The sequence below is a fragment of the Burkholderia sp. 572 genome, assembly GCF_040545135.1.
Classification (GTDB): Bacteria; Pseudomonadota; Gammaproteobacteria; order Burkholderiales; family Burkholderiaceae; genus Burkholderia; species Burkholderia cepacia.
On the sequence record NZ_JBEPLH010000004.1, the window covers coordinates 168181 to 224002 of the forward strand.

At 65.2% G+C, this 55822-nt stretch carries 55 protein-coding genes (2 of these 55 running past the window's edge); 15 read left to right on the top strand and 40 right to left on the bottom strand.

The annotated features are described in order from the left end of the window. From ABIC51_RS09275 to ABIC51_RS09300, 6 genes are all read right to left on the bottom strand, one after another. Positions 1 to 571, bottom strand: partial view of an ABC transporter substrate-binding protein gene (locus tag ABIC51_RS09275; RefSeq protein WP_027787463.1) — the 5' portion only. It extends 245 nt beyond the left edge of the window; only the first 571 of its 816 coding nucleotides appear in the window; its start codon is at positions 569 to 571; the stop codon falls past the left edge of the window. A gap of 175 nt (positions 572 to 746) precedes the next feature. Beyond that, a complete protein-coding gene (locus ABIC51_RS09280) occupies positions 747 to 2681 on the bottom strand; it encodes a rhomboid family intramembrane serine protease (RefSeq protein WP_175899850.1) in 1935 nt (644 codons plus the stop codon). A 213-nt stretch (positions 2682 to 2894) separates the two neighbouring features. Further along, positions 2895 to 4007 (bottom strand): agmatine deiminase family protein, encoded by a 1113-nt coding sequence (locus ABIC51_RS09285; protein ID WP_146254045.1) that lies wholly within the window; start codon positions 4005 to 4007, stop codon positions 2895 to 2897. Between the two features lie 59 nt (positions 4008 to 4066). Beyond that, positions 4067 to 5179, bottom strand: a complete 1113-nt coding sequence (locus ABIC51_RS09290; RefSeq protein WP_146254046.1) for a polyamine ABC transporter substrate-binding protein — start codon at positions 5177 to 5179, stop codon at positions 4067 to 4069. 10 nt (positions 5180 to 5189) lie between these two features. After that, positions 5190 to 6104 carry an N-carbamoylputrescine amidase gene (gene aguB / locus ABIC51_RS09295; RefSeq protein WP_021163174.1) on the bottom strand — a complete coding sequence of 305 codons (915 nt, stop codon included), beginning with the start codon at positions 6102 to 6104 and terminating at the stop codon, positions 5190 to 5192. A gap of 46 nt (positions 6105 to 6150) precedes the next feature. Continuing rightward, positions 6151 to 7188, bottom strand: coding sequence for an agmatine deiminase family protein (locus tag ABIC51_RS09300; RefSeq protein ID WP_146254047.1), 1038 nt, complete (start codon positions 7186 to 7188; stop codon positions 6151 to 6153). A gap of 101 nt (positions 7189 to 7289) precedes the next feature. Between ABIC51_RS09300 and ABIC51_RS09305 the strand changes: the two genes are divergently transcribed. After that, a complete protein-coding gene (locus ABIC51_RS09305) occupies positions 7290 to 8219 on the top strand; it encodes a LysR family transcriptional regulator (protein WP_060084836.1) in 930 nt (309 codons plus the stop codon). A 76-nt stretch (positions 8220 to 8295) separates the two neighbouring features. On the opposite strand, the gene ABIC51_RS09310 is transcribed toward ABIC51_RS09305, so the two are convergent. The 11 genes from ABIC51_RS09310 to ABIC51_RS09360 form a co-directional block, all read right to left on the bottom strand. Further along, entirely contained in the window at positions 8296 to 9600 is a 1305-nt protein-coding gene (locus ABIC51_RS09310) for an MFS family transporter (RefSeq protein WP_021163178.1), read from the bottom strand. Between the two features lie 231 nt (positions 9601 to 9831). Further along, positions 9832 to 11511, bottom strand: coding sequence for a SpoVR family protein (locus ABIC51_RS09315; RefSeq protein ID WP_027787471.1), 1680 nt, complete (start codon positions 11509 to 11511; stop codon positions 9832 to 9834). Then, a complete protein-coding gene (locus tag ABIC51_RS09320) occupies positions 11508 to 12776 on the bottom strand; it encodes a YeaH/YhbH family protein (RefSeq protein WP_021163180.1) in 1269 nt (422 codons plus the stop codon). The genes ABIC51_RS09315 and ABIC51_RS09320 overlap by 4 nt, the downstream gene beginning before the upstream one ends. A 125-nt stretch (positions 12777 to 12901) precedes the next feature. Then, entirely contained in the window at positions 12902 to 14824 is a 1923-nt protein-coding gene (locus ABIC51_RS09325; protein WP_021163181.1) for a PrkA family serine protein kinase, read from the bottom strand. A 551-nt stretch (positions 14825 to 15375) separates the two neighbouring features. Beyond that, entirely contained in the window at positions 15376 to 17139 is a 1764-nt protein-coding gene (locus ABIC51_RS09330; RefSeq protein ID WP_175899853.1) for a methyl-accepting chemotaxis protein, read from the bottom strand. A 278-nt stretch (positions 17140 to 17417) separates the two neighbouring features. Continuing rightward, a complete protein-coding gene (gene rbsK / locus ABIC51_RS09335) occupies positions 17418 to 18347 on the bottom strand; it encodes a ribokinase (RefSeq protein WP_021157020.1) in 930 nt (309 codons plus the stop codon). Further along, the gene (locus tag ABIC51_RS09340; RefSeq protein ID WP_027787474.1) at positions 18344 to 19375 is read right to left on the bottom strand and encodes a LacI family DNA-binding transcriptional regulator; all 1032 of its coding nucleotides are present in this window, start codon (positions 19373 to 19375) and stop codon (positions 18344 to 18346) included. The genes rbsK and ABIC51_RS09340 overlap by 4 nt, the downstream gene beginning before the upstream one ends. Positions 19376 to 19410: 35 nt before the next feature. After that, positions 19411 to 20430: an ABC transporter permease gene (locus ABIC51_RS09345; RefSeq protein WP_027787475.1), complete on the bottom strand. Its 1020-nt coding sequence runs from the start codon at positions 20428 to 20430 to the stop codon at positions 19411 to 19413. After that, positions 20427 to 22040, bottom strand: a complete 1614-nt coding sequence (locus ABIC51_RS09350; RefSeq protein ID WP_146254049.1) for a sugar ABC transporter ATP-binding protein — start codon at positions 22038 to 22040, stop codon at positions 20427 to 20429. Before ABIC51_RS09350 ends, ABIC51_RS09345 begins: the two co-directional genes overlap by 4 nt. Positions 22041 to 22185: 145 nt before the next feature. Beyond that, positions 22186 to 23136 (bottom strand): sugar ABC transporter substrate-binding protein, encoded by a 951-nt coding sequence (locus tag ABIC51_RS09355; RefSeq protein WP_027787477.1) that lies wholly within the window; start codon positions 23134 to 23136, stop codon positions 22186 to 22188. Between the two features lie 277 nt (positions 23137 to 23413). Then, positions 23414 to 23800 carry a DUF805 domain-containing protein gene (locus ABIC51_RS09360; protein ID WP_049098223.1) on the bottom strand — a complete coding sequence of 129 codons (387 nt, stop codon included), beginning with the start codon at positions 23798 to 23800 and terminating at the stop codon, positions 23414 to 23416. 39 nt (positions 23801 to 23839) lie between these two features. Here ABIC51_RS09360 and ABIC51_RS09365 point away from each other — a divergent pair, with 39 nt between their 5' ends. Next, the gene (locus ABIC51_RS09365) at positions 23840 to 24271 is read left to right on the top strand and encodes a hypothetical protein (protein ID WP_175899856.1); all 432 of its coding nucleotides are present in this window, start codon (positions 23840 to 23842) and stop codon (positions 24269 to 24271) included. Between the two features lie 29 nt (positions 24272 to 24300). Here ABIC51_RS09365 and ABIC51_RS09370 read toward each other — a convergent pair whose 3' ends face one another. The 5 genes from ABIC51_RS09370 to ABIC51_RS09390 form a co-directional block, all read right to left on the bottom strand. Beyond that, positions 24301 to 25227 (bottom strand): CysB family HTH-type transcriptional regulator, encoded by a 927-nt coding sequence (locus ABIC51_RS09370; RefSeq protein ID WP_006476072.1) that lies wholly within the window; start codon positions 25225 to 25227, stop codon positions 24301 to 24303. A gap of 75 nt (positions 25228 to 25302) precedes the next feature. Then, positions 25303 to 26361: a sulfate/molybdate ABC transporter ATP-binding protein gene (locus ABIC51_RS09375; RefSeq protein WP_027787478.1), complete on the bottom strand. Its 1059-nt coding sequence runs from the start codon at positions 26359 to 26361 to the stop codon at positions 25303 to 25305. 13 nt (positions 26362 to 26374) lie between these two features. Next, positions 26375 to 27322: a sulfate ABC transporter permease subunit CysW gene (gene cysW / locus ABIC51_RS09380; protein ID WP_027787479.1), complete on the bottom strand. Its 948-nt coding sequence runs from the start codon at positions 27320 to 27322 to the stop codon at positions 26375 to 26377. Continuing rightward, positions 27319 to 28212, bottom strand: a complete 894-nt coding sequence (gene cysT / locus ABIC51_RS09385) for a sulfate ABC transporter permease subunit CysT (RefSeq protein WP_027787480.1) — start codon at positions 28210 to 28212, stop codon at positions 27319 to 27321. The genes cysW and cysT overlap by 4 nt, the downstream gene beginning before the upstream one ends. A gap of 122 nt (positions 28213 to 28334) precedes the next feature. Then, positions 28335 to 29372, bottom strand: coding sequence for a sulfate ABC transporter substrate-binding protein (locus ABIC51_RS09390; protein ID WP_011351893.1), 1038 nt, complete (start codon positions 29370 to 29372; stop codon positions 28335 to 28337). Positions 29373 to 29636: 264 nt separating this feature from the next. On the opposite strand from ABIC51_RS09390, the gene lexA reads away from it, so the two are divergent. Genes lexA through ABIC51_RS09410 form a run of 3 tightly spaced genes read left to right on the top strand, consistent with a single transcriptional unit; the run spans position 29637 to position 31389 of the window. Next, positions 29637 to 30284, top strand: coding sequence for a transcriptional repressor LexA (lexA, locus tag ABIC51_RS09400; RefSeq protein WP_006754655.1), 648 nt, complete (start codon positions 29637 to 29639; stop codon positions 30282 to 30284). Between the two features lie 26 nt (positions 30285 to 30310). After that, positions 30311 to 30646 (top strand): hypothetical protein, encoded by a 336-nt coding sequence (locus ABIC51_RS09405; RefSeq protein WP_006476078.1) that lies wholly within the window; start codon positions 30311 to 30313, stop codon positions 30644 to 30646. 29 nt (positions 30647 to 30675) lie between these two features. Beyond that, on the top strand, positions 30676 to 31389 hold the full coding sequence (locus ABIC51_RS09410) for a DUF2939 domain-containing protein (protein WP_060196504.1): 714 nt from the start codon (positions 30676 to 30678) through the stop codon (positions 31387 to 31389). A gap of 109 nt (positions 31390 to 31498) precedes the next feature. Here ABIC51_RS09410 and ABIC51_RS09415 read toward each other — a convergent pair whose 3' ends face one another. After that, complete coding sequence (locus ABIC51_RS09415; protein WP_021157010.1) at positions 31499 to 31996, bottom strand: universal stress protein; 498 nt, start codon at positions 31994 to 31996, stop codon at positions 31499 to 31501. Positions 31997 to 32333: 337 nt separating this feature from the next. Here ABIC51_RS09415 and nodI point away from each other — a divergent pair, with 337 nt between their 5' ends. Together nodI and ABIC51_RS09425 are read left to right on the top strand one after the other, a co-directional pair. Further along, positions 32334 to 33248 carry a nodulation factor ABC transporter ATP-binding protein NodI gene (gene nodI / locus ABIC51_RS09420; RefSeq protein WP_021157008.1) on the top strand — a complete coding sequence of 305 codons (915 nt, stop codon included), beginning with the start codon at positions 32334 to 32336 and terminating at the stop codon, positions 33246 to 33248. Positions 33249 to 33254: 6 nt separating this feature from the next. Next, a complete protein-coding gene (locus tag ABIC51_RS09425; RefSeq protein ID WP_175855453.1) occupies positions 33255 to 34088 on the top strand; it encodes an ABC transporter permease in 834 nt (277 codons plus the stop codon). 37 nt (positions 34089 to 34125) lie between these two features. Here the strand turns inward: ABIC51_RS09425 and ABIC51_RS09430 are convergent, their stop codons facing one another. The 4 genes from ABIC51_RS09430 to ABIC51_RS09445 form a co-directional block, all read right to left on the bottom strand. Continuing rightward, positions 34126 to 34548, bottom strand: coding sequence for a hypothetical protein (locus tag ABIC51_RS09430; protein WP_027787483.1), 423 nt, complete (start codon positions 34546 to 34548; stop codon positions 34126 to 34128). A 101-nt stretch (positions 34549 to 34649) separates the two neighbouring features. Further along, positions 34650 to 35708, bottom strand: coding sequence for a permease (locus tag ABIC51_RS09435; protein WP_059700154.1), 1059 nt, complete (start codon positions 35706 to 35708; stop codon positions 34650 to 34652). Beyond that, the gene (mnmH, locus tag ABIC51_RS09440; RefSeq protein WP_027787485.1) at positions 35705 to 36832 is read right to left on the bottom strand and encodes a tRNA 2-selenouridine(34) synthase MnmH; all 1128 of its coding nucleotides are present in this window, start codon (positions 36830 to 36832) and stop codon (positions 35705 to 35707) included. Before mnmH ends, ABIC51_RS09435 begins: the two co-directional genes overlap by 4 nt. Before the next feature lie 64 nt (positions 36833 to 36896). Beyond that, positions 36897 to 37850 carry a LysR family transcriptional regulator gene (locus ABIC51_RS09445; RefSeq protein WP_060172132.1) on the bottom strand — a complete coding sequence of 318 codons (954 nt, stop codon included), beginning with the start codon at positions 37848 to 37850 and terminating at the stop codon, positions 36897 to 36899. 166 nt (positions 37851 to 38016) lie between these two features. Here ABIC51_RS09445 and ABIC51_RS09450 point away from each other — a divergent pair, with 166 nt between their 5' ends. After that, positions 38017 to 39438 (top strand): M20 family metallopeptidase, encoded by a 1422-nt coding sequence (locus ABIC51_RS09450; RefSeq protein ID WP_059700150.1) that lies wholly within the window; start codon positions 38017 to 38019, stop codon positions 39436 to 39438. A 35-nt stretch (positions 39439 to 39473) separates the two neighbouring features. Further along, positions 39474 to 40760, top strand: a complete 1287-nt coding sequence (locus ABIC51_RS09455) for an MFS transporter (protein WP_060084828.1) — start codon at positions 39474 to 39476, stop codon at positions 40758 to 40760. Between the two features lie 77 nt (positions 40761 to 40837). On the opposite strand, the gene ABIC51_RS09460 is transcribed toward ABIC51_RS09455, so the two are convergent. Both ABIC51_RS09460 and ABIC51_RS09465 read right to left on the bottom strand, forming a co-directional pair. Beyond that, positions 40838 to 41890: an NADP(H)-dependent aldo-keto reductase gene (locus tag ABIC51_RS09460; RefSeq protein WP_027787488.1), complete on the bottom strand. Its 1053-nt coding sequence runs from the start codon at positions 41888 to 41890 to the stop codon at positions 40838 to 40840. Between the two features lie 147 nt (positions 41891 to 42037). Next, positions 42038 to 42475, bottom strand: coding sequence for a PaaI family thioesterase (locus ABIC51_RS09465; RefSeq protein WP_021156998.1), 438 nt, complete (start codon positions 42473 to 42475; stop codon positions 42038 to 42040). A 169-nt stretch (positions 42476 to 42644) separates the two neighbouring features. Here ABIC51_RS09465 and ABIC51_RS09470 point away from each other — a divergent pair, with 169 nt between their 5' ends. Together ABIC51_RS09470 and ABIC51_RS09475 are read left to right on the top strand one after the other, a co-directional pair. Continuing rightward, positions 42645 to 43133 carry a winged helix-turn-helix transcriptional regulator gene (locus ABIC51_RS09470; protein WP_060084825.1) on the top strand — a complete coding sequence of 163 codons (489 nt, stop codon included), beginning with the start codon at positions 42645 to 42647 and terminating at the stop codon, positions 43131 to 43133. Between the two features lie 343 nt (positions 43134 to 43476). Then, complete coding sequence (locus ABIC51_RS09475; protein ID WP_060172125.1) at positions 43477 to 44100, top strand: phospholipase D family nuclease; 624 nt, start codon at positions 43477 to 43479, stop codon at positions 44098 to 44100. 101 nt (positions 44101 to 44201) lie between these two features. On the opposite strand, the gene ABIC51_RS09480 is transcribed toward ABIC51_RS09475, so the two are convergent. Next, positions 44202 to 44429 (bottom strand): hypothetical protein, encoded by a 228-nt coding sequence (locus tag ABIC51_RS09480; RefSeq protein ID WP_060196514.1) that lies wholly within the window; start codon positions 44427 to 44429, stop codon positions 44202 to 44204. Between the two features lie 264 nt (positions 44430 to 44693). Here ABIC51_RS09480 and ABIC51_RS09485 point away from each other — a divergent pair, with 264 nt between their 5' ends. Then, positions 44694 to 45665 (top strand): GGDEF domain-containing protein, encoded by a 972-nt coding sequence (locus tag ABIC51_RS09485; protein ID WP_175899859.1) that lies wholly within the window; start codon positions 44694 to 44696, stop codon positions 45663 to 45665. A 51-nt stretch (positions 45666 to 45716) separates the two neighbouring features. Here the strand turns inward: ABIC51_RS09485 and ABIC51_RS09490 are convergent, their stop codons facing one another. From ABIC51_RS09490 to ABIC51_RS09510, 5 genes are all read right to left on the bottom strand, one after another. After that, on the bottom strand, positions 45717 to 46190 hold the full coding sequence (locus ABIC51_RS09490; protein ID WP_046545626.1) for a VOC family protein: 474 nt from the start codon (positions 46188 to 46190) through the stop codon (positions 45717 to 45719). A gap of 162 nt (positions 46191 to 46352) precedes the next feature. Beyond that, positions 46353 to 46895, bottom strand: coding sequence for an aspartyl-tRNA synthetase (locus ABIC51_RS09495; RefSeq protein ID WP_124839013.1), 543 nt, complete (start codon positions 46893 to 46895; stop codon positions 46353 to 46355). 178 nt (positions 46896 to 47073) lie between these two features. Next, on the bottom strand, positions 47074 to 47316 hold the full coding sequence (locus tag ABIC51_RS09500; protein WP_081052453.1) for a hypothetical protein: 243 nt from the start codon (positions 47314 to 47316) through the stop codon (positions 47074 to 47076). Positions 47317 to 47505: 189 nt separating this feature from the next. Continuing rightward, a complete protein-coding gene (locus tag ABIC51_RS09505) occupies positions 47506 to 47814 on the bottom strand; it encodes a phosphatidylserine/phosphatidylglycerophosphate/cardiolipin synthase (protein ID WP_048020799.1) in 309 nt (102 codons plus the stop codon). A gap of 47 nt (positions 47815 to 47861) precedes the next feature. Then, a complete protein-coding gene (locus tag ABIC51_RS09510; protein ID WP_175899862.1) occupies positions 47862 to 48305 on the bottom strand; it encodes a VOC family protein in 444 nt (147 codons plus the stop codon). Positions 48306 to 48331: 26 nt separating this feature from the next. Between ABIC51_RS09510 and ABIC51_RS09515 the strand changes: the two genes are divergently transcribed. Next, positions 48332 to 49084 (top strand): DUF695 domain-containing protein, encoded by a 753-nt coding sequence (locus ABIC51_RS09515; RefSeq protein ID WP_175899865.1) that lies wholly within the window; start codon positions 48332 to 48334, stop codon positions 49082 to 49084. Between the two features lie 421 nt (positions 49085 to 49505). Here the strand turns inward: ABIC51_RS09515 and ABIC51_RS09520 are convergent, their stop codons facing one another. Together ABIC51_RS09520 and ABIC51_RS09525 are read right to left on the bottom strand one after the other, a co-directional pair. Next, a complete protein-coding gene (locus ABIC51_RS09520) occupies positions 49506 to 50132 on the bottom strand; it encodes a hypothetical protein (protein ID WP_059700133.1) in 627 nt (208 codons plus the stop codon). Positions 50133 to 50341: 209 nt separating this feature from the next. Beyond that, positions 50342 to 50764 (bottom strand): hypothetical protein, encoded by a 423-nt coding sequence (locus ABIC51_RS09525; RefSeq protein WP_175899868.1) that lies wholly within the window; start codon positions 50762 to 50764, stop codon positions 50342 to 50344. 287 nt (positions 50765 to 51051) lie between these two features. On the opposite strand from ABIC51_RS09525, the gene ABIC51_RS09530 reads away from it, so the two are divergent. Next, entirely contained in the window at positions 51052 to 51522 is a 471-nt protein-coding gene (locus ABIC51_RS09530) for a plasmid fertility inhibition factor family protein (protein WP_059700129.1), read from the top strand. 69 nt (positions 51523 to 51591) lie between these two features. Here the strand turns inward: ABIC51_RS09530 and ABIC51_RS09535 are convergent, their stop codons facing one another. Further along, a complete protein-coding gene (locus tag ABIC51_RS09535) occupies positions 51592 to 52107 on the bottom strand; it encodes a GNAT family N-acetyltransferase (RefSeq protein ID WP_175899871.1) in 516 nt (171 codons plus the stop codon). 691 nt (positions 52108 to 52798) lie between these two features. Here ABIC51_RS09535 and ABIC51_RS09540 point away from each other — a divergent pair. Continuing rightward, a complete protein-coding gene (locus ABIC51_RS09540) occupies positions 52799 to 53317 on the top strand; it encodes a VUT family protein (protein WP_027787503.1) in 519 nt (172 codons plus the stop codon). Positions 53318 to 53567: 250 nt separating this feature from the next. On the opposite strand, the gene ABIC51_RS09545 is transcribed toward ABIC51_RS09540, so the two are convergent. Both ABIC51_RS09545 and ABIC51_RS09550 read right to left on the bottom strand, forming a co-directional pair. Beyond that, positions 53568 to 53954, bottom strand: coding sequence for a hypothetical protein (locus ABIC51_RS09545; protein WP_138143321.1), 387 nt, complete (start codon positions 53952 to 53954; stop codon positions 53568 to 53570). Positions 53955 to 54706: 752 nt separating this feature from the next. Further along, positions 54707 to 55822, bottom strand: partial view of a COX15/CtaA family protein gene (locus tag ABIC51_RS09550; protein ID WP_081080075.1) — the 3' portion only. It continues 207 nt past the right edge of the window; the window shows 1116 of its 1323 coding nt (coding positions 208-1323); the start codon falls outside the window, past its right edge; it ends in the stop codon at positions 54707 to 54709.

The window sequence follows — 55822 nt, forward strand, 5'->3', positions numbered from 1 at the left end:
TCGGGCCGTCCTGCGTGATCGCCTGCACGTTGCCGGCGCGCAGCGCGGCGAACGCGAACGGCGTGTCGTCGTACGCGACGATCGTCGCCTTCGGGAATTTCTCGCGCAGCGTGATTTCGTTGGTCGTGCCCTTGTCGGCGCCGACGCGCAGCCCGTTCAACTGGTCGGCCGATTTCAGCACGCCCTTCTTCGCGAGAAACTGCTGGCCCGACGAGAAATACGGAATGCTGAAGTCGACCTGCTTCGCGCGCTCGTCGGTGATCGTGAAGTTCGCGAGCACGAGATCGACCTTGCCGGACGTCAGGAACGGAATGCGGTTCGCGGGGTTGGTCGGCTGGAGCTGCAGCTTCACGCCGAGCTTGTCGGCGAGCGCCTTCGCATAGTCAACGTCGAGACCGACGATGTGATTGCTTTTGCCGTCGACATAGCCGAACGGCGGGTTGCTGTCGAACGTCGCGACGCGCAGCACGCCGGCCTTCTTGATATCGTCGAGACGGTCCGCATGCGCGACGGTGCCTGCGGTAACGAGCGCAGCCCCGACGAGCCACGTAGCGAGAGTGTGGATTTTCATGAGCACGACCTGATTTGTTATGAAGGCCGCCGCGGATCGCGCGGCGGCCCGGTTCGAAGAACATCGCGACGGAGTGTGTCGTCGCGAAGCCGCTAACGTATCAGCGCGTGCGGCGAATCCGAACCAACAAATGGTGCTTTGCTCAGCGGGTTTCGTGATGAGGCTGGCGGCGCGGTCACGCGCCGTCAGCGCCCTCTTCCCCGTCCGCGAACGCCGCACACAGGAATTCGCCTGCGTCCGTGTCTTGCAGATAATCGAGCGAGCGGTCCATGCTGAGGAACGACAGCGTGCCCGCAGCGCCCAGTGCGTAGAGCGTGCGATGGTCTGGCGCGAAGATCACCTGCGACACGCCGCCCGCCACCGGAAATTCGCCGACCGTTCGGCGGGTCGCCACCTTGATCACGCGCATCGGCGAACCGTCGTACGCGGTCACGGCGATCAGCTTGCCATCATCGCTGCCGTCGAAGCTGTGTGCCGAAGTCTGGCAGACCGGATAGGTCTTCAGCGACGCCAGGCTCGCCGGGTCCACCCATTTGACCGACGACGCGCCGTAGAACCATGTTCCCGCGCCCGGCGCGCCCGGTTCCGCCCGGATGAACCCTGCATCGAGCGGATACGAGCGGAGCGGCTCGTTCGTCGACGTATCGAACGCGACGATCGTGCCTTTCTGCATCGCGTTGACATTCAGTTGCTTGCCGTCCGGCGACAGCCACATCGACAGTGACCGCCCGAACTCGACGCCCGCCCCGTCGCCATCACCCAGTTTCAGCGTCGCGACGACCTGCGGCCAGTGCGTAATGCTGACGACGGACACCGTATCGTCGACGCCGTTCAGCACGTAGAGCCTGTCGTGCGATGCCGATGCGACGATCGCACGCGGAAACCGACCGAGCATCGCACTGTCGACGATCTTGCCGCTCGCCAGATCGATACGTACGACGCTGTCCTCGCGCATCGACGTCACATACGCATAGCGCTCATCCGGGCTGACAACTACTCCGCTCGCGCCGCGGCCGCGGCACATGTTGCTTGGACAACCGTTGAGCCCCGTCTTGAATGGCTCGCCGGCAATCGTTTGGACCACCGTGCGCTTGTCGACGTCGACGACGACGAGCGTGTTCTCGTCGTTGTCGGTGATGTACAGGCGCTTGCCCGACGCTCCCATGACCATTGCATAGGTACCCTTGCCGACCGGGACGACCGTGCCTGCGGCCAGTTCCGCGGACACGGGTGCGGCGCGATGCTGCTCGTCCTCGCGGATCTGCTCGGCGATCGTGTCCGCATCGCGCTTCGCCTGCTGCCGCGCGTCGTCCTGCGCACGCTCGCGATCCACGGCCGTGCGTAGCTCCTGCAGCTCCGCGCTGCCCGCGCGCTGCGCCGCAAACAACATCACGCCGCTACCCAGCACCGCCAGCGTGACCGGCAGCACCGCACCACGCAGCGAAGCGCCCGAAGGACGAAAACCGTACAGTATCCAGCCGGCGACGAAACCCGTGACGACACCGCCAAGATGCGCAGCCTGGTCGATACCTGAAATGAAGAATCCCGACGCCAGGTTGATGGCGATCACCTGGGCCACCGCGCCGAGATTGATGACGACGCCCGCATCGCGACCGCGGTCCGCACGCCGGTGCAATGCGAGCGCGGCGGCCGCGCCGGCCAGTCCCATCAGCGCGCCCGACGCACCGACGCTGACGACCGGGCGGATGCCGCTCGTCGGCATCACGATGCCGAACGCGACCTGCATTGCGCTGACCTCGTGATGCCCGGACCAGAGCGCGCTCAGCAGCGAGCCGCCGAGCGCCGACAGCAGGTACGCGACGCCGAACCGCAGTGAGCCGCCCGCGCGCTCGAGCACGGTGCCGAGCACGATCAGCATGTAAAGGTTCAGCGCCAGATGCAGCCAACCGCCGTGCAGGAACGCGCTGGTCAGCAGGCGCCACGGCTGCCCGGTCAGCGTATATGGCGCGAAGTTGGCGCCCCAGCCGAGCAGCAGACTGTTCGTCAGCGCACCGTACGATGCCTGTCGCCACATCAGCACGAAGACGGCGAGGTTGACGACGGCCAGCAGGATCGTCAGGCCCGGAACGGATGATCGTTGTTCTTTCATGGATATTTTTTCAATCGTCGATGGCGCCTCGGACAGGCGTTGGCGATTGTATATCCTGGACACGCGAATGATCGGAACAAAAAAAGACGCCCGCTGCACGCAGCGGGCGCGAATCCCAGTCAAGGAGGTGTCACACGAACTACGGGTTCAGGTTACGGAAATCGTCCGCAACGGACAACGAATCGATTTCGATAACGATATGACGCGACACGCTCACGCCGGCTGCTGTTGCGTGGTGCAGTGGATGCCGCCGCCACCCGCGGCGATGCCGTCGATGTTCAGCTGGATGACCTCGCGGCCGGGAAACAGGTCGACGAGCGTGTCGCGCGTATTGCGGTCGGCACGGCTGTCGCCGAATTGCGGCGCGATCACCGCGCGATTGCACACGTAGAAATTGATGTAGCCGGCCGCGAACTCAGCGTTCTCGTATTGGTGCCGGACGGTCTTCGGGCCCTGCAGCACGACAACCTTCAAGGGGCGCCCCTTCGCATCGGTGGATTTCCGCAGGATCTCCAGATGCTGCCGCGTCACCGCGTGGTCGTACGACGAAGGGTCCGTGTCGAGCCCGGCCACCACGACGCCCGGGCTCGTGAAGCGCGCGTAGAAATCGGTATGCCCGTCGGTGATGTCCTTGCCGGCGATGCCCGGCAACCAGATGATCTTCTTCAGCCCGAGCAGGCGGCTCAGCTCGGCTTCACACTGCGCCTGACTGACGCCCGGATTGCGGTTCGAATTGAGCACGCAGCTGCGCGTGATGATCGCCGTGCCCTCGCCGTCCACCTCGATGCCGCCGCCTTCCAGCACGAGCTTCGTGTCGACCAGCCGCGCGCCGGCGCGTTCGGCCACGAACGGCGCGACTTGCGCGTCCTGGTCGTGTTCCTGCTTGTTGCCCCAGCCGTTGAAATTGAAGCTCACGCCACCGAGCTGCCCCGACGCGTTCTTCACGAACACCGGCCCGGTATCGCGCATCCACAGGTCGTCGACCGGATGCTGGACGAGTTCGACCGACGAGCCGCACAGGCGCGACGCGACCGCGTAATCCTCTTCCCGCACCAGCATCTTGACCGGCTCGTGCGCGGCGATCGCTTTCGCGACCGCGGCAAGATGCTCGCGCACCACCGGCAGCAGCCGCGCGCCCCAGATGTCCGCGCTCGGGCCGAACGCCATCCAGGTCGCCGTGTGCGGCGCGCCTTCGTCCGGCATGTGCCAGGTGGCGCCCTGCTGCGCATGCGCGGCGCGGCCGAACAACCCGCCCATCGCGCCGGCGGCCAGCGCCGCGCCGGAGACGGACAGGCCGCGTTTCAACAGTTGACGTCGTGTAGTCATGGCATTCCTCTTTCGCTTGCCGGTTATTTCGGTTGTTTCGGTTGTTGCAGGGCGGGCCGTCACGGTCGCGCCGTCTTGAAGCCGAGCCAGGTCCGGCCTTCGAGACGCATCGCGGCCGGCGATTCGGCGATCGGCGTGAACAGCGTGCGCCGCGTCGATTCGTCCGGATAGACGCCCGGATCGCGCACCAGCGCCGGATCCATCAGCTTCAGCGCGCCCTGGTTCGCATTCGCGTAGCGCGTCGAGTTCGAGATCTTCGCGATCACGTCCGGACGCAGGATGTAGTTGATGAACGCATGCGCGTTGTCCGGATGTTTCGCGGATGCCGGAATGACCATTGCATCGAACCACATCAGGGTGCCGATCCGCGGAATGTCGTACACGACGTCGCGCTTCGGATCGCGCGCCTTCGCCTTCTGCGCGGCCAGGTTGATCGCGCCGGAAAAACCGACCGTTACGCACAGCTCACCGTCGATCAGCTCGTTGGCGTCGGACGAACCCACGAACTCGCGGATGAATGGCCGGATCTTCATCAGCATCGCCTGCGCGGCCGCGTAGTCCTGCGCGGACGGATGCATCGGATCGCGGCCGACATAGCGCAGCGCCAGCGGCAGCACGGTGCTCGCGGAGTCCTGCAGGCCCAGGCCGCACTTCGCGGCGACGCGCGACGCGATCTCCGGCTTGAACAGCAGGTCGAGGCTGTCGGCCGGCATGTCCTGGCCGAGGATCGCGCGCACCCTGGCGCGGTCGTAGCCGACGCCCACGGTGCCCCACATGTACGGCACGCCGTACTGGTTGCCGGGATCGGACTGCGCCATCTGCTTCAGCAGCGACGGATCGAGATATTTCAGGTTCGGCAGCCGGTGCTTGTCGAGCCTGCGAAACACACCCGCCTGGATCTGCCGGGCCATGAAGTCGTTGGTCGGCCACACGAGGTCGTAACCGCTGTTGCCGGTCAGCAGCTTCGACTGCAGCGTCTCGTCGCTGTCGTACGCGTCGTAGCGCACCTTGATGCCGGTTTCCTTCTCGAAGCCGGCCAGCGTATCCGGCGCGAAGTAATTGCTCCAGTTATAGAGGTTCAGCACCTTCTCTTCGTCGGCGTGCGCCGTTCCCGCCAGCACGCACAGCGCGAGGCCCGGCGCCGCGACACGCAACCATCCTTGCCGTTTCATCGGGCGTCCCTCATCGATAGCAGGACGATACGCCGTCGCTGGTCAGCAACGTGCGATACATCTCCGGACGGCGATCGCGGAAGAAGCCCCACGATTGCCGGTCGGCGCGGATCGCGTCGAGATCGAACGTGTGCACGAGCACCGCCTCGTCGGTGCGGTTCGCCTCGGCCAGCTTCTCGCCGGTGTGATCCGCGATGAAGCTCGACCCGTAGAACACGCCGGTGAGCCCCTGCTGCTGCGGATTGCCGTTGCCGAAACCGGCTTCGCGGCCGATCCGATTGGCCGCCACCACCGGCACCATGTTGGCGGCCGCGTGGCCCTGCATCGTGCGCTGCCAGTGGCCGGACGAATCGAACGCACTGCTGAACGGCTCCGAGCCGATGATGGTCGGAAAGCACAGGATCTCGGCGCCCATCAGCGCGAGGCAACGCGCCGTCTCCGGATACCACTGGTCCCAGCAGATGCCGATGCCGATCCGGCCGAAGCGCGTATCCCACACCTTGAAGCCGGTATCGCCCGGTGTGAAATAGAACTTCTCCGTATAACCCGGCCCGTCCGGGATATGCGTCTTGCGATAGACGCCGAGCACGCGCCCGTCCGCGTCCGCCACGGCGATCGAGTTGTACGCGGCATTGCCCGCACGCTCGAAGAAGCCGATCGGCAGCACGACGCCGAGTTCGCCGGCCAGCGCCGCGAAACGGGCGATCTGCGCGTTGCCTTCGAACGGCTGCGCGAGTTCGAGATGGCGCACGTTCTGGTCGAGGCAGAAGTACGGCATCGCGAACAGCTCCGGGCACAGCACGAGATTCGCGCCCTGCGCGGCGGCCGCGCGGATCAGGCGCTCCGCGGTGGCCATGTTGTCTTCGAGATTCCAGCTGCCCGACGCCATCTGGACGGCGGCGACGGTGATGTGTTTGGACGGCATTGCGATTGCTCCTCGATGGAACCGGTAACCGCTCATGGGACGTCGCTCAGTGCGCGACGGACGGCTGCTGCTGTGTCGAACAGTGGATGCTGCCGCCGCCGATCGACAGCGTCGGGATCGGCAGCATCTGCACCTTGCGCGTCGGGAACGCCCGGCTGAAAGCGTCGCGTGCGGCCTCGTCCTGCTCGACGCCGAATGCGGTCACGATCACCGCGCCGTTCACCACAATGTAGTTCGCATAGCAGTCGCAGTAGCGCTCGGAGCCGAAGCGTTCGCTGACGATCGGCGACGGCAGGTCGAGCAGCTCGAAACGGCGCCCCGCCGCATCGGTCGCGAGCTCCAGCGCGCGGCGGTTTTCCCGCATCACGCGGAAATAGTCGCCCTGTTCCGGCAGTGCGGTCTGGCACAGCATCCGGCCCGGTGCGATGAACGACGCGATGCCGTCCACGTGCCCGTTCGTCTCCACTTCGTCGGGGTTGCCCGGCAGCCACACGATCTTCTCGACGCCCAGCATGCGGCGCAATTCCGCTTCGATCTCCGCGCGGCTCAGGTGCGGATTGCGGTTGGGATGCAGCAGGCAGCTCTCGGTCGTGACCAGCGTGCCCTGCCCGTCGACGTAGAACGAGCCGCCCTCCAGCACCATGTGCGAATTGAAGATCTCGGCGCCGGCCGCGCGCGCGATGTCCTGACCGGCCTGCTGGCAGCCGTCGTACGGCTGGTACTTCTCGCCCCAGCAGTTGAAGCGGAACACGGCCGCGCCCAGCCCGTGCCGTTCGCTGACGAGGAAGATCGGCCCGCAATCGCGCAGCCAGTTGTCCTCGGCCGCGACCGGCAGCACGTCGACGCTCGGGCCCACCAGTTCGCGCGCGGCATCGGCCTGGCTGTGGTGCACCGCGACCACGCAGCGCTGATAGCGCGCGATCGTGCGCGCGACCAGCGCGAATTCGCGGCAGACCTGCGCGTAATGCGTCCCCCACAGGTCCTCGCGATTGTCGAGCACCGGCCATCCGAGCCACGTCGCGTGCATGGATTCCCATTCGGCGGGCATCCGGTAACCGCGCTGGCGAGCATCAAAGCGACCCATCGATCCGACTCCGTTGTGATTGATGAGCGATTTTCCGCCAGGTTAAACTTGATGAATATTGATATTTCTTGGCCGAATCAATCAATTCACCTCATACCTCGATGCAACGCGTTCCGTCCCTGAAACTACTGACCGGCTTCGAAGCCGCGGCCCGGCTGGGCAATTTCTCGCGCGCGGCCGACGAGCTGCACCTGTCGCAGTCGGCGATCAGCCACCAGATCCAGCAGCTGGAAGCGCAGCTCGGGCAACCGCTGTTCCGCCGGCGCGGCCGCGGCGTCGAGCTGACCATCGCCGGCGAGGTCCTGCAGCGCAGCGTCCAGCGCGCGATGGACACGTTGCGCGGCGGGCTCGACCGCATCGCGACCTACCTGAACCCGGGGCTCGTCGTGCTGGTGTGTCCGGCACCGTTGCTGCACGGCTGGCTGCAGCCGCGCCTCGAGCAGTTGCAGCAGGCGCTGCCGGACCTGTGCCCGCTGCTGTCGACCGACGAAACCGCGCGCTACGTCGACGAGATCGACGTCGACATGACGATCGGCACGCGGCCGATGCTGCAGCCGGGCCTGGTCGATATTCCGTTCATGCGGGACGAATGGGTGACGGTGTGCGCGACGCCGCTGGCCGAGACGCTCGCCCGCGTGCCGCGCGCCGAACACGCGCGGCACGCGGGGCTCGTCTGCCTCGAAGCGAGCCTGACCGACGAGCGCATGGCGACCGTCTTTCGCGAGCAGCTGTCGGATTTCCGGATGCAGGCGATCTACGACGACCAGCGGCTCGTGCTGGACGCCGTGCAGCGCGGCCGCGGCATTGCGTGCCTGCCGCGCCTCGTCGCGCAGGCCGGCCTCGACCAGCACGTGCTGACCGTGCTCGCCGACTACCCGCGCCTGCCCGGCACCACATGGTGGCTGTCGCGGATGGAAGGCCCGTCGCGCTCGCCGATCGTCGAGCAGATGTTCGACTGGCTGGTCCAGCAAGGCATCCTGTCGAGCGTGGCCGACCCGGCGCCCGACCACGCACCGCCTCCGCCCGCGTAATCGAATGCCGAAAAAAAACGTCCCGCCGACTGGCGGGACGTTCGTCATGATGCGAATGCGTACGATGCGCGGCCGATCACGGCTCGTGACGCAGGTACCCTTCCTTGCTCGGATCGCGCATCCGCCACGACACGATCAGCGAGATCGCGCACAGCACGGTCACGTACCAGTAGAAGGTTTCCTCGCTGCCGATCGACTTGAACCACAGTGCGACGTACTCGGCCGAGCCGCCGAAGATCGCGTTCGCGACCGCATACGACAGGCCGACGCCCATCGCGCGCACTTCCGGCGGGAACATCTCGGCCTTGATCAGCCCGCTGATCGACGTGTAGAAGCTGACGATCGCGAGCGCGACCGTGATCAGCACGAACGCCGCCACCGGACTCGTCACGTCCTTCAGCGCGTGCATCAGCGGCACCGTGCCGATCACCGCGAACGAGCCGAACAGGATCATCGACGTGCGGCGGCCGATCCTGTCGGACAGCGCGCCGAACACCGGCTGCATCAGCATGTAGACGAGCAGCGCGACGGTCATCACGTTGCTGGCCGTCTTCGCATGCATGCCGGCCGTGTTCACGAGGTACTTCTGCATGTACGTCGTGAACGTGTAGAAGATCAGCGAGCCGCCGGCCGTGAAGCCGACCACCGTGAAGAACGCCCCCTTGTGCTGCCACACGCCGCGGATCGTGCCCGCGTTTTTCTTGTCGCGCGATTCGGACGTCGACGTCTCGTCGAGCGACTTGCGCAGGTACAGCGAGATCAACGCGGCCGCCGCGCCGACCACGAACGGAATGCGCCAGCCCCACGCCTTCAGTTCGTCGCCCGACAGCGTCTGCTGCAGGATCACGAGCACGAGCAGCGCGCACAGCTGGCCGCCGATCAGCGTCACATACTGGAACGACGCGAAGAAGCCGCGGCGGCCCTTCAGCGCCACCTCGCTCATGTAGGTCGCGCTCGTGCCGTATTCGCCGCCCACCGACAGCCCCTGGAACAGCCGCGCAACCAGCAGCAGCGCCGGCGCGAGCGCGCCGATCTGCGCATAGGTCGGCAGCACCGCGATCACGAGCGAGCCGCCGCACATCATCAGCACCGAGATCATCATCGCGTTGCGGCGGCCGTGGCGGTCGGCGATGCGGCCGAACAGCCAGCCGCCGATCGGACGCATCAGGAAGCCGGCCGCGAACACCCCCGCCGTGTTCAGCAGCTGCGTCGTCGTGTTGCCGCTCGGGAAGAATGCCGGCGCGAAGTACAGCGCGCAGAACGAGTAGATGTAGAAGTCGAACCACTCGACGAGGTTGCCCGACGAGGCGCCGACGATGGCGAACACGCGCCGCCGGGTGTCATGCGCGGACAGCGCGGCTTGTTCGGTCTGGACGTCCATGGATTGGTCTGTTCCTTGTAGTACTTTCTGGGCGAGGCGGCTGGGCCGCCGCGTGCGGTCGAACGTGGCACCGGTTCCGGCGCACGGCGCTACGGGATTTTAGCGAAATGTAAAGTAACAGGCTCTCCGGGTTCGTCCGGATGTAGAAAATTTTTCTCCCGCCATGCGTTCGTCATATGAAAACGCCAGCCCGCAGGCTGGCGCTCGGTGCAAACTTCCCGCAGGCGATGTTCAGATCCGCACCTCCGGCGGCACGTAGCGGCACTCGTAGCGCTTGCGCACGGTACCGGCCTCGTCGACGCTTTCCAGAAACACGTCGAATTGCCAGAGCCGCGCCATGTGCTTGAGCACTTCGTCGCTGTCGTTCGACAGGTGACGGTTGTCGGTCATGAAGTGGCGCAGCGTGAGGCTGCGGTCGCCGCGCGTGTTCACCGCCCACACCTGGATGTTCGGTTCGCGGTGATGGATGTCGTACTGCCTCGACAGTGCCTGTCGCACATACTGGTAGCCCGAATCGTCGTGGATCGCCGACACCTCGAGCGAATCGCGCATGTCGTCGTCGAGCACCGAAAAGAGCCGCATGTCGCGGATCAGGCTCGGCGACAGGTACTGCGCGATGAAGCTCTCGTCCTTGAAGTTGCGCATCGCGTAGTGCATCGCCGGCAGCCACGGAGTGCCCGCGATCTCGGGAAACCACTTGTAGTCTTCCTCCGTCGGCGCTTCGCAGATCCGCCGGATGTCGCTCATCATCGAAAAGCCGAGCGCGTACGGGTTGATCCCGCTGTAGTACGGCTTCGTGACGGGCGGCTGGTAGACCACGTTGCTGTGCGAATGCAGGAACTCCATCATGAAGCTGTCTTCCAGCTTCCCCTGGTTGTACAGCGTATTCAGCAGCGTGTAGTGCCAGAACGTCGCCCAGCCTTCGTTCATCACCTGCGTCTGCCGTTGCGGGTAGAAATACTGGCCGATCTTGCGCACGATGCGGATCACTTCCCGCTCCCACGGTTCGAGCAGCGGCGCATTCTTTTCCGCGAAATACAGCAGGTTCTCCTGCGGCTCGGGCGGATAGCGGTCTTCCTGCTCCTCCATCAGCTCGGGCTTCTTGCCCGGCAGCGTGCGCCACAGTTCGTTCACCTGCGACTGCAGGTACGCCTCGCGCTCGCGCCGCAGCGCGGCCTCCTTCGACAGCGAAGGCTTCTGCGGCCGCTTGTAGCGGTCGACGCCGTAGTTCATCAGCGCATGGCACGAATCGAGCAGTTCCTCGACACGATCGAGACCGTAGCGCTCCTCGCATTCCGCGACGTAGTTCTTCGCATACACGAGATAGTCGATGATCGCGTGCGCGTCGGTCCACAGCCGGAACAGGTAGTTGCCCTTGAAGAACGAGTTGTGCCCGTACGCCGCGTGCGCGATGACGAGCGCCTGCATCGTCATCGTGTTCTCTTCCATCAGGTACGCGATGCACGGGTTCGAGTTGATGACGATTTCGTACGCGAGGCCCATCTGGCCGCGGCGGTAGCTCTTCTCGGTCGACAGGAAGTGCTTGCCGAACGACCAGTGACGGTAGTTGACGGGCATCCCGACCGACGCATACGCGTCCATCATCTGCTCGGCGCTGATCAGTTCGAGCTGGATCGGGTAGATGTCGAGCTCGTATTGTTCGGCGACCTGCGAGATGTGCGTGTCGTATTCCTCGAGCAATTCGAACGTCCAGTCGGACGGGCACGGCAGCGGCTTGCGTTCGGCAACGTTCATACGCGCTTCCTTTTGCCCTGGGCCGGGCAAATCGGCGGCCGGCGGCGGCGGTTCGGCCTGCCCGCGTTGCTGCGGTGCGGCAGGGCCGGCCGTGTCGTCGCCGGAAGGGCGCGGCGCATAGCCGCGCGACTCGTTGTGCAGATGGCGGGTCGTCATGACATTTCCACCTGCTTTTCGAACAATTCGCGAAACACCGGGTAAATGTCGGCAGCCGATTCCACTTTTTTCATCGCGAGATGCGGCTGAGACAGGGCCAGTTGCGCGTATTCCAGCCACAGGTTCTGCTCTTCCGGCGCGACCTGGATATACGCGAAGTAACGCACCTTCGTGAGGATATCCTCTTCCAGGATTTTGCGACACTTGGGCGAATCGTCAGTCCAGTTGTCGCCGTCGGACGCCTGCGCGCCGTAGATGTTCCACTCCGTCGGCGAGTAGCGCTCGTTCATCACCTTGCGCATCAGCTCGAGCGCACTCGACACCACCGTGCCGCCGCTCTCGGTCGAATGGAAGAAGGTGTCCTCGTCGACTTCCTCGGCACGCGTGTGGTGGCGGATGAACACCACCTCGATGCGCTCGTAGTTACGCTTGAGGAACAGGTAAAGCAGGATGAAGAAGCGCTTCGACAGATCCTTGCGCTGCTCGTCCATCGAGCCCGACACGTCCATCAGGCAGAACATCACGGCCTGGCTCGAGGGTTGCGGCTGCTTCACGCGGTTGATGTAGCGCAGGTCGAACGGATCGATGAACGGAATCCGCCAGATGCGCCCCTTCAGGTGATGGATCTCGGCCTCGAGCACCGCGATCTCCGCGCGCCGGTCTTCCGGGTCGCTCTTCATCGCCTCGAGCTGCGCCTCCAGCTCTCGCAGTTCGTTGACGAGCGGCGAGCCGAGCGCGATGCGACGCCCGAGTGCGCTGCGCAGCGAACGCACGACGTCGATGTTGTTCGGCGTGCCTTCCGCCGACCATCCCGCGCGCACGTTCTTCCAGCTCGGCACCGTCAGCAGGTGCGTCTTCACGAGGCGAGGCAGTTCGAGATCGTCGAAGAAGTACTGCATAAACTCGTCGCGCGACAACTCGAACACGAAGTCGTCCTGCCCTTCGCCCTCGTTGCTCGCCTGACTGCCTCCGCCGCCCGAGCCGCCCTGCGGGCGCGGGATCTTGTCGCCGCGCACGTAGTCCTCGTTGCCGGGGTGCACGTATTCACGACGCCCGCCAGGCGCGTGCCGGAAATTCGGCTCCGCGATGTCCTTGCGCGGGATCGTGATGCTCTGCGTGCTCTGGATATCCTTGATGCTACGGTCGCGCACCGCGTCGGACACGGCACGACGAATGTAGTTCTTGACGCGACGCAGAAAGCGTTCGCGGTTGGCGATACTCTTGTTCTTGCCGGCCAGCCTGCGGTCGATGATTTGATGAAGCACTCCCGGTCTCCCGCTCGAAAGTCGATCTGCCGGGGCACTCGCCGCGCATGCCGTCTGCCGTCATGCGGGCGGCGCCTCTGAAAGCGCCCGTACGGTCTCGCCGTACGGGCGCGGTACCGCGCGCGTCATGATGACTTGCGCACGCGCAGGTACCAGTCGCAAAGCAGCCTCACCTGCTTCGGCGTATAGCCCTTCGCGACCATCCGGTTCACAAAGTCCTCATGCTTGCGCTGCTCCTCCGCCGAACCCTTCGCGTTGAACGAAATCACCGGCAACAGTTCCTCGGTATTCGAGAACATCTTCTTCTCGATCACGACGCGCAACTTCTCGTAGCTCGTCCACACGGGGTTCTTGCCGGCGTTCGCCGCCCGTGCACGCAACACGAAGTTCACGATCTCGTTGCGGTAATCCTTCGGATTACTGATGCCGGCCGGCTTCTCGATCTTCTCCAGCTCCGCGTTGAGCGCGGCGCGGTCGAAGCTCTCGCCCGTATCGTGATCGCGGAATTCCTGGTCCTGGATCCAGAAGTCCGCATACGTGACGTAGCGGTCGAAGATGTTCTGGCCGTACTCCGAATACGACTCGAGGTAGGCCGTCTGGATCTCCTTGCCGATGAAATCCGCGTAGCGCGACGCCAGTACGTCCTTCACGAAGGACAGATACTTCTGCTCGGTTTCCGGCGGGAACTGCTCGCGTTCGATCTGCTGCTCGAGCACGTACATCAGGTGCACGGGGTTGGCCGCGACCTCGCTCGAATCGAAGTTGAACACGCGCGACAGGATCTTGAACGCGAAGCGTGTCGACACGCCCGTCATCCCTTCGTCCACGCCCGCGTAGTCGCGGTATTCCTGGTACGACTTCGCCTTTGGATCGGTATCCTTGAGGTTTTCGCCGTCGTACACCTGCATCTTCGAGAACAGGCTCGAATTCTCCGGCTCGTGCAGGCGCGACAGCACCGAGAACTGCGACATCATCTTCAGCGTGCCCGGTGCGCAGACGGCCTCGGCCAGCGACGAGTTGCGGATCAGCTTCTCGTAGATCTTGGTCTCTTCCGATACGCGCAGGCAGTACGGCACCTTCACGACGAAGATCCGGTCGAGCAGTGCCTCGTTGTTGCGGTTGTTGCGGAACGCCTTCCATTCCGACTCGTTCGAGTGCGCGAGGATGATCCCGTCGAACGGAATCGCGCCGAAGCCCTCGGTGCCCTTGAAGTTGCCTTCCTGCGTGGCGGTGAGCAACGGGTGCAACACCTTGATCGGCGCCTTGAACATTTCGACGAACTCGAGCAGGCCCTGGTTCGCCAGGCACAGGCCACCGGAGTAGCTGTACGCGTCGGCGTCGTCCTGCGCGTACTGTTCGAGCTTGCGGATATCGACCTTGCCGACCAGCGACGAGATGTCCTGGTTGTTCTCGTCACCGGGCTCCGTCTTCGCGATCCCGATCTGCCGCAGGATCGACGGATAACGACGCACCACGCGGAACTGGCGGATGTCGCCGTTGTATTCGTGCAGGCGCTTGACGGCCCACGGACTCAGAATGTTTTTCAGGTAGCGGCGCGGAATGCCGTACTGTTCCTCGAGGATCGGGCCGTCTTCGTCGTAGTCGAACAGCCCGAGCGGCGATTCGTTGACGGGCGAACCCTTCAGCGAATAGAACGGCACGCGCTCCATCAGTTGCTTCAGACGCTCGGCGATCGACGACTTGCCGCCGCCCACCGGGCCAAGCAGATAGAGGATCTGCTTCTTCTCTTCGAGCCCTTGCGCAGCGTGACGGAAATATGCGACCACCTGCTCGATCACTTCCTCCATTCCGTAGAACTCACGGAACGCGGGATAGACCTTGATGACCTTGTTCGCGAAGATCCGCGACAGGCGCGGATCGTTGCGGGTATCGATGTGTTCAGGTTCCCCGATTGCTGCCAGCATGCGTTCACCAGCCGTCGCGTACGCGGATGGATCGTTCTTGCAGAGCGCGAGATACTCCTCCAGCGAGAGCTCTTCCTCTCGCGTTTTTTCGAAGCGGTTCGCGAAGCTGCTGTAAATATCCATGCTACCTCCCTCGCCTGAGTCTGAAGACGTGCCTGCCTTCGTACGACTGCGCAGAAGCAAGCGCGTTCGAATTCATCCTAAACCCTTTCTTATTTTTTTTCACGAACTCTTCGTATGAAGTTCGTCATTCTCGACAACACCGCTTGGACAACGCATTTCGTCGTTTTACAATCGATCTCCCGAGCCGCAGAAACTGCATCCGTCGCGTCTCGTCGAACAACGGAACGTCTTGTGCGTTGGACACATCCGACGTCGTCACTTCCCCCTTCATCCCTATACGTTCGAGCAGCCGTTTGCGACGACACGTTGCGCGCGCCGTTACAAATTTTTTTCGCAGCGCCCTTACGGAGATACCCGTACGACGGATGCGGGAACTTCACTCGCACCTGTGCGCAACTTCCGTCGATGCAGATCGCTCGATGCACGCAACCCTGCACGATCGTCGTTCATGTACGTCGACTGTCACATTTCTCCGCCGCAGAAACAACGACGCCCGCATGTTGCGGGCGTCGTTCGCTACCAAATGGGGATAGATGCGCGGCACGCGCGAATCAGAAGGTTTCCCAGTCGTCCGTGCCACCGGTAGCGGCCGCCTGCGCGGGCGCAGCGGCGGCCGCGACGGGCTTGCGCACCGGTGCCGCCGCAGCCGCGCGTTTCGGCGGGGCATCGCGATCGTCGCGCGCAGCAGCGACAGGCGCGGCAACCGCCGCGGAAGGCGCACGCGGCGCGTGACGCACCGCAACCGGTGCCGCGGCACCCGGCCGCGACGTGTCGTCGGCGAGCTGGAATACCGCTGCCGTTTCACGCAGGCGCCCGGCCTGTTCGTCGAGCGACTGCGCGGCGGCCGCGGCTTCCTCGACGAGCGCCGCGTTCTGCTGCGTGACCTCGTCCATCTGCGCGACCGCGCGCGCCACCTGGTCGATCCCGCCGCTCTGCTCCTCGGATGCCGCCGCGATCTCGCCCATGATGTCCGTCACGCGCTGCACCGCGCCGATCACGTCGCTCATCGTGCGCCCTGCCTCGTCGACCAGCGTGGAACCCGACCGGATGCGCTCCACCGACGCGTCGATCAGCACCTTGATCTCCTTGGCCGCGGCCGACGAACGCTGGGCCAGGCTGCGCACCTCGCCCGCGACGACCGCGAAACCGCGGCCTTCCTCGCCGGCCCGCGCGGCTTCCACCGCTGCATTCAGCGCAAGAATGTTGGTCTGGAACGCGATTCCCTCGATGATCGCGATGATGTCCGCGATCTTCGCCGAGCTGTCGTTGATCTCGCCCATCGTGCCGACCACCTGGCCGACCACCGTATTGCCCTTGTTTGCAATCTCCGACGCATTCGCGGCCAGCGAACTCGCTTGGCGTGCATTGTCTGCGTTCTGCTTCACGGTGCCGGTCAGCTGCTCCATGCTCGACGCGGTTTCCTGCAGCGCCGCGGCCTGCTCCTCGGTGCGCGACGACAGGTCGATGTTGCCGGCCGCAATCTGGCGCGCCGCGGTCGCGATCGACTCGCTGCCGCCGCGCACGGTGCGCACCGTCTCGACGAGCCCGCGCTGCATCTTGCCGAGGCCCTCGAGAAGCTGGCCCATCTCGTCACGCCGGTCCACGACGATCGGCCGGCGCAGGTCGCCGGCGGCAATCGCGTCGAAATGCGCGAGCGCGTCGGCAATCGGGCGGCCGATCGCGCGGCTCAGCGTCAGCCACGACACCACCGCGGCAGCGAAGCCGGCCACCAGCGCGACGATCGCCAGCACACGCAGCGTCTCGTACACCGATTCCGCATGATCGAAGTTGGCTTGCGCGTCACTGAACTGGTAGTTGCGCAACGCCTCGCTCGCCGTCGAGAGGTCGGTGTAGCGCGCCTGGAGCTGCTTGGCGCCGTCGCCGATGCGGTCGGCCTGATTCGCCCCGAGCACGCTCGCGAACGCGTCGCACTCGTGCTGCAACGCCTGCCGCTTCGCGGCGACGTCCTGTGCGATGCGATCCTCCTCCGGGCCGCGCGGCAACGCGAGATACTTTTGCCACCAGGTGTCCGACTGCGCGCGCATCCCGCGGCTTCGCTCGATGGCAGCCGCCGCATCGGGCGTACCGGCCAGGAGCGCCGCCCGGTCGAGGGCTAGGCGTTCGCGCGCCGAATAGATCTCGGCAAGCGAGACATCGACCGCGCTTGGCATCTGATTCTTGAAGATCTCGCGCGTCGTGCCGTTCGCGCGCGTCATTCCATACACGCCGAGCCCACCGATCACACCGAGGAGCACCGCCAGAAACGCCATCGTGAAACCGATGCGCGCACGAATCGTCAGGTTTTTGAACGCCATCATCCTTCCTGTGTTGCGTCGTGATGGACGGGACGGACCCGTCGCTTCGAAGCATTGCTTCACCTGATGCATTTACGACCATGCATCGCACAACTTGATGGCGTTTCCGCTATTTTTTCGAATTATTCGTCTGTTTATTACAAATAGCTGAACGAAAATGCGTGCATCGCCGTGCACTAGAGCGCACATCGATGGAAGGCCCTCCGTCGCCGGCGCGCATCGCGGATACGCGGCCGGCCGTCGTTTGCGACGAACCGGCTGCGATGCGTGATCAGGCCCTATCCGGCCAGTTCGGCAAGCGTGGGAATCGACGGTTGCGCGCCCGCCCGCGTGACCGACAGTGCCGCCGCGCGTTGCGCGAAACGGATCGCGGTGTCGACGTCCGCCCCGGCCGCGAGCCGCGCGGAAAAGCCGCCGATGAAGGTATCGCCGGCCGCCGTCGTGTCGACGGCCTGCACGGCCGGCGCCGGATAATGCCGCGCGGCGCCGTCGGCCGTCAGCGCAAGCACGCCGCGCGCCCCCAGCGTGACCAGCACGTTGCGCGCGCCGCCAGCCTGCAGCGCGCGGGCGGCGGCTTCCGCCTCCGCCGGGTCGCGCACCGGCAGCGCGGTCAACGCGGCCGCCTCGACCTCGTTCGGGATCAGGTAATCGACGAGCGGCAGCCAGCCGTCCGGCAGCGGCGCGACGGCCGGGGCCGGATTGAGCACCACCGTGCGGCCGAGCCGACGTCCGGCCGACAGCGCCGCGAACACCGCATCCGGCGGCGTCTCGAGCTGACAGATCACGACGTCGGCCGACGCCAGCGCGGCCTCGTGCCGCGCGACCGTATCGGTCGTGACCTCGCCATTGCCGCCCGCGACGATCACGATCGCGTTCTGGCTCGCATCGTCGACGACGATCAGCGCGACGCCGGTCGACGCCGACGCGCTCGTCGCGAGCCCCGCGCAGTCGATCCCCTCGGCTTCGAGGCCCGCACGCAGTGCCGCGCCGTGCGCATCCGCGCCGACGCAGCCGATCATCGCGACCTGCGCGCCGAGCCGCGCGGCAGCGACGGCCTGGTTGCCGCCCTTGCCGCCCGCCGCCTGCGCGAACGCATGACCGGCGAGCGTTTCACCGGGCAGCGGCAGGCGCGGCGCACGCACGACGAGATCCATGTTGAGACTGCCGACCACCGTTACGCGGCCGGCGCCCGCTGCGGGCGCCGTCATGCGCGACCGCCGGAAGCCGGCGGCTCGCGGTAGATCGCCGTCGATTCACGCAGCACGAGACGCGGCGACACGACGCGACGGCGGCTCGGCACGGCCGACGAGCCGCCGCCGATCCGCTCGATCAGGGTCTGCGCCGCCATTTCGCCGAGCGCGCGCACCGACTGGCCGACCGTCGACAGCGCCGGATAGGTGTAGCGGGAGAATTCGATGTCGTCGAATCCGATGATCGAACAGTCGTCGGGCACGCGCATGCCGCGCTCGGCCGCCGCACGCAGCGCGCCGACGCCCATCAGGTCGTTGCCCGCGAAGATCGCGCTCGGCCGCACCGATTCGAACAGCCGCGACGCCGCGTGATAACCGCCGAGGCACGAGAAGTCGCTTTCCGCGATCGCGCCCGGCACGATGTCGACACCGCGCTCGGCCATCGCACGGATGAAACCGTGCACGCGCATCGCGCTGACCGCCGTGTCGGTCGGCCCCGTGATGCAGCCGATCTTCGCGTGCCCGAGCTCGAGCAGGTGGCGCGTCGCCAGGTACGCGCCGCGCTCGTGGTCGATCTGCACGAGGTCGGCCGCGAGCCCCTCGATGTTGCGATCGACGACGACGAGCGGCGCATGGATGTCCGCAAGCGTCTGCGCGAGCACCGCATCCTCGCCCGCCGACGCGACGATCAGCCCGTCGATGCGCTTTTCCTGCAGCACGCGCAGGTAGTTGCGCTGCTTCACGGGATCGTCGTCCGAGTTGCAGAAGAACACGCAATAGCCATTGGCCGCGCACTGATCCTCGATGCCGCGCGCAAGTTCCGCGAAATACGGATTCGTGCTGTTCGGCACGACGAGGCCGATGGTCGCCGTCGCACGCGCCTTCAGCGAGCGCGCCACGGCCGACGGCACGTAATTCAGCTCGCGGATTGCGCCCTCGACCTTCGCACGCACATCCGCAGACACCGGCCGCGAGTTGTTCACCACGTGCGAGACGGTCGTAAACGACACGCCCGCCATGGCTGCCACATCCTTGATCGTCGCCATTTCCCGTTTCTCTCTGGTCTGTTCTGTCTGTCTTTCTACCGCACGCGCGTGCGCCGGCTGCGATACGTATCGAGCACGACTGCCACCACGATCACCGCGCCGGTGATGATCCGTTTCGTCGGCTCGTTCGCGCCGATCTGCGCCAGCCCCGCGGCCAGCACCGAGATGATCAACACGCCGAAGAACGTGCTGATCACCGAGCCGCGCCCGCCCATCAGGCTCGTGCCGCCGATCACGACGGCCGCGATCACCTGCAGTTCGAGGCCGACGCCCGCGTTCGGGTCGGCCGCCTCGAGCCGCGAAATCTGGAACAGCGACGCGAGCCCCGCGAGCGCGCCCATCAGCGCGAATACGAGAATTTTATACGGCCTCGGGTTAACCCCGGCAAGTCGGACGGCTTCTTCGTTCGTGCCGATCCCGACGAGATAGCGTCCGAACACGGTGCGCGTCAGCACGAACTGGGCCGCGATCATCACCGCGACCGCGATCAGGAACGCCGGCGAGATGCCGAGCGCGATCGGGTTCGACAGGAAATCGAACGCGTCGCCGATATAGGCGGTGCGCGAATTCGTCAGCTGGTACGCGAGGCCGCGTGCGGCCTCCAGCACGCCGAGCGACACGATGAACGACGGAATCCGCCAGCCGACCGTGACCGCGCCCGTCAGCGCGCCCGTGACGGTCGCGACCGCGATGCCGATCAGCGCGGCCGGCAGCGGCCCCCACTGCCATTTCAGCGCGGCGACGCTGACCATCGACGCGGCGAGCGCGAGCACCGAGCCGACCGACAGGTCGATCCCGGCGATGATCAGCACGAAGGTCATCCCGACCGACATCACGACGAGATCGGGAATCTGGTTCGCGATCGTGCTGAACGTATCGTAGGTCAGGAAATGCGAGCTCAGCGTCGAAAACAGCACGATCATCGCGGCAAGCGCGCCGGCGAGCCCGAGATAGTTCGACAGGCCGAGCCGCGTGCCGGACAGCGTGCGCGCGCGGCGCCCCGTCACGTCCTGCTGCGCGCCTGCGTCGGTCGGGGATACGGGAGGCTGGGTCATTGCTGTCGTCCTGTCGTCGAAGTGCCCGGAGCGGCGCCTTGCGCCTGCCCCGCGTCCGGATGCCGTGCGCCGTCCGGCGGCGTCTCGCGGCCGAAGCCGGCGAACGCCGCGGCCAGCAGTGCATCCTGGGTCCAGTTGCCGCGCTCGAACACGGCGGTCACGCGCCCGGCCGACATCACGCCGATCCGGTCGCAGATCAGCATCAGCTCACGCAGGTCGCTCGACACGACGACGAGCGCGCGGCCTTCGCGCGCGAGCGCGCCCATCAAAGTGTAGATCTCGAACTTCGCGCCGACGTCGATCCCGCGCGTCGGCTCGTCGAACAGCAGCACGCCCATGTCGCGCGCGAGCCAGCGGCCGATCACGACCTTCTGCTGATTACCGCCCGACAGCTCGCCGACCGCCTGCGCCGCACCGTGCGTGCGGATTCGCAGCGCGTCGATCTGCTGCTCGGCGAGCGCCGTTTCACGCGCGCTGTCGACGATGCCGCCGCGCGCCAGCCGGTCGAGCTGGCCGAGCGACACGTTCGCGGTGATCGACTGCGTGAGCAGCAACCCTTCGCCCTTGCGATCCTCGGTGATCAGCGCGATGCCGTGCTTCACCGCCTCCACGGGCGAGCCGATCCGCACCGGCTTCGGCGGCTGGCCGATCGCGATCGTTCCCGCATCCGGCGCATCCGCGCCGTAGATCAGCCGCAGCAGTTCGGTACGTCCCGCGCCGATCAGCCCCGAGATCCCGAAGATCTCGCCCGCGCGCACCTCGAGCGACACGTCGCGCACCGCCGTCCCGCGGGCGAGGCCCGACACGACGAGCCGCGGTGCGCCGATACGGCGCTCGCCGAGATCGATGTGCTCGCCGATCTCGCGCCCGACCATCAGCGTGACGAGCCCGTCGGACGTCGTCGCCGCCATGTCGCCCGCATGGACGAGCCGGCCGTCGCGCAGTACCGCGACCCGCTCGGCGACACGCGCGAGCTCCTCGAGCCGATGCGAGATGTAGATGATCGCGACCCCGCGTGCCTTCAGCCGGTCGATCTGCTCGAACAGCAGCTCGACTTCACGCGCGGTCAGCATCGCGGTCGGTTCGTCGAGAATCAGCACGCGGCAGTCGCCGATCAGGTTGCGCGCGATCTCGACCATCTGCTGATGGCCGATGCCGAGCGCGCCCACCGGCGTATCGGGATCGACCGTGTCAAGCCCGACCTGGGCCATCGCGGCCCGCGCGTCGTCGCGCAACCGCGCACGATCGATGATCCCGAAGCGCCGCGGCAGGCGGTTCAGGAACAGGTTTTCGGCGACCGTCAGGGTCGGCAGCAGGTTCAGCTCCTGCATCACCATGCGCACGCCGAGCGCCTCGGCCTGCGTCCGGCTCGCCGGCGCATAGGGCTGGCCGCCCAGCTGCATCGTGCCGGCGGTCGGCTCGACGAGCCCGCCGATGATCTTCGACAGCGTGCTCTTGCCGGCGCCGTTCTCGCCCGTCAACGCAAGCGCGTGGCCCGCGTCGAGCGTCAGCGTGACCTCGGCGAGCACGGGTTCGGCATAGGTCTTGCCGATGCCGGATACGGACAGCACGGGAGCGGCTGCGCGGGAGGGTTGGGAAGTCGGGTCCATCGCGATCCTGATTGCGGCCGCGCGCACGCGGCGCGCGGGTATGACGCTCACAAGTGCATGTGCATGCAGTGGCCGTGATCGCGCTCACCCCTGATAACGGCCGCCGCGCCCGATTCTTGAGGGCGGCGGCCGTATCGGGGTTGCGTCACTTCGTCACGAGATCCACCGGCGTCTCGACCACGCCCGACATGTCGGCCTGCTTGCGATGCTCGGAGATCGCCTTGAGCGCCGTGTCGATGCCGAACACGGCCTGCTTCGCCGCGTACTGATCGGCCGTCGCGAGCACGCGGCCGTCCTTCAGCATCGGCTTGATCGCGTTGATGTTGTCGTAGCCGACCACGAACACCTTGCCCTGCTTGCCGGCCGCGCGCACGGCCGACACGGCGCCGATCGCCATGTTGTCGTTGCCGCACAGCAGCGCCTTCAGGTTCGGGTATTCGTTGAGCATCGCGGCCGCGACCGCATTGCCCTTGTCGATCTCCCATTCACCGGACTGCACCGATACGACCTTCATCCCGCCCGCCTTCATCGCATCCTCGAAGCCGGCCGTGCGCTGCTGCGCATTGGTCGTCGTCGACACGCCCTCGACGATGCCGACCTGGTCGCCCGCCTTCAGCCGCTTCGCGAGGTAATCGCCGATCTTGCGCGCGCCCTTGCGGTTGTCCGGGCCGACGAACGGTACGTTCAGGTTCTTCGATTTGAGCACGTCGGGATCGAGCCGGTTGTCGATGTTCACGACGATGATGCCGGCGTCGACCGCCTTCTTCACGACCGGCACGAGCGCCTTCGAATCGGCCGGCGCGAGCACGATCGCGTCGACCTTCGACACGATCATCTGCTCGACGATGCGGATCTGGTTCGCGGTGTCGGTCTCGTCCTTGATGCCGTTGGTGATCAGGTCGAACTGGTTCGCGTTGTGCTTCTGGTATTCCTTCGCGCCCGTTTCCATCGTCAGGAAGAACTCGTTGGCGAGCGACTTCATCACGAGCGCGACCTTCGGCTTGGCCGATGATTGCGCATGGACGGCCGGTGCGGCGGCAACCGCGACGGCGGCGAGCGCGGCGGTCAGGAAGCGACGGCGAAAGAGGACATTCATACACATCTCCTGGCGACCGGCCCCAAGGACCGGACTATTGTTTGACTGTTGTTTTAATGTGAGCAAACGTTTGCGCCACACTACCCAGGCAATGGCCATCGATGCTGCTGTCGGTACCACGGAATGGAAGCGAGGCAGACGGCCGACTGCCTGACGCGTGCTGTTGTTTACGCGCCGCCGCCGGCGGGAAGCCGGCGGAGTGAAGGCTATGCTGTACCGATTCGCGTCGGCGCGCAACCTGTCTGATCAATATTTAAGGGTTTATTCGGAGCGCGTGTCACGCCGGATCCCGCGGCGCCGGCTCGTCTTCATCGGCTGACGGCGGCTCGCCGAAGCGGTTCGCATGCGGCGTGCCGGCGATGAAGCCGTTCATCACGAACAACGCGAGCGCGCCGACGATCGGCACGAACACCAACAGCATCCACCATCCCGACTTGTCGATGTCGTGCAGCCGCTTCACACCGACCGCAATCGACGACCACGCCGCGACGACGGCGACCACGATGAGCACCAGCATCGCCAGCAACGGCAGATCGTCATCCGGCGAGCGGTGCGAATCCGCATCGAAAAACACGCTGAGCAACGCGGAAACCAGTGCGTAGATCCACCACGGCAGGCGTCCGATCCGGCCTTCGAAGGAAAAGAGAAACCATTTCAGGTTCATTGTTTACCTCGTCGTCACGCGTGTTGCGTGCTGTGCGCCATGCTGCCGAATGTGTCCGAACGGGCAATCCGCGTGCGTTGTGTTGCGAATGCGAACGGGCTGTCGGCCATGTGCCCCACGCTTCGTTCCGGCGTCGCGCAGGGTGTCGTTGAAGCGGGCCGGCCAGTCGGGATGGTGCCGGAGAGTCGCGGCAACACCCGTCAGCCGGTATTCACGCGCATTGAATCACAGACAAGGAGAAACGGGGCGGCCGGTATGCAGGATGGCAAGGCCCGATGCGAGGCGCTCGAACGTGCCGTCTTGATTTCTCGCTGGCAGGCGAGCGCATGTCGTGCGCCGGGTGCGGGGATGAATCGGCGGGAAACCGCAATTGCGGCCGGTGATTCGGTGAGTCTGGGTCGAACAACCAGGCGGCGGCAGATCGCCTGCCGCCGCCTGATGCATGACGGGACGTCGCGCCATCCGCGGTGATCGCGCGGACGGCGCAGGACGTACTGTCGTCAAACGGCTTCGCGCAACAGCCCCGCGATTTCCGCTTCGTTCAGGTGCGGCGCGAACATCTCGATCAGCCGGTACGCATACGCACGCAGGAATGCGCCCTTGCGCAGGCCGACCCGCGTCGTGCTCGCCTCGAACAGGTGCTGCGTATCGAGCGCGACGAGCCCCGTGTCGCGCTGCGGATCGTAGGCCATCGCCGCGACGACGCCGATCCCCATCCCGAGCTCGACATAGGTCTTGATCACGTCGGCATCGATCGCGGTCAGCACGACGTCGGGCACGGCACCCGCCTGCGTGAATGCCTGGTCGATGTGCGAGCGGCCCGTGAAGTCCTGGTCGTACGTGATGATCGGGTACTCGGCGATTTCCTCGAGCGTCAGGTTCGCGCGACCGACGAGCGGATGGCCCTTCGGCACGACGACCGTGTGGTGCCACGAATAGCACGGGAACGTGACGATGTCCGGATAGCGGTCGAGCGCTTCGGTCGAGATGCCGAGATCGGCCTCGCCGTTCAGGATCATCTGCGCGATCTGCTGCGGGCTGCCCTGGCGCAGCGCGAGATGGACCTTCGGGAACACGTCGGTAAACTGCCGGATCACCTTCGGCAGCGCGTAGCGCGCCTGCGTGTGCGTCGTCGCGACGACGAGGTGGCCGCTGTCCTGGTCTGCGAACTGGCGCGCGACGCGGCGCAGGTTCTCGGCATCGAGCAGCATCCGCTCGATCAGCTGGTGCACGGCCTTGCCGGGCTCCGTGAGCCCCGTCAGCCGCTTGCCGCGCCGGATGAAGATATCGACGCCCAGTTCATCCTCGAGATCCTTGATCTGCTTGGACACGCCGGACTGCGACGTGTACAGCACGTTCGCGACTTCCGTCAGGTTCATGTTCTGGCGCACCGCTTCGCGCACGAACCGCAATTGCTGAAAATTCATGGGTATGCCTCTTAGGCTGTCGTTGTTTGATTGTCTGATCGGAGCGCGCTCCGCCCCCTGCCCTGCATTCTGGCGTCAACGCGCGGGAAACACACGCACCGCGCGCGGCACGGCCGTCGCACCGTCGCCGACCTGCAGCGACAGCGCACGCCATGCGTCGCGATCGAGTTCCGCCTCGAGCGCGCCGCCCGCGCGCGCCTCGAGCTCCACGCGCACCGAACCGCCGAGCGGAATCACGCGGCGCACGTCCACCGCGATGCCGTCGCGGTGCCCTTCACCGGCCGGCCAGAGCTGCAGGTCGTGCGGCCGCACGTACGCGTTCGCCGGTCCCGCGAAATCGGCATCGACCTCGATCGGCGCAGCCGCGCCCTCGGCCACGAAGCCGCGCCCGGCGACCGTGCCCGGCAGCCGGTTGGCCGCACCGAGGAACTCGTAGACGAACGCGCTCTGCGGATGATCGTAGACGTCCTGCGGGCTGCCGACCTGCTCGACGTGGCCGCGGTTCAGCACGACGATGCGGTCCGCGACTTCCAGCGCCTCCTCCTGGTCGTGCGTGACGAAGATCGTCGAGATGTGCAGGTCGTCGTGCAGACGGCGCAGCCAGCCGCGCAGTTCCTTGCGGACCTTCGCGTCGAGCGCGCCGAACGGCTCGTCGAGCAGCAGCACCTTCGGCTCGACCGCGAGCGCGCGGGCGAGCGCGATGCGCTGGCGCTGGCCGCCCGACAGTTCCGACGGATAACGCTGCGCGAGCCAGTCGAGCTGCACGAGCTTCAGCAACTCGTGCACCTTGTCGCGGATCGCGCTTTCCGACGGCCGCTCGCGGCGCGGCTTCACGCGCAGCCCGAACGCGACGTTCTCGAACACGGTCATGTGGCGGAACAGCGCGTAGTGCTGGAACACGAACCCGACCTGCCGATCGCGCGCGCCGACCGACGCGACATCGAGCCCCTGCAGCACGACCTGGCCGGCGTCCGCGTGCTCGAGGCCCGCGATCACGCGCAGCAGCGTGGTCTTGCCGCAGCCGGACGGCCCGAGCAGCGCGACCAGTTCGCCGGGCGGGAAGTCGAGCGACACGTTGTCGAGCGCCGTGAAATCGCCGAAGCGCTTCTGAAGGTTACGGACGGTGATACCCATTCTGGTTGCCTCTTTACGATTTCGACGAAACGGCGGCGGGGCCGGCGTGTGCGGGAACGGTGTCGCTCGCGCCGGCCAGTTCGGCGGCGAGATGACGCTCGGCGATCAGTTTCAGGGCGAGCGTGACGAGCGCGAGCAGCGCGAGCACCGACGCCACCGCGAACGCTGCCGCAAAGTTGTACTCGTTGTACAGGATCTCGACGTGCAGCGGCATCGTGTCGGTCACGCCGCGGATGTGGCCCGATACGACCGACACCGCGCCGAACTCGCCCATCGCACGCGCGTTGCACAGGATCACGCCGTACAGCAAACCCCACTTCACGTTCGGCAGCGTCACGCGGCGGAAGATCTGCCAGCCCGACGCGCCGAGCACGCGCGCGGCTTCTTCCTCGTCGGTGCCTTGCGCCTGCATCAGCGGAATCAGCTCGCGCGCGACGAACGGGAACGTGACGAAGATCGTCGCGAGCACGATGCCCGGCACCGCGAAGATGATCTGCACGTCGTGCGCCTGCAGCCACGGCCCGAGCCAGCCCTGCGCGCCGAACAGCAGCACGTACACGAGACCCGAGATCACCGGCGACACCGAGAACGGCAGGTCGATCAGCGTCGTCAGCAGCGCCTTGCCGCGGAATTCGAATTTCGCGATCGCCCACGACGCGCACACGCCGAACACGAGGTTCAGCGGTACGGCGATCACAGCGACGGTCAGCGTCAGCTTGATCGCCGACCACGCGTCGGGATCGGCCAGCGATTCGAGATAGAAGCCGACACCTTTTCTCAGCGCCTCGACGAACACCGCGGCGAGCGGCACGACGAGGAAGAACGCAAGGAACGCCAGCGCGATGCCCGTGAGCAGCCAGCGCACGACGCGCGACTCGCTGACGGGGTCGAGCCGCTTCGCGGCGCGCCCTTGCTCGGCCGAAGACGGGGTTTTCAGCACGACGGTGGCCTCCTGGCTCATTGCTGGCCTCCTGCTGCGGCGGCGGTGACGGTAGCAGGCGCGGGACCGCTCGCACCCTTGCTCGTGCGGCGCTGCAGATACCACTGCAGCGTGTTGATCAGCAGCAGCATCAGGAACGACACGACGAGCATCACGACCGCCAGCGCGGTCGCGCCCGCGTAGTCGTACTGCTCGAGCTTCGTGATGATGAGCAGCGACGTGATCTCGGATTTCATCGGCACGTTGCCGGCGATGAAGATCACCGAACCGTATTCACCGAGCGCACGCGCGAACGCGAGCGCGAACCCGGTGAGGAGCGCCGGCAGCACGGCCGGCAGCACGACGCGGCGGAACGTCAGCCAGCGCGACGCGCCCAGGCACGCGGCCGCCTCTTCCTGCTCGCGCTCGAAATCCTCGAGCACCGGCTGCACGGTGCGCACGACGAACGGCAGCCCGATGAAGGTCAGCGCGACCAGCACGCCGGCCGGCGTGAACGCGATCTTGATGCCGAGCGGCGCGAGATACTGGCCGACCCAGCCGTTGGTCGCATAGACAGCCGCGAGCGAGATGCCGGCAACCGACGTCGGCAGCGCGAACGGCAGGTCGACGATCGCATCGACGAGGCGCTTGAACGGGAACGTGTAGCGCACGAGCACCCATGCGACGAGGAAGCCGAACACGGCGTTGATCAGCGCGCCGCCGAGTGCGGACGTGAACGTCAGCCGGTACGACGCGAGCACGCGCGGCGACGCGACGGCGGTGACGAACTGGTCCCACGACAGCGTCGCGGTCTTCAGGAACGTGGCGGCGAGCGGTATCAGCACCACGAGGCTCAAATAGGCCACCGTGATGCCTAGCGTCACGCCGAAACCGGGCAGCGCGCTCGGCTTGCGAAAGGTGTACGTCGTCATCGGATGCTCTTGCTGGGTCGATGCTGCTCATGGGTCCGACGCAAACGCCGGCGCGATGCTTTGCGCCGGCGGCCCGCCGAGGGTGCGGCGCGCTGTCGTGGCGCGCCGCTGTCGTTATGGTGTTACTGCGGCTTGTAGATCGAATCGAACACGCCGCCGTCCGCGAAATGCGTCTTCTGCGCATTCGTCCAGCCGCCGAAGGTATCGTCGACCGTGTACAGCTTCAGCTTCGGGAACTGCTTGGTCAGCTCCGCCGGCACGTTCTTCGAACGCGGCCGGTAGTAGTTGCGTGCCGCGATCTCCTGGCCCTGCGGGCTGTACAGGAAGTTCAGGTACGCATCGGCCAGCTTGCGCGTGCCCTTCTTGTCGACCACCTTGTCGACCACCGCGACGGGCGGCTCGGCCAGGATGCTCACCGACGGCACGACGATCTCGAACTTGTCGGTACCGAATTCCTTGACCGACAGGAACGCCTCGTTTTCCCATGCGATCAGCACGTCGCCGATCCCGCGCTGCACGAAGCTCGTGGTCGCGCCGCGTGCGCCCGAATCGAGCACGCCCGCGTTCTTGTAGAGCTTCGTGACGAATTCCTTCGCCGTCTGCTCGTTGCCGCCCGGCTTGTGCACCGCGTACGCCCATGCGGCCAGGTAGTTCCAGCGTGCGCCGCCCGACGTCTTCGGGTTCGGCGTGACGATCGAGATGCCCGGCTTGGTCAGGTCGTCCCAGTCCTTGATCCCCTTCGGGTTGCCCTTGCGTACCAGGAACACGATCGTCGACGTATACGGCGACGCATTGTCGGGCAGGCGCTTCTGCCAATCCTTGTTGACGAGGCCCTTGTTCGCGAGCGCGTCGATGTCGTACGCCAATGCCAGCGTGACGACGTCGGCCTGCAGGCCGTCGAGCACCGAGCGCGCCTGCGCGCCCGAACCGCCGTGCGACTGCTTGAAGTTGACGGTCTCGCCCGTCTTCGCCTTCCACTCCTTGCCGAACGCCTGGTTGAAGTCCTGATACAGCTCGCGCGTCGGGTCGTACGACACGTTCAGGAAGGTCGTATCGGCCTGGGCGTGCGTCGCGACGCCCAGCGCCGCCGCCGCGCCCAGCGCGAGTGTTGCGATCAGGCGGCCCACTCCGCCCACCAGCCCCGTATTGCGCTTGCCCATCCTTGGTTCTCCAGTGTTGTCGGTATTGCGATGTCGGGCCAGTCTAGCGAACGGGTTACATGATTAAAAATAATCGTTCCTCATTTTTTAATACTCAAAAGTGCTAACGCAGACGGGATGGACGGTTGCGGCAGATGAACCGGCGTCCGGACGTCGCAAAATCACGTCGGAACCGGCGTGATCGCGTCGAACCTCACGTAACACTTGAAATTCGCGAACTACTGTATAAAAATACAGCTCACTGTCTATCCATACAGTTGAGCCATGACCAAACTCACCGCCCGTCAGCAGCAAGTGTTCGACTTGATCCGTCGCGCGATCGAGCGCTCCGGATTCCCGCCCACCCGTGCCGAGATCGCGGCCGAACTGGGCTTCAGCTCGCCGAATGCGGCCGAAGAGCATCTGCGCGCGCTGGCGCGCAAGGGTGTGATCGAGCTGGCCGCCGGCGCGTCGCGCGGCATCCGCCTGCTCGGCATCGACGATGCCCCGCACCAGTTCACGCTCCCGCACGCCGGCCTGATGCAGCTGTCGCTGCCGCTCGTCGGCCGTGTGGCAGCCGGTAGCCCGATCCTCGCGCAGGAGCACATCTCGCAGCATTACGCGTGCGATCCCGCGCTGTTCACCAGCAAGCCCGACTACCTGTTGAAAGTGCGCGGCCTGTCGATGCGCGACGCCGGCATCCTCGATGGCGATCTGCTCGCCGTGCAGAAGCGCACGGAAGCGAAGGACGGCCAGATCATCGTCGCGCGTCTCGGCGACGACGTCACGGTCAAGCGCCTGATGCGCCGGCCGGGCGGTCTCGAGCTGATCGCGGAGAACCCGGATTACGAAAACATCTTCGTCAAGGCCGGCAGCGCGGAATTCGCGCTGGAAGGCATCGCCGTCGGGCTGATCCGCTCGGGCGAACTCTGACATTCCGTCTCGCTGAGGAGAACATCATGGAACGCCTTGCCCGCCTGCTGCCTTTCCGTCAATTCGGTCGTCTGCGTCACCTGCGCGGCCGCACGCCCTGCGCACCGCTGTCCGCGGCGGCGCCTGTGCAAGAAGAAGTCGCAGTCGAACGGCAGGCGTCCCTGCTGCCGTCGGCGCTCCCCGCTTTCGCGCGGGTATCGCTGAACGCCGGCCTGAATCACGCGGAACCCGCGCGCCGCGCGCCGGTGCGCGTCTATCACGGTCGGTCGCGCCTGATCATGGTCGGCACGATCGATGCCGTGTGCCGGATGATCGATCGCTGCATTGCAGAGGAACGATCGGCCACGCCTGGCGGTCTCTGATTGCGGAACATCCCCGCACCGGAGGCAACGTGACCGGATCTTCGGGCCGCGCATGGCGGCTCAAACCCCTGCTGATCATCGTGCTGGCCATCGCCGCCGTTGCGGCGATCGGCTATGCCTACGCGTCGCCGTACGTCGCGCTCGGCCGCCTGAAAACGGCGATCGATGCGCGCGATGCGCAGGCCATCAGTGAATACGTCGATTTTCCATCGCTGCGCATCAGCCTGAAGCAGCAGGTCACGGAAGAGCTGATGCGCCGGATCGACGCGGTGAAGAAGAGCAATCCATTCGCGGTGCTCGGTGCACTGATCGGGTCGGCATTGATCGGCCCGCTGGTCGATGCATACGCGACCCCGGAGGGCGTGGCCGCGCTGATGAGTGGATTGCCTCCGCGTGGCAATCCGGGGGAGCGTCCACCTGACTTGTCGAATCTGCCACCAGGCAGCGATGCGCCGGGCAACACGCCGGCCGCACCGGCGCCCAATCAGGCTTCGGCAAGCGCAGCCGCTCCGGGCAGCAACGCGGCGGCCGCATCATCGCCGCCCCCTGCTGCTGCCGCGCCGGCCAGCCCGGTCGATGCAACGCATTCGCCGCATCAGCAGCAAACCAGTGCCGGCTACCGGAATATCGATGAATTCGTCGTGACCTACCAGCGCAGTGCCGACGGCACGCGCTATGCGGCGATATTCCACCGCTTCGGCCTGTTCTCGTGGAAGTTGTCCGCAATCGACCTGCACGCTTGACAGGGCTCGACAGGACTTGACTGGCTCGGGGGAGTCGCCCGAGCCACTGAGGCGGCGTGACTGCCCGACCGGCACGGTTCGCCAGTCAGGCAGTCATCGAATCATTGGATCATTTGCCGTTCGCCGTGGCCGCTTCACGCTCGCGTGCGATTTCGGCCTTCTGCTCTTGCGCCGACGAACACGCGACCAGGATGCTGCAGTTCACGCGATCGAGCAGTTGCGTGTTGCCCGAGCCCATCCACCATCTCGACAGCCCGCTGCGGCACCGGTGGCCGACGACGACGAGATCGGCGTTCAGTTCCGTCGCGAGATTCGCGATTTCGTCGATCGGATAGCCGAATGCGAAATGGCCTTCGGCCTGCACGCCGCGCTCGCGCAGCCAGTTCACCCCTTCCTGCAGGATTTCACGCGCGGTTTCCTCGAACCGACCGCACGCGACGTCGGTCAGCAAACCCGCGCTCTGTGCAATGCTCGAGCGCATGTCGACGACCGACAGCAAATGCGTCTCGGCCTTCAGGTCCATCGCGAGATTGGCGCCGCAGCGCAGTGCCTTGCGCCCTTCGAGCGTGCCGTCGTAACACAGCAGAATCTTGTTGTAGCTAGCCATGAAACCTCCCTATCGCAACAACGAGCCTACGCATTCATCATGGTGCGCCGCAATTCAGGACGCAAGGGATGGAAAACGCTGATTCGCCCCGCTCGGCGCGTGCGCGATGATGCGGTGCACGATCGGTGCGCGCATGCATCGCCCCGCGCAGGCATGCCCTGAAGAGACGCAGCCGATGCACTAGAATGGCCCGTTCGTACTCCAGCGGGCCACCAGGCGCCGGCGTCGTGCGCTTCGGTCATGCCCGTGTGACAGGCAATCGTCCGATCGGTTCGCCAACCGGCCACGCATCCGGCAGCGGAACGCTGCCGCGCCCGCATACAACGACAACACACCCATGCTCGTTGCACCGATCGATTTCCGGAACGTCGAAAAGCGCTATGGCGACAAGCTCGTCGTCAACGGCCTGTCGTTCACCGTGCAGGCCGGCGAATGCTACGGCCTGCTCGGCCCCAACGGCGCGGGCAAGACCACCACGCTGAAAATGCTGCTCGGCCTCACGCACCCCGATGCAGGCACCATTTCGCTCTGCGGCGAACCGGTTCCATCGCGTGCGCGACATGCGCGCCAGCGTGTCGGGGTCGTCCCGCAGTTCGACAATCTCGACCCCGACTTCACCGTGCGCGAGAACCTGCTCGTCTTCAGCCGCTATTTCGGCATGTCTGCGCAGGCTGCGCACGCGCTCGTGAAACCCCTGCTCGAATTCGCGAAGCTCGAGAACAAGGCCGATGCGAAGGTCGGCGAGCTGTCGGGCGGCATGAAGCGCCGGCTCACGCTCGCCCGTGCGCTCGTCAACGATCCCGATGTGCTGGTGCTCGACGAGCCGACGACGGGCCTCGACCCGCAGGCGCGCCACCTCATGTGGGAACGCCTGCGCTCGCTGCTCGCTCGAGGCAAGACGATCCTGATCACCACGCACTTCATGGAAGAAGCCGAGCGCCTGTGCGACCGGCTGTGCGTGATCGAGGAAGGCCGCAAGATCGCCGAAGGAGCGCCGCACGCGCTGATCGAATCGGAGATCGGCTGCGACGTGATCGAGATCTACGGGCCCGATCCGGCCACGCTGCGCGACGAGTTGGCGGCGTTCGCGAAGCACACCGAGATCAGCGGCGAGACGCTGTTCTGCTACGTGAGCGACCCGGAACCGCTCAGTGCGCGACTCAAGGGTCGCACGGGGTTGCGCTATCTGCATCGCCCGGCCAATCTGGAAGATGTGTTCCTGCGGCTCACGGGCCGCGAAATGCAGGACTGATCGATCATGGACGTGCGCAACTATTCCGCCACCGCCCCGTCGGCACCGCCACGCGTGTCACGCTTCGCGATCGCGATGCCCGCGAACGCAACCAACTGGATCGCCGTCTGGCGGCGCAACTATCTCGTCTGGCGCAAGCTCGCGCTCGCGTCGATGTTCGGCAATCTTGCCGATCCGATGATCTATCTGTTCGGTCTGGGGTTCGGGCTCGGCCTGATGCTCGGCCATGTCGACGGCGTGTCGTATATCGCGTTCCTCGCGGCCGGTACGGTCGGCTCGAGCGTGATGATGTCCGCGAGCTTCGAGTCGATGTATTCGGGTTTCTCGCGGATGCATGTGCAGCGCACATGGGAAGCGATCATGCATACGCCGCTTGCGCTCGGCGACATCGTGCTCGGCGAGATCGTCTGGGGGGCCAGCAAGGCGATGCTGTCGGGGGCCGCGATCATGCTCGTCGCGGGGGCGCTCGGCTATGCGCAGTTTCCGTCGATGCTCGCGGCGCTGCCCGTGATCGCGCTCGCGGGCCTCGCGTTCGCAAGCGTCGCGATGATCGTCACGGCGCTCGCACCGTCCTACGATTTCTTCATGTTTTATCAGACGCTCGTGCTGACGCCGATGCTGCTGCTGTCGGGCGTGTTCTTCCCGACCGCGCAGCTGCCGCCGATCGCGCGGCACGCGGCGCAGGCACTGCCGCTCGCGAACGCCGTCGAGCTGATCCGGCCCGCGATGCTCGGCCGGCCGGCGACCGACGTCGCGCTGCATGTCGCGGTGCTCGCCGGCTATGCGATCGGCGGGTTCCTGCTGTCCGCCTGGCTGTTCCGGCGGCGGATGATGCGCTGACGGCCGGCGCACCGGGCGCCGGCTTCATGCGACGACGTTACTCGTCGTCGTCGCTCCACGGGATCTCGACGTCGGTCAGGAACGCGACGGTCGCGAGCGGGCCACCTTCCTGGCGGCCGAGCTTGCCGTCCGCACGATGCCATTCGACGCGGAACTGCGTGCCCGGATCGTCGGCGACCAGATAAACCGAGCGCAGCTCTTCCTTGTCGGCCTCGTCCACCGGGCCGTCGAACGACACCAGCATCTTCTGCGGCCACAGGCCGTTGACCGGATCGTAAATGCGGTCGCCTTGCGGAATGTCGATGCTGGCCTCGACGCCGATCGTTGCGGAGGCCTCGATGATCATCGTGCCGAGTGCGTTCAGCACGGCAGTCGCCCGCGCGGAATTGGCCTGGCGGATCGCGAGATCGCCGCGCGTCAGCGCCTTTTCGAGTCGAGGATGAATCTTCGGTTGGGTCATGCGTTTTCCTGTTTGCTTCTTGTAAATGGCGCCGCACGCGTGAAACGGCGGCGCCGGATGAATACGACGATTGCGCCCGGCCGGCGCACCGCTTGCGCGCGTCAGAACCCGAGCGCGACCGCGAGCAGGCCGCTCGCGATCCCGAACACGACGACGAGGATCGCGACGATGGCCAGCATGTAAGGCTTGAACGAACGCGCGAGCATCGCGAGCGACGGCACGCTGATCGGCGGCAGCGTCATCAGCAGCGCGGCGGCCGGGCCGACGCCCATGCCGAGCGACAGCATCGCCTGGATGATCGGCACCTCTCCCGCCGTCGGGATCACGAACAGCATGCCCGCGACCGCGAAGGCGACGATCCAGCCGAGATGATTGCCGATGTCCGGGCCGATATGCGGGAACAGCCATGCGCGCGCGGCGCCGAGCAGCAGCACGAGCACGATGTATTCGGGCACGAGCCGCACGGCCATGCGCGCGAGCAGCTTCATCCAGCGGACGAACGGATTGCCGGCCGCGGCCTGCTCGGCCGCCAGCGCGGCGAGCTGCGCATCGTCGATGCGGGCGTCTTCAGGGCGCGCGATCCGGTTCAGCAGATAGCCGATCCCGAATACCATCGCGACGCCGAGCACGAGGCGCAGCGCACTCCAGTGCCAGCCGAGCACGAAGCCCATGAAAACCAGCGCCGCCGGGTTCAGCACCGTGTTGCCGAGCCAGAACGCGACCGCGCCGCCCGGCGAGGCATGGCGTGCACGCAGCCCCGCGACGACCGGCGCCGCGCAGCACGTGCACATCATGCCGGGCAGCGACAGCAGGCCGCCCGCGGCGACGCTGCCGAAGCCGGTGCGGCCGAGCACGCGCGCGACCCAGTGCGCGGGCAGCAGCGCCTGCACGGCCGAACCGAGCAGCAAGCCGAGCACCATCGCCTGCCAGATCGCCTTGCCGTACGCCCATGCGTAGTCGAGCGCGGCCTTCAGCGACGGCTCGGGCGCGGCCGCCGACGTGCCCATCAGGATCGACTGTCCGATCGAATGATGCTCGGCGGCAACGAACGCCTTGTTGTAGTACGGGAACCATTTCACATAGAACAGTCCCGCGACCGCGATCAGCAGGAAGGTCATCCAGCCGAGTGCCGGATTGGGTTGGGTGCGTGTGGTCGTCATCGTGTGATCGTCGATTGGTTTTTGTCGGTGGCGGGCTTCACGCCTGCCGCAAGCGCGGCCGACGCGGGCAGCCCGGCCTGCGCGAGTTGCGCCAGCAGCGTGCGCGCCTGGTCGCACACATCGGCCGCGTTGGGCCGGAAGGTGAACGTCAGCGCCCGGTTCGGCTTGTTGTACGTCGCGCGATAAGTGCGCGCATAGGCGGGATCGTAATGCTTGTCGATCAGTTCGGTGAACAGTTCGGCACGCGCGCCGGCATCGATCAGCGCCTTCCAGTGCGTCACCTGTTCGCGGCTGTGCAGGCCGATCAGCCGGTGCAGCTGTGCCTTGAACGCGTCCGGTTCGTCGAACAGGTGCGCGTAATCGTCGAGGAGGAACGCGATGCGCTCGTCGTGCGCCGCGTCGACATGCACCCACGGCCCTGCGTGAAACGCTTCGATCAACGCGATCGGCAACTGCACGAGCCCGATCCTGCGGCTTTCCGACTCGACGAACACCGGCCATTCGGGGTCGAAACGCCCAAGTGTTTCGACGAGCCCCGAATCGAACCCCTTCTGCGCCGGCTGCGGCTTGCCCGGCAGCGCGCCGAGCAGCGAACCGCGATGGCACGCGAGCGCCTCGAGATCGAGCGTCTGCGCGCCCGCGTCGCGCAGCGCGTTCAGCAGGCGCGTCTTGCCGCAGCCCGTATGGCCGACGAGCGCGATGTAGCGAAAGCGCGTCGGCAGCGAGTCGAGCGTCGCGCATACCGACTGGCGGTATGACTTGTAGCCGCCGTCGAGCTGGCGCGCCTTCCAGCCGATCAGGTTGAACCAGGTCGTCATCGAGCCCGAGCGCTTGCCGCCGCGCCAGCAGTAGATCAGCGGCCGCCAGTTGCGCGGCCGGTCGGCGAACGTCGTGTCGAGATGACGCGCGATGTTGCGTGCCACCATCGCTGCGCCGACGCGCGTCGCCTCGTACGGCGACACCTGCCGGTACATCGTGCCGACGAGCACGCGCTCCTCGTTGCTGAGCACGGGCGCGTTCAGCGCGCCGGGGATATGATCCTCGGCGAACTCGAGCGGCGTGCGCACGTCGATGATCTCGTCGAACTCGCCGGCGCGATCGAGGGTGACAATCAGGTTCTTCAATTTGGCGTCGAACAGGGGCGATGCGGCTCGATGAGCCGCATGGGCACGGAAGGCGGATTGGCGATTATCTCACGGGCCGGCGTCTCGGGCCGCGCGCGGCGGCCGGCGGCGGCGATGCGGCCTGCATCGCGTCGATCAGATGGTCGCGGAACGCGCGAACCGACGCGGGCAGATCGCGCCCCGCCATCGTCTGTACCTGGATGCTGCGCTCGCGCAACTGCGGGTTCGTCACGGGCACGACGACGAAGCCGTCCGCGGCGCAGCGGTCGCGCACCGACAGCAGCCCCGTGAACATCACCGCGCCCGTGCGCCGCGCATAACCGTACATCGCCGCCGTGTTGTTGCTCGTCAGTTCAGGCTCGAGCAGCAGCCCGTCGAGCGCGCATGCGATGTCGATCAACTGGCGCACCGTGGTGCCGGCCTCGGGCAGCACGTGCGGGTGACGCGCGACATCGGCGAGCGACACCGCTTCACGCGTCGCGAGCGGATGGTCGCGCCGCACCAGCGCGAAGATCGGCGCGCGCTCGGTATGTTCGACGCGCACGCCCTTCTCCGGCGCGAGGCTGAAGCTCAACGCGATGTCCACGTCGCCGTCGCGCACGCGCCGCGTCGCGTCCGCCGGCGACACGACCCACACCGAGAAATCGACGCCCGGATGGCGCGCCTTGAAGCGCGCGAGCGTGCCGGGCAGGAAATCGATCGCGAACCCTTCCGAGCAGGCGATCTTCAGCAGGCTGCCGTGCAGCGCGTCGAGCCCGCCGATGTCCTTCATCACGTGCTCGGCCTCCAGCAGGCTGCGCTGCGCGAACGCCAGAAGCCGCTCGCCGGCCTCCGACAGCGCCATCCCGCGCGGCCGGCGCTCGAACAGCGGTGCGCCGAGCTCGCTCTCGAGTTTCGCGATCTGGCGGCTGATCGCCGAGACGGCCACGTGCAGCCGCGCGGACGCGTCGCTGATCGAACCGGTGCGCGCCACCTCGACGAAATACCGCAACGCCAGGCCATGCAGGAAAGCCGCCATCGTTCTGTCTCCACCCGGCTGCCGGCCGCGCTGCTTTGCCTTTTCGGCAAAGAAAGGTTCGAAATTCGATCATTGTGACAAAAAAAACGGCTTTCTAGAATCGATCGCACTTCACGCTGCACGCACGATCCGCGGCGTGCAGCGAACCCGACAGAGGAGACACGACTTGAGCCGTACCGCCGCCATCCAGCACGCGCTGAACCAGTTCGAATCCGGTGCGTTCTTCACGACCCTGAGCCGCCGCGTCGGCTTGCGAACCGAAAGCCAGGAGAGCGGCAACGGTGCCGCGCTGCGCGCCTACCTGACCGACGAGATCGCACCCGAGGCCGCGCGCCTCGGCTTCACGTCGCGGATCGTCGACAATCCCGTCGACGGCGGCGGCCCGTTCCTGCTCGCATCGCGCCACGAAGACGATGCATTGCCGACCGTGCTGATCTACGGCCACGGCGACGTCGTGCGCGGCTACGACGCGCAGTGGCGCGCACCGCTGTCGCCGTGGACGCTGACGGCCGACGGCGACCGCTGGTACGGCCGCGGCAGCGCCGACAACAAGGGCCAGCACACCATCAACCTGGCCGCGCTGGCGAGCGTGCTCGATGCGCGCGGCGGCCGGATGGGCTTCAACGCGAAGCTGCTGATCGAGATGGGCGAGGAAACGGGTTCGCCGGGCCTCGACGCACTGTGCCGTCAGGAGCGCGATGCACTCGCGGCCGACGTGCTGATCGCGTCCGACGGCCCGCGCATCGCGGCCGCGCGCCCCACGGTGTTCCTCGGCTCGCGCGGCTCGGTCAATTTCAAGCTGAGCCTGCGCGCCCGTGACGGCGCGCATCACTCCGGCAACTGGGGCGGGCTGCTGCGCAATCCGGCGATCGTGCTCGCGCACGCACTCGCGAGCCTCGTCGACGCGCGCGGCGCGATTCGCGTCGCGGGGCTGCGTCCGCCGCCGATCCCGGCCGCCGTGCGCGAGGCGCTCGCCGATCTCTGCGTCGGCGGCGGCCCCGGCGATCCGGCGCTCGACGCCGGCTGGGGCGAGCCCGGCCTCACCGCGCCCGAGCGTGTGTTCGGCTGGAACACGTTCGAGATCCTCGCATTCAAGGCCGGCAACCCCGAGCACCCCGTCAATGCGATCCCGCCCGCCGCGTATGCGCACTGCCAGTTGCGCTTCGTCGTCGGCACCGACTGGCAGGCGCTGCATGCGCACCTGCGCACGCACCTCGATGCGCACGGCTTCGCCGACATCGAGATCGACGTCGAGCGCGGTGCACCGGCGACGCGCGTGCCGCCGGACGATCCGTGGGTCCGTTGGGCGGTCGCGTCGCTGGCGCGGACCACCGGCAAGAAACCCGCGATCCTGCCGAATCTCGGCGGCACGCTGCCGAACGAAGTGTTCGCCGACACGCTCGGGCTGCCGACCCTGTGGGTACCCCATTCGTACCCCGCGTGCTCGCAGCACGCGCCCGACGAGCACCTGCTCGCGAGCGTCGTCAGTGAGGGCCTGCAGATGATGGCCGGTCTCTTCTGGGATCTCGGCGAGGACGCCCCGACCGTTCGCCGCGCGGCGCCCGCCGCGGCCGGCGCCACCCTGTAACGCGCTTCGCCCCTTTCACGGGATCTGCCCACACGATGAACACGACCACCCTGACCTCGCAGGAAGCCGCCCTCCCCAGCGCCGCGAAGATCCGGCGCATCATCTTCGCGGCGTCGATCGGCAACGCACTCGAATGGTTCGACCTGATCGTCTACGGCTTCTTCGCGGTGACGATCGCCAAGCTGTTCTTCCCCGCCACGAGCGAAGCGACGTCGCTGATGCTCACGCTCGGCACGTTCGGGCTGTCCTACCTGATCCGGCCGATCGGCGGCTTCGTACTCGGCGCGTACGCGGATCGCGCGGGCCGCAAGGCGTCGCTGCTGCTGTCGATCGCGATGATGATGGCCGGCACGCTGCTGATCGCGTCGATGCCGACCTATGCATCGATCGGCATACTTGCGCCGCTCGGGATCATGTTGTCGCGACTGATGCAGGGCTTTTCCGCGGGCGGCGAATTCGCGAGCTCGACCGCGTTCCTCGTCGAGCACGCGCCGCAGCGGCGCGGTTTCATGTCGAGCTGGCAGTTCGCGAGCCAGGGCCTCGCGACGCTGCTCGCGTCGGGCTTCGGTGCGCTGCTGACGTCCACGCTGACAACCGCGCAACTTGAAAGCTGGGGCTGGCGCGTGCCGTTCCTGTTCGGGCTCGCGATCGGCCCGGTCGGACTGTACATCCGCCGTTACGTCGACGAAGGCGTCGAGTTCAAGACGCAGGCGCGCTCGGAAGCGCCCGTGCGCGAACTGTTCGCGGATCAGAAGCTGCGGCTGCTGCTGTCGATCGGCGCGCTCGTGATCTCGACCGCGATCAACTACATGGTGCTGTACATGCCGACCTATGCGATCAAGCAGCTCGGCCTGCCCGCGTCGACGGGCTTCGCGGCGACGCTCGCGACCGGTTTCGTACTCACGCTCGTCACGCCGGTCGTCGGCCACCTGTCCGATCGCACGGGGCGGATCCGCATGATGGCGGCCGCGGCCCTGCTGATGCTCGTCAGCGTGTGGCCGACGTTCGCCTGGCTCACGCGCCACGCGTCGTTCGCAACGATGCTCGCCGCACTGGTCTGGATCGGCGCGCTGAAGGCGATGTACTGCGGCGCGCTGCCGGCGCTGATGGCCGAGCTGTTCCCGTCGCAGACGCGCGCAACGGGGCTCGCGGTCAGCTACAACACGGGGGTCACGCTGTTCGGCGGCTTCGCGCCGTTCGTCATCACCTGGCTGATCAGCGCGACCGGCAACCGGCTGTCGCCGGCGCTCTACCTGATGGGGTGTGCGGTGCTGAGCCTCGTCGCGCTGTTCGTCGCGCGCACCCGGCTCAAGATGCGATAACGGAAGAAACGACGGCGCGGCGACGCGCCGCCGGTGCGGCCCGGCGCGGCATCGTCGCCGCGCGGGCCGCGCGCCGTTTACGGCGCCGGGTTCGGCTGCCGTTCGTGCAGCGCGTCGATCTCGGCGAGGATCTCGTCGGACAGCTTCACGTCGACGCTGCCGATGTTCTCCTTCAACTGCTCGAGCGACGTCGCGCCGACCAGGTTGCTGCGCACGAACGGCCGGCTGTTGACGAACGCCAGCGCGAGCTGCGCGGGCGACAGCCCGTGACGCCGCGCGAGCGCGACATAGCGCGACGTCGCCTCGACGGCCTGCGGCTTGCTGTAGCGCTGGAAACGCTCGAACAGCGTGATGCGCGCACCGGCCGGACGCGCACCGTTCTCGTACTTGCCGGACAGCCAGCCGAACGCGAGCGGCGAATACGCGAGCAGGCCGACGCCGTCACGATGCGTGAACTCCGACAGCCCGTTCTCGAACGTGCGATTCACCAGGCTGTACGGATTCTGGATGCTCGCGATGCGCGGCAGCCCGAGCTTCTCGGCCGCGCGCAGGAACTGCGCGACGCCCCACGGCGTTTCGTTCGACACGCCGATCGCGCGTACCTTGCCGGCCTTCACGAATTCCGCGAGCACGCCGAGGGTTTCCTCGATCGGCACCGTGTAGGCGTCGTCGACCCACGGATAGGCGGGACGGCCGAACGTCGTCGTGCTGCGATCGGGCCAGTGCAGTTGATAAAGATCGACGTAGTCGGTCTGCAGGCGCTTGAGGCTGCCGTCGAGCGCTTCGGTCAGGTTCTTCCGGTCGAACTGGTTGCCTTCGCCGCGAATATGGCGCGGATTGTGCGGCTGCCGCGCCGGCCCCGCGATTTTTGTCGCAAGCACGATGCGCTCGCGCTGCGCGCGATGCTGCGCGAGCCACGTGCCGATGTACTGTTCGGTGCGCCCCTGCGTATCGGGCTTCGGCGGCACCGGATACATCTCCGCGGCATCGATCAGCGTCACGCCTTGCCCGATCGCGTAGTCGATCTGCTCGTGCGCATCGCGCTCCGAATTCTGCTCGCCCCACGTCATCGTGCCGAGGCCGATCAGGCTGACCTCGATGCCCGAATCGCCGAGTGTGCGGTATTCCATGCTGTTCCTGTCGCGTCAGTGGAAAGCAGGAACGCTATCACATTGAAGCGACCGCTTCAGACAGGTGCCGCACACGCTTACAGGCGGCCTTCGGTAAAGGTGCGAGCGTTCACGCGCAGGGCCCGAACGAAGACATTGCAGCCCCCGTTACTGCGGCCGCTGGATGAAACAGGTCGCCGACGCATGCGCGACGATCTTGTCGTCCGGCGTCTTCAGCGTGCCCTCGGCAACGCCCAGCGAACGCGACAGGTGAATCACGCGCCCTTCCGCAACCAGCTCGACGTCGCGCGGCACGGGCCGCAGCATCTTCACATGCAGATCGACCGTACCGTAGCCGACGCCCGCATCAAGCATCGAATGCACCGCACACCCCGTGACCGAATCGAGCACCGTCGCAGCGAACCCGCCGTGCACGCCGCCGAGCGGGTTCAGGTGCCGGCCGTCCGCCCGCGCCGAAAATTTCACATAACCGAGCTCGACGTCGAGCGGACGCATCGGGATCGTCTCGGAAATCGACGCGAGCGGCGCATCGCCCGATACCGCTGCGCGCAGCAGATCGAGACCAGACAGGGAAAGCGGGTTCATCGGGTTGTCTCCGGGTTGAAAGCGCGTCGCCGCGCGAGTAAGTTCCAAATTGGAACTGATTATTCACAACGATCACGGTCGTTGTCAACGTGGCCGGGCTCGTTGCAGTCGAAGGCGGGTTCTATAATCGAGCCCGCTATTTCGCTGAACCGCCGCAAGAGACTCGACGATGAAATGGGATGACATCGGCACGCTGAACTGTTCGGTCGCGCGTACGCTTGCCGTGCTCGGCGACCGCTGGACCATGCTGATCCTCCGCAACGCGTTCCTCGGCTGCCGCCGTTTCGACGCGTTCCAGACCCAGCTCGGCGTCACGCGCCATGTGCTGGCGGAGCGGCTCGCGCGGCTCGTCGACGAGGGCGTGCTGGCCAAGCGCGCTTATCAGGAACGCCCGCCGCGTTTCGAATATCGTTTGACGGACAAGGGCCTCGACCTCTATCCGACCCTGCTTGCGCTGACCGCATGGGGAGACCGCTGGAAAGACGACGGCCAGGGGCCACCAGTGCAGTTGCGTCACCGTACCTGCGGCCACCTGATGCACGCGGTCACCGTATGCTCGGCGTGCGGCGAGCCGCTCGACGCGCGCGACGTGCAGCCGGAGCGTGGCCCCGGATGGGTCGCAGCCGAAGCTGCCGGAAGGGCTGCGGCCGAGGACTGACGCATCGCGCGTACGGAAACGCATACGGGAGCGCGTGACGCACACGGATCGTTCGTTGCGTTCGCGTTGCTGTCGCCGGTTCCAGCGAGCCTACCTGGTTGCACTCTCGCACGGCTTGCACGCCGACACCCTGCCGCCGCACGCGCATTCACGCGCTGCCATCGCCCCCATCCGCCGATCGCCCCGATCGCACACACGGATTCCGCACAACGCAACTTTGCGTCACCGCCGCTGCCATCGCCGGTCTTCGCGATGCGTCATCCCGTTGCATCCGCACGTGACCGGGCCGCCACGTGTGCGTTACACTCACGGCCCGCTGTCTCGAAATTATTCGCTGTCCAAGATGTTGTCGCGCAATCGCCTCGCCGCTGCCTGTCTCGCCGCCTCCCTGCTCGCCACACCGTTCACCGCTTTCGGCAAGACGCAAAGCGAATCGCTGCTCCAGCAGGCGATCGACTTCGTGTCGCAGTGGCTACCGGCCCCCACTCACGAAGCGCCCGCAACACAGGTCGTCGAATCGGCATTTTCGCCCGATGGCGGTGCCGAAGCGCTGGTGCTGAAAGCGATCGGCGCCGCGCGCAGTTCAATCCGCGTCGCCGCCTATTCGTTCACGTCGCCGCCCGTCACGCGCGCACTGCTCGCCGCCAAGCGACGCGGTGTGAATGTCGCGGTGGTGGTCGACGACAAGGGCAATCGCGCAAAGAGCAGCAAGCAGGCGTTGAACCTGCTCGTCAACGCAGGCATCCCGACACGCACGATCGACGCCTATGCGATCCATCACGACAAGTACCTCGTGATCGACGCCGAGCACGTCGAAACGGGCTCGTTCAACTACAGCGCGTCGGCGGCCAGCCGCAATTCCGAGAACGTCGTCGTGGTGTGGAACAACCCGCAACTCGCGTCGCGCTATCTCACGCACTGGCAAAGCCGTTTCGACCAGGGCACGCCGTACCGCTCCAGCTACTGACACGCGCCGCGCTCACCCCCGTGTTCGATCCGCCGTATTGCAGATGATCGGCGAGCGTCGCGCGAAGCTCAATTCGGCCGAATGGCCAACGCGTCGCCTGCTTAATGGATTTCAGCCGTCCGCCCCGTCGCGGCACCGGCCTGCGCCATCGGCGCGCAGCGATTCGCATGCGCACCCGCGCCGCGTGCCGACGACGTCGACAAGCCGCTGGCGCCGCCCGGCAGCGCGTTGCTCACACATACGACGCCGAATGCCAGCGTGTTCTGGACCATCGGATAAAGCAGATACAGCGCAAACGCGAGATAGCCCGCGTACAGAATTCGAACCATGGTGGAATGGAAGGCGATGAACGATTGGACTCGCCCTGTTTACGGCACTGCGCCGAGCACCTTGAGACGTCGCACACCGGATTGCGCATCGGGGCGAAACGCGGGCCCATGACGCCTGCTTCTCACCGCATCTGCAACGATCCGGGCCAGGCCGAAACCGCCCGCTTCCGGATTGCCGGAATGGCGATGCGCCGCGCAATGCGCGATACTGTCCGGCATACGATCCCGTGACCGGCCTCGCAGCCGGGACAAAGGACACGACCCATGCAAATTGCACCGAAACCGGCCGACGAGGCGGCCCGGCTCGATACGCTTCATTCGCTCTCGATCCTCGACACGCCGCCCGAAGAACGCTTCGATCGCCTGACGCGTCTTGCACGCAGGCTGTTCGACGTGCCGATCGCACTCGTCAGCCTCGTCGACGACGATCGCCAGTGGTTCAAGAGCCATGCCGGGCTCGACGTCACGCAAACGTCGCGCGACGTGTCGTTCTGCTCCCATGCGCTGCTCGCGGGCAATACGATGGTGATCCAGGATGCGCTGAACGACGATCGCTTCCACGACAATCCACTCGTCACCGGCGCGCCCGGCATCCGCTTCTACGCCGGCCGGCCGCTCGCGGCGCCGAACGGCGCGCCCATCGGTACGCTGTGCCTGATCGACACGCGGCCGCGCTCGCTCGAACCCGACGAGCTCGCGCTGCTCGGCGATCTCGCCCACATGACCGAACGCGAGATCGCCGCGCTGCATTTCGCGACCACCGACGAGCTCACCCAGCTGACGAACCGCCGCGGCTTCGAGATCCTGGCCCGCCACGTGCTGAGCCTGTGCGATCGCCTGAGTCGTCACGCGGTGCTGCTGTTCTTCGACCTGAACGATTTCAAGGCGATCAACGACCGCTTCGGCCATGCCGAGGGCGACCGCGCGCTCAAGGCATTTGCCGACACGCTGACGGGCGCACTGCGCGACAGCGACGTGATCGCACGGCTTGGCGGCGACGAGTTCGTCGTGCTGCTGAGTGCCACCGATCCGGCCGACGTCGCCGAGCCGGTCGACCGCGTGACGCAGGCGCTTGCGCTGCGCAACACGGCCGACGCGCGCGGCTATGACATCCGGTTCAGCGTCGGGCACGTCGACTACGACCCCGCGCACCATCACGACGTGGCCGGCCTGCTCGCATCGGCCGACCAGCGGATGTACGAGCACAAGCAGCGCGGCAGGTCGGCCAGCGCGTGAGCGCGGGCACATGCCGCCGCCCTGCCGTTCAACTGCGGTGGCGCGGCTGTGTCAGCTGCCGCACGGCGGCGCGCTGGCCATCGCCTCCGCGATCTGTTCGGGCGTCAGGTCGCGCTGGTGCGTCGCGAGCGACCAGCGATGTCCGAACGGATCCTCGACCTGTCCGTAGCGGTCGCCCCAGAACATGTCTGCGGCAGGAATCGTCACCGTCGCGCCGGCCGCGACCGCCTTCGCGATCGCCGCGTCCGTGTCAGGCACGTACAGGTGCAGGCAGACCGGCGTGCCTTTCAGGGCCTTCGGCCCGAGCGCGCCGTGTTCGGGCATTTCATCCACCAGCATCAGTGTCGAATCGCCAATCACGAGGCACGCGTGCGCGAGCCGGCCGTCAGGCATCGCCAGGCGAAACTGTTCGCTCGCATTGAACGCGCGCTTGTAGAAGTCGATGGCTGCGGTTGCGCCGGCGCAGATCAGGTGCGGCGTCAGCGTACGCATCCCTTCCGGGATCGGTTTGACGGACGTGGACATGGGTGTCACTCCTTCGGTCGGTTGTCGTATCGGAATCGGGACGGACGCGCGATGCGCACGCCTCCGATGCTACGACGGACGACCCCGGCGGAAATCGACACGGCGCCCTGCATTTTTTTGTTTTCTCGAGTATCAGGACGCCCGGAGTCGCCGCATCGGGCGTCACCCGCCCGTTCGGTCGACCTCGTTGTCCGGCATGCCGAACTGCCGGCGACATGCCTCGAGCAGTCCTGCCACCGCATCGAGCGGAAGATCGGCAAACCGGGCAATCGGCAGCATCACGCCGCCCGGCACCCTGGTGCGCGACGAATGCGCCGAGAACTGGTAGGCGATGTAGCGATTGCCTGCGACGCTGATGATCCGGAATTCGGTGACATCACGCCATGGCGTGGCGGGTTGTTCGCGTACGCCTCCGATCAGCCTGAAACCCGTCTCGTCGACATGCAGCACCATCCTGCGTCGCGACGACACGAAGAAGGCGGCCCCCGCCAGCGCCAGCAATCCGGCCAGCGCCGCTACCGGCCAGAGTGCCGGAGCGGCCGCATAACCGCACAAGCTTGCCGCGGCCAGCACCATGCACGCGATCGCCCTTCTTTTCAGGCTCCGGCTGTCAACCGCCAGCGTCACCGGCAACTGGCCGATGATCGTTCCCGCGACCGGATCGACGTGCCAGCCGGAATCGATGGATTCAAGTGCGTCTTTCATTGTGCGATCGCTCACCTCGACGGCCGCCGGGTGAGCGAAGTTGGACACCCCGTCGATGCGCTGAAACGGTCGGCGTGCCGACGGGAAATGATCGTGATTGAAAAAGGTACGCATCGACGCACGGCAGCACGCACTCGTCCATGCGGAACGGGCAGTGCCCGGCCGGCACCGGTCATATTCAGTTGCACACCTTGACGGTGCCGTTGGTCGTGCATTGACCGGTGGCCCAGTGACTCTGCCCTGCCAGATGAGGCGCCAGGCCGATGCCACGGATCGGCGCGGCTGGCGACGATGCCGGAACGGCTGCGGCCGCCGACGCGGTGTCGGGCGACGGCAGCGGAGGCGGCTCGGACGCCGTCTGGCAAGCCGACAGCGCCAGACAAAGCGCGGATGCCCACGGAGCGATGAGGGATCTGGACATGATCTCGTACGCGTTTGCGAAGTTCGCTTCCGGTAACGGCTCGCTGAAGATCGCGTGACCCGTCAAACCGTTCGGCACAACCGGCCATGCGGCACGACGATCGTCCAATACTACTCCTCGCGATCGACGTCGTGCGAGCTACCGTTCGGCCAGGTGCCGCCATTCATGCGACGGCGCATGCCGCTTCGGTCAGATTTGCGGCAGATCGCGCAACGTGCGCGATTCGTTCGTGGCATCGATGTCGAGCTCGATGCCTTCCGATGCATCGCGATACAGCACGCGTTTGAGCCGGGGCCCGATCGCGGTGGCGTCCGATGCCGAAAAGATTGCGCGGACATCGTTGCCGGACGCGAGCGCGCGCGCCACGTCCGCCACCGGCGCTTCGCTCGGCGTCGCCGCCCACGACCGGTCGGACGGATTCACGGCCGCCCAGCGCACGTGCGTCACGCGCGCGCTGAGCGGATCGATTCGCACACCATTCACCGCAAACATCGACATCGGCATCTCCTTCGAATATTTTTGCGGCCCGCCGTACCGATGCACGGTCACGGACGGCCCCAGATCTCGCAGACGTTTCCCGCCGGGTCCGCCACGGAAATCGCAACCGTGCCGTCGCCGTAGTCCCACTCGTTCAGGATGCCGACGCGGCACGACTCGAGCCGTGCGACGACTTCCGACACATGCGCGACTTCGACGGCCAGCGCAATGCCATGGCCGGTCGGCCGAAACTCCGGATACGGAAACCTGCCGCCGCTGCCGGTGTGAACGGTCAGCGTTGCTCCGCCCATCACAAAGCGGTGCCACGGATTCCCCGCGGCCGACACGCCTTCGTAGTGAACCGGCAGCGCAAGCGCCAGACGGTAGAAATCCACCACCGCCCGAAAGCGATCGTCTTCGACCGGCACCAGGATGCCCAGACTCGCGATCATGTGCGCCCCTCCGGTCAACGCGATTTTCGATGATACATTGGGACGCTTTACAACCGTCAACAGACAATCGTGCACGGGAGAAACACATGACCGACGCCTGGGGAACCTTCCCTGCCAGAATGGGCGACCATCAGGCTTTCATCAGCTTCAACCACGACTTTGCGGAAATCGCGGAAGGCGATCCGCGCACGTCGCTGCTCAGCGTGCGCGTCCCCTTTGCGCATCCGACGCCGGAAGGCCTGCCGACCGGCGACGAATTCGCCGATCTCGCGAAGATCGAGGACCTGCTGGACGCCACGATCACGGCGAAAGGTGGTGTGCAGGTCGGCCGCATCACCGTCGACGGCCATCGGGATTTCCTTTTCTACGTATCGCTCGACGAAGAGGCCGCGGCGGAGATCATCGACGCGCTGGCCGATCAGACGACCTACGCGTTGCAGTACGCGCACCAGGACGATCCGGACAAGGAAGCGTACTGGCAGACGCTCTACCCGACCGACGACGACCGGCAGATCATGCGCGACATGCGCGTGCTGGACGAATTGCGGAAGAAAGGCAACGCCGGCGATGTAAGCCGGCGCGTGATGCACTGGGCGTACTTCCCCGACCAGAGCGACGCGCATCAGTTCGCGGACTGGGCCGAAGCGAAAGGCTATCCGGTCGAATCGGTCGCCCCCACCGAGGACGGCAAGTCGGCCGTACGGTTCTCGCACGAGGGCACCATGGCACTGGCCGACATCACACGCCATACGGTCGCGATCAATCGCGAGGTACATTCGTTCGGAGGGGAATACGACGGATGGGAAACCAGCGTCGAACAGGCTGGCCGATCGGTTTGACCTGCCCGCCGCAAGCGACGTGATGCAACGCATCCGGCGCAAAAAACATCCCGGCGGCATTGATGCGCGCCGCCGGGACCAAGGCATCACCGGCCGAAACCGGCGATGGGCCTGAGGGTTCGCTCAGGCACGAGGAAAGCGATACGTGCGGACCGGGCGATCGGATGCAGGGACACGCAACCGGTGCGATTGCGCTGCCCGCCGAACGCCTGTCCGGTTCCGCCGACGCGGCCTTGCGGCGTCGGACGGGCAAAAAGCCCCCGCTCCTGCGCGAGCGAGCGGGGAAATGGTTGACCGGGCCGGGGAAGAACGGTCAACCGGCCAGATTGTGAGCGCCGGCCGCGCAACGATCTGTGCGGCAACTCACCATTTGGTGACAATGCCGCGGCAACCGGCACGCTCGCGTGCCGCGCGGATCGCGTCACGGCCCGAGCGCGACGCCCGCGACCGGCGCGAGCAACACCACGATGACAGGCGACAGCACCACCGCCCCGATCATCATCACGCCGTCGGCCGCGAGCGTGACGGGCGTCGCGAGCACGCGCACGGCCTTGCCCGCCGTGGTGATGCGATCGGTGACGTCGATCTTGTACGAATGCGCAAACGACGACCACGTCTTGCCCTGTGCAAAACCATCGGCCAGATAACGCGAACCGGCCAGTTCCCCCTTCATCTCCAGATCCCTGCTCCCGCGCATCGTGAAACCGTCCTCCAGCGCGCGGTCCCAGCCCTCGTCGGTCATATCGGCGCGACGGAGCCGGAGCCGGAACTTGCCCGAGATCTTGCTGCCCTGCGCGACGAATTCATAGAGCGATGCGTTGATCGACTTGCGGTAGGGCGATGCCAGCACGGCGCCGAGATGCTCGGGCATATCGAAGATGTAGTGATATTTCTCGCCGAGCACGACGAATTTCTTGCCGTCCTCGCTGACGAGAAATCGGTCGACCGTCTCTTCATATCGGCCATCTTCGAACAGCATTGCCGTGCAGCCTGTCAGGCCGGCGGCGACAACGATCGCGCCCGCCGTCAGCAGCGCTCTTCTTTTCATGTCTGGAATTTGATCTTGTTTTAATGCAAGCGGATATCTTCAGGCCCGGCGCAAGTCTCCGTTAAGTCGCGGCTGCTGTCAAAGCAGGTTTATTCTATTTTTCCGATCGACACGATTCAGGCTTCATTTTTTCTGCATCTTTTTTTGAAACCATGTTTCGCGAACACAAGAGCCCGCATCATGACAGCCGGGTTTCGTCCTCATGCCGGTCAGCTGAAAAGCCATTCGGCAACCATCTCGATCCAGTCGAGATCGCTGGCGATGTCGATGACGGTTTCGCCGACGATTTCGGCAGTCGATGTGGTCGATGTCGTTGACGCGTTCGATGCAGTCGATGCGCCCGTCACCACCGCGCCGGCAACGACCACATTCGCCTTCGCCATTTCCGCGGAAGCACCCAATCCCGGAGCGGCCAGCCGCTCCAGCCAGTCGACGATATTGGCACGCGCATCCTCTTCATCCGCGAAATCATTCCGCTCGAGATAGCGGTCGAATACGGTCCACGCAAGTGTCTTGCTTCGCGAATCGGATTCGAGATGCCAATCGACAACGCCCATCCGACCGGACTCCCTGACTTCGAGCGTCGCGGTGAAACAGTAATCGAGATATTCGATCTCAAGTTTCGACGACATGGTTTTCTCCGGCCAATCCGCCCTCTCTGTTCTTGTGATCATCCGCGCTTGACGGGTTTCGCGACACAGTGTGAACTCTGCATGAAATTCGCGCGACGGATCATTCCCGCTGGCGGGATCACGATATTCTCATAACCTGTCGATAACGATCGCCGACACATGACTGTACTCGATTTGCTCACCATTCCCCTCGGCGCTTTCCTGTACCGGGTATTGCCCTGCTTCGCCATCGCAATCGCACTGCTAAACTCCGGCCAAGACGGCCGCTTGCAATACCAGAGGAAAAAATGGCACTCGCCCGCGCACAACAAAATGGCGTAGAGGTCTGGATTGTCCAGCTTCCCGGGCACACTCCGTATGCCCATACGCACCTCAAGCGGGTATTCTCGTGCGACGATACGCGACACCGGGTCGTGACGATCGACCTGCCGAAACTGCTGGCATGTGCCGACCGGGACACGACGGACTACGTGTTGCCGCCTGTTCTTTACTGGGCCCCAGGAAAAGCCGCGGGCATTCGCGAATTCCTCGATCCTGAACAGGACAGGATTCCGGACATGCCGTACATCACGTTTCGCGAGACGAGAACGCGAACGCTGCTCGGCATCCCCGGGCTGTCGAAGGTCGGCGTCGCGTCGTTCCGGAACGGCCAGCATCGCGCTCGCTATCTTGCCTATGCAGGTGCAACGACCCTGCCCGTCGAAGTGCACGAAACGGAAGCCGATTTGCTCGTGCAGTACTGCGGCGTGTCACCGTGAAGTACGTTCGGCTTTCGCCCGGCGATGGCCGCGCATCATGCGGCCGTTCGCTCGAATGTGGCCAGGTGGCTAGGCCTGTATCGCATAGATCCGGTCGGTGACTTCCGTCTGGCCGATGCGGCTCGTTTCGATACCCGCCAGTTGCCATCCGTTGTGCTCGTAGAAACCGATCGCGCGCTCGTTGCCCGCCAATACCTTCAGATGGACCTGGTGCACGCCGAGCGTTCGCGCCCATGCACGGACGGCTTCGATCATGTGCTTGCCCGTGCCGCCTCCGTGACGCGAAGGATGGACGTGCAGGCAGTCGAGCAGCACGCCCAGCGCCGGATCGACGGGGCGCTCGGCACTGACGAACCCCACGGGCTCGCCGTCCGCCCCGGCGATCAGCACCAGGCCCCGCTCGTTTTCGTTGCGATCGAAATATTGCCGCCACCGGGTCGCGTGTTCCGTCGGCACCTCGTCGGACAGGTAGGTCGCCGGCAAGATATGGCTGTATGCGGTTTGCCAGCTCAGCGTGTGCAGGCGAGCGATGTGCCGTGCGTCTTGCGCTGTCGCGGCACGCAGCGTGGCACGGGTTTCCGGCATCGGTGGTTACTCTTTCCACTTGTTCTCTTGATCGGAACGTCTCGCCGCGAAATATACCGCGTGGAGGCGCGCAAGGCTCAATGTCGCCACGCGCAGGTTATCGTCGCGTACCTTGCAAGTGCCGTCGCCGCACGTTGGCTCGTGATGTTTGCAGGCGTTCGCCTCCGTCACGCCTGACGCGATCGCGTCAGCAGTTGTCTGCCGGACGCCATGCCGGGTTCGTGCACCGCTGCAGTTCGTTGCCAAAACAACGAGGCACAGGCAAAAAAAATCCCGACACTGTCATTGGCTGTCGGGATCGAACGGCCCTGCAAAGCATGAGGGCACGAGGAAGTCGATACGTTACACCAATGTAAGACTGTTGCGCGCTGTCGGCTCGCGCCAAGTCCCTGTCTCATTCCGCCATAAATGAAAAAAGCCTGCTCACGCGAAACGCGAGCAGGCAAGAAAACGGATCAGCATTCGAGGCACGAGGGCTGTCCAGAAAAGATAACGGCACCGGGAGCGAGAACCTTAGTTGAAAAAGGAAATTGCGCAACATCACGTCGACTGAATACGGCCATACAATCTCGCGTCGACGATGGATTGACGAATACCGGCGGCACTGTGGCGATATCCTGTCCAATCGGCCATGTATGGCAAACTTCGGCTCCGAATCGACGCAGCGCGCACTCTTTACCGCAGGGGAATCATGTACGTCTTGATCTATATCGCAGCGGTCGCCGTCGCCAATCTGATGGTCGCTCATTTCGGGCCGGCTGCTACACCGATCATCGCGTTCCTGCTGATCGGCCTCGATCTCGCGATTCGAGACCGGCTCCACCTCGATTGGCGAGGCCGCGCGCTTTGGTCGCGAATGTTTGCGTTGATCGCGGCCGCCGGTGTCGTCAGTTATGCACTCAATCCTGCCGCCAAGGAAATCGCCGTCGCGTCCCTGGTGGCGTTCGGTTCGGCAGCCGTGGCGAGCGCAGTCGTGTTTCAACTCGCACGTCGCTTTCCGATACTGGCGCGCGCAAACGGCGCGAACGTCGCGGGTGCCGCTGTCGACTCCATCATCTTTCCGCTTATTGCGTTCGGGGCCGTGTTTCCGACGATCGCCGCGCTGCAGTTCGTCGCCAAGGTGGCTGGCGGCGCCTTGTGGTCGTGGGTGGTGTTTCGAAACACTCGATCGGCTCAGGCGGGAATCGCGAGCAATGTGGTCGATCGGTGAGGACGGGTTTGCTTTTCGCGGCATTCGCTACGTTCGAATGCGCGTCTGACCGGACGCGCAAAAACAACAATCCCACTCGGTCGCACCATACCCCATCGCCATGCGCTTGCCGTCCGAATAGCGGCGACGACGTTTTGATAGATGAAGGCCGGAGCGCATCCAGCATCTTGCGCCAGCTTCAGCGCCTGACTCACCTGCTCAAGAAAGGGAAACAGCGCGATGACGTTGCGAGGATGACGCGGATCGGAACCTATCGGGTGGGAACCCTGGCCAAGCGTCTTACAAGCAGTGCTGCAAGCACCTCCAGCTGATACACGATCGCCACGACGTTGCACGCGATGAGGGCAAAGTCACCAAAATCCACCGGATGCATGTGATAACCGATTCGGTGGTTATCGATGATTTTTTCGAACGAGGCAATGGCCGACGGCAAGCTGACGACGCTCCCGCAGATCAATAGAACGCTGACTCCCGCAACGTATTTGATTCGCGCCTTTTGCGGCAAAACGCAAGTTGCGAGAAGCAAGCCGATGCCGCCTGCGGTGGAAAAAAGAAAAGACCACGCTATAGGCCAATCCACGGTCCAATCCAGCAAAAAATGGATAAACACAAGCCACGACAAGATCAGCAGGGGCATCGCCGGTGCGACTCCAGCGAGCAGATAAAACGACGTCCTCACCACCCTGAGAGTCGTCATAACCGTAATCTTTGGCCTTGAATCGGTTTGCCGTTCCGTTGTCTGGCCAACGGGTTTACTCTTTGACCGCATGGATTCCCCGAGAAGCCTCGAATTCCAAATCCTGTGGAGCCCATCAATTTACCGTAGAACGCCGCTCCGCCAATAGCGCGCGCAAAACGCAACCGGAAATTTGACCGCCCGCTCCTTTCGGCGCATTGGCGCGGCTGCGTTCATTCACTCGGATTCCCGGCACCGCAATTTTCGACTGCACGAAGTACGACACTCGGCATGTCTACGCGATCGCGATACCGTTGGCCGGAATGACCCGCTCGTGTGAGCGATACAGCTCAAGCACGACACCGAGTTGTTCCCGACTGGATGCGCAAAATGGATGGATGGCGAGCAGAACGCTCTGGAGGGAGACGACGAGGCTTGAATCGACGCTATTGCGCCTGATCGCCTCCCGCAAAGCAAAACAGGCGCCTAAGCGCCTGTTTTGTTAATGCATTCGGTGGGGTGGCTGATGGGACTCGAACCCACGACGACAGGAATCACAATCCTTATACATTTCCATTATATTTCAATAACTTACAACGAAACACTGGAATATGTGGTGTCGTGAACGCCGTGTCTGGCGTAACACAAGTTCATCATCTTCCAGAATAATTTCGCTTCCTCTCATGGTCGAGAATCCCGCCCCCTATGGAATTTCATTCAGTCTGCTTCGGCGCTGGCTGCTCGGATGGTGTGGCTGTATTCTCTTTTGCCGTTCTCAGCGCACTGAGGGCACCGATGCCCGCTTTGGCGAGGTCCTTTACCTGGTCCGCAAAATCTGGCACCAAATTTAGCGCCTGTTTCACCACTGGCGACGATGCTAATTCGTGCAACGGACTGCCATGATTCTCGGAGTCGACGAACCGGAGCGGCAATTCGTCAAGACGTGTTAGCGCCGTCGACAACAAACGTGCCTCCATCTCTTTGTCGAATCGCGTGGTCTCACGTCGGAACCCTTCGTAAGCTCGCGACACAGATGCTTTGAATGCATAGTCTTCCGACAATTTGAAGCGTTGCCCGATTTGCTTCGTTGATAGCCATGCAAACCAAACCGGTGCCCCAATCGACAGCAATGACAAAACCATATTGAGTGCAACTACTGACGGCGCAACCGTTGGATTATTGAACAAATTGGTCAATGAATGTAGTTGCTTCGAACCAAAAAAGCCTCCCGCCACCAGTGCACATATCAACCCTGCAACCCAAATCCACATCGACCGTGACAAGACAGACGATCGTTCAGTAAATGCCGCAGCAAGGCCAACACTCGTTGCCGCTGAATATGCAGTCTCACACCGCTGAAGCACAGCCCTCGCCTCAGCAGCGACTTGATTCATCTCCGCGCTGAATTTTTCTGCGTGATCCCTCACCGCAATAATTTTTTTGTAATCGTCTGTCGCCCCAGTGACATACGATATCACTTGTTTTCGGGCCTCGTCTAACGACTCCAAATCTTCCGGGAGTTTATCCGCGGCTTCGTATGCATTCTCGACGCGAGAGAGCATCGCATCAATATTTCCGGTTCTCGGCTCAATGCCATTCAACTGCGCCTCAAGTGCTCTAAGCCGACGAGTTAAGCGCCGTTGAGCCTCCGCAGTGTTCTCCGCTCCGCTGGGGGCAAAGTTCTTGAATACAACGTCAAGAGCAGTGCGTAGACCCAGAAGGGTAAGTACGAAGGCCGGAACCCCGATTCCGGCATTTCCAGGAATATTATTTATAGTACTTGTGCGAAGGAATTGGAGTCGACGAACATAATCCTGAACCCGCGGACA

Coding starts and splice junctions, on each gene's coding strand:
- ABIC51_RS09280 (WP_175899850.1), bottom strand. CDS start 2,681: ATGAAAGAACAACGATCATCCGTTCCGGGCCTGACGATCCTGCTGGCC.
- ABIC51_RS09285 (WP_146254045.1), bottom strand. CDS start 4,007: ATGACTACACGACGTCAACTGTTGAAACGCGGCCTGTCCGTCTCCGGC.
- ABIC51_RS09290 (WP_146254046.1), bottom strand. CDS start 5,179: ATGAAACGGCAAGGATGGTTGCGTGTCGCGGCGCCGGGCCTCGCGCTG.
- aguB (WP_021163174.1), bottom strand. CDS start 6,104: ATGCCGTCCAAACACATCACCGTCGCCGCCGTCCAGATGGCGTCGGGC.
- ABIC51_RS09300 (WP_146254047.1), bottom strand. CDS start 7,188: ATGGGTCGCTTTGATGCTCGCCAGCGCGGTTACCGGATGCCCGCCGAA.
- ABIC51_RS09305 (WP_060084836.1), top strand. CDS start 7,290: ATGCAACGCGTTCCGTCCCTGAAACTACTGACCGGCTTCGAAGCCGCG.
- ABIC51_RS09310 (WP_021163178.1), bottom strand. CDS start 9,600: ATGGACGTCCAGACCGAACAAGCCGCGCTGTCCGCGCATGACACCCGG.
- ABIC51_RS09315 (WP_027787471.1), bottom strand. CDS start 11,511: ATGACGACCCGCCATCTGCACAACGAGTCGCGCGGCTATGCGCCGCGC.
- ABIC51_RS09325 (WP_021163181.1), bottom strand. CDS start 14,824: ATGGATATTTACAGCAGCTTCGCGAACCGCTTCGAAAAAACGCGAGAG.
- ABIC51_RS09330 (WP_175899853.1), bottom strand. CDS start 17,139: ATGGCGTTCAAAAACCTGACGATTCGTGCGCGCATCGGTTTCACGATG.
- rbsK (WP_021157020.1), bottom strand. CDS start 18,347: ATGACGGCGCCCGCAGCGGGCGCCGGCCGCGTAACGGTGGTCGGCAGT.
- ABIC51_RS09340 (WP_027787474.1), bottom strand. CDS start 19,375: ATGGCGACGATCAAGGATGTGGCAGCCATGGCGGGCGTGTCGTTTACG.
- ABIC51_RS09345 (WP_027787475.1), bottom strand. CDS start 20,430: ATGACCCAGCCTCCCGTATCCCCGACCGACGCAGGCGCGCAGCAGGAC.
- ABIC51_RS09350 (WP_146254049.1), bottom strand. CDS start 22,040: ATGGACCCGACTTCCCAACCCTCCCGCGCAGCCGCTCCCGTGCTGTCC.
- ABIC51_RS09355 (WP_027787477.1), bottom strand. CDS start 23,136: ATGAATGTCCTCTTTCGCCGTCGCTTCCTGACCGCCGCGCTCGCCGCC.
- ABIC51_RS09360 (WP_049098223.1), bottom strand. CDS start 23,800: ATGAACCTGAAATGGTTTCTCTTTTCCTTCGAAGGCCGGATCGGACGC.
- ABIC51_RS09365 (WP_175899856.1), top strand. CDS start 23,840: ATGCTGCCGAATGTGTCCGAACGGGCAATCCGCGTGCGTTGTGTTGCG.
- ABIC51_RS09370 (WP_006476072.1), bottom strand. CDS start 25,227: ATGAATTTTCAGCAATTGCGGTTCGTGCGCGAAGCGGTGCGCCAGAAC.
- ABIC51_RS09375 (WP_027787478.1), bottom strand. CDS start 26,361: ATGGGTATCACCGTCCGTAACCTTCAGAAGCGCTTCGGCGATTTCACG.
- cysW (WP_027787479.1), bottom strand. CDS start 27,322: ATGAGCCAGGAGGCCACCGTCGTGCTGAAAACCCCGTCTTCGGCCGAG.
- cysT (WP_027787480.1), bottom strand. CDS start 28,212: ATGACGACGTACACCTTTCGCAAGCCGAGCGCGCTGCCCGGTTTCGGC.
- ABIC51_RS09390 (WP_011351893.1), bottom strand. CDS start 29,372: ATGGGCAAGCGCAATACGGGGCTGGTGGGCGGAGTGGGCCGCCTGATC.
- lexA (WP_006754655.1), top strand. CDS start 29,637: ATGACCAAACTCACCGCCCGTCAGCAGCAAGTGTTCGACTTGATCCGT.
- ABIC51_RS09405 (WP_006476078.1), top strand. CDS start 30,311: ATGGAACGCCTTGCCCGCCTGCTGCCTTTCCGTCAATTCGGTCGTCTG.
- ABIC51_RS09415 (WP_021157010.1), bottom strand. CDS start 31,996: ATGGCTAGCTACAACAAGATTCTGCTGTGTTACGACGGCACGCTCGAA.
- nodI (WP_021157008.1), top strand. CDS start 32,334: ATGCTCGTTGCACCGATCGATTTCCGGAACGTCGAAAAGCGCTATGGC.
- ABIC51_RS09425 (WP_175855453.1), top strand. CDS start 33,255: ATGGACGTGCGCAACTATTCCGCCACCGCCCCGTCGGCACCGCCACGC.
- ABIC51_RS09430 (WP_027787483.1), bottom strand. CDS start 34,548: ATGACCCAACCGAAGATTCATCCTCGACTCGAAAAGGCGCTGACGCGC.
- ABIC51_RS09435 (WP_059700154.1), bottom strand. CDS start 35,708: ATGACGACCACACGCACCCAACCCAATCCGGCACTCGGCTGGATGACC.
- ABIC51_RS09445 (WP_060172132.1), bottom strand. CDS start 37,850: ATGGCGGCTTTCCTGCATGGCCTGGCGTTGCGGTATTTCGTCGAGGTG.
- ABIC51_RS09455 (WP_060084828.1), top strand. CDS start 39,474: ATGAACACGACCACCCTGACCTCGCAGGAAGCCGCCCTCCCCAGCGCC.
- ABIC51_RS09460 (WP_027787488.1), bottom strand. CDS start 41,890: ATGGAATACCGCACACTCGGCGATTCGGGCATCGAGGTCAGCCTGATC.
- ABIC51_RS09465 (WP_021156998.1), bottom strand. CDS start 42,475: ATGAACCCGCTTTCCCTGTCTGGTCTCGATCTGCTGCGCGCAGCGGTA.
- ABIC51_RS09470 (WP_060084825.1), top strand. CDS start 42,645: ATGAAATGGGATGACATCGGCACGCTGAACTGTTCGGTCGCGCGTACG.
- ABIC51_RS09475 (WP_060172125.1), top strand. CDS start 43,477: ATGTTGTCGCGCAATCGCCTCGCCGCTGCCTGTCTCGCCGCCTCCCTG.
- ABIC51_RS09480 (WP_060196514.1), bottom strand. CDS start 44,429: ATGGTTCGAATTCTGTACGCGGGCTATCTCGCGTTTGCGCTGTATCTG.
- ABIC51_RS09485 (WP_175899859.1), top strand. CDS start 44,694: ATGCAAATTGCACCGAAACCGGCCGACGAGGCGGCCCGGCTCGATACG.
- ABIC51_RS09490 (WP_046545626.1), bottom strand. CDS start 46,190: ATGTCCACGTCCGTCAAACCGATCCCGGAAGGGATGCGTACGCTGACG.
- ABIC51_RS09495 (WP_124839013.1), bottom strand. CDS start 46,895: ATGAAAGACGCACTTGAATCCATCGATTCCGGCTGGCACGTCGATCCG.
- ABIC51_RS09500 (WP_081052453.1), bottom strand. CDS start 47,316: ATGTCCAGATCCCTCATCGCTCCGTGGGCATCCGCGCTTTGTCTGGCG.
- ABIC51_RS09505 (WP_048020799.1), bottom strand. CDS start 47,814: ATGTCGATGTTTGCGGTGAATGGTGTGCGAATCGATCCGCTCAGCGCG.
- ABIC51_RS09515 (WP_175899865.1), top strand. CDS start 48,332: ATGACCGACGCCTGGGGAACCTTCCCTGCCAGAATGGGCGACCATCAG.
- ABIC51_RS09520 (WP_059700133.1), bottom strand. CDS start 50,132: ATGAAAAGAAGAGCGCTGCTGACGGCGGGCGCGATCGTTGTCGCCGCC.
- ABIC51_RS09525 (WP_175899868.1), bottom strand. CDS start 50,764: ATGTCGTCGAAACTTGAGATCGAATATCTCGATTACTGTTTCACCGCG.
- ABIC51_RS09530 (WP_059700129.1), top strand. CDS start 51,052: ATGGCACTCGCCCGCGCACAACAAAATGGCGTAGAGGTCTGGATTGTC.
- ABIC51_RS09535 (WP_175899871.1), bottom strand. CDS start 52,107: ATGCCGGAAACCCGTGCCACGCTGCGTGCCGCGACAGCGCAAGACGCA.
- ABIC51_RS09540 (WP_027787503.1), top strand. CDS start 52,799: ATGTACGTCTTGATCTATATCGCAGCGGTCGCCGTCGCCAATCTGATG.
- ABIC51_RS09545 (WP_138143321.1), bottom strand. CDS start 53,954: ATGCCCCTGCTGATCTTGTCGTGGCTTGTGTTTATCCATTTTTTGCTG.